We start from the raw sequence: 49229 nt of genomic DNA on the forward strand, positions 1-49229 counted from the left end.
CGCCATCGCGCACCGCCATGGTCTTGAGCTGGGTGGTGTTGAGGCCCGTGGTCGGCTCGGTCACCGCGAAACAGGCCTTCACATCGCCGCGCAGGATCGGCGGCAGCATGCGCGCCTTCTGCTCCTCACTGCCGAAGACAACCACCGGATTCAGGCCGAAAACATTGACGTGGATCGCCGAGGCTGCGGTCATGCCGCCGCCGCTTTCCGCGACGGTGCGCATCATGATCGCCGCTTCGGTGATGCCCAGCCCCGCGCCGCCGAATTCGGGCGGAATGCAGATGCCCAGCCAGCCGTCATCGGCCATCGCACGGAAGAAGGTTTCGGGAAACTCGCCCGACCGATCGATCTCGAGCCAGTAATTCTTGTCGAAGCGGGCGCACAGCTTCCCGACCGCGTCCCGGATCGATTCCTGGTCGGCGGTCAACGCGAAATCCATGCTACCCCTCCTGCGCATCAATATTCATATGTGTGGATAAATTAGTCCACATATATGAATTGTCAACTGCTTGCCGGCGCGTGTGCCAACGGCGGATTGACAGGGTGCCACTGCATCGATATTCATACTGCGCAGTATCATCTTTGGCCCGGCAATGCATTCGGGCGACGATAAATGACGCAGGAGAGCAGCGATGCACATCGGAGCCGGTTTCTTCTTTCAGGGGCTCGACCCGAAGGTTTCGGACCAGGAAGTCTACCGGACCCAGCTGGACATCGCCGATCAGTGCGAACCGGCCGGATTCCAGTCGATCTGGACCGCCGAGCATCACTTCAACCGCTATCACATGATGCCCAATCCGGCGCAGTTCCTGACCTATATGGCGGGACGCACGACCAACGCGCTGCTCGGTTCGATGGTGATGGTGATCCCGTGGCACGATCCGATCCGCGTCGCTGAATCGATCACCTTCCTCGATACCGTGTCGGGCGGGCGCACGATCCTTGGTCTCGGCCGCGGGCTGGGCAAGATCGAGTTCGACGGTTTCCGTCAGGACATGGGGGAGTCGCGCCAGCGCTTCATCGAATATGCCGACGCCATCTCGCAGAGTCTCGAGACCGGCGTGATGGAATATGACGGCCAGATCCTGAAGCAGCCCAAGGTCGAGATCCGCCCCAACGCGGCATTCAGCTTCCGCGGGCGTACCTATGCGTCGGCAGTGTCGCCTGAATCGGCGAAGATCATGGCGAAGCTCGGCTATGGCCTGATCCTGATCGCGCAAAAGCCGTGGGAGACGGTGGTGCGCGAGACGACCGAATATGCCGCGCTGTTCGAGGAAGTGAACGGGTATGAATGCCCACGCCCGATCCTGGTCAACCTGACCACGGTCGACACCGATCCGGCGCGCGCCGCGGACATGCACAACGAATATACGATGGCCTATGCCCGTTCGACGATCGACCATTACGAGTTCCAGAACCCGCACATGGAGACGATCAACGGCTATGAATATTATGCGGGCCTGCGGAAGAATATCGAGAAGCACGGCGTGCTGACCTTCAACCGCTTCCTTGCCGACCTGCAGATCCACGGCACGCCGGATCAGGTGATCGAAGCCACGGTCGAGCGGGTGCGCGCGCTCAACTGTGCCGGTGTGATCAACATGATGTCGATGGGCGGGATGCCGGCCGACATCGCCCAGCGCAATTTCCGCACCTATGTCGATCATGTGCTGCCCAAGCTGAAGGCGATCGACACGTTCCGCGAGATCGGCTCGCCGTCCTACGAGACGCGCCGCGCCGCCTGAGACGCACCTCCTCCGCCAGAGGCATGGGGCGGCCCGCGGGCCGCCCCTTTTTTTGTCAGGCTGCCGGCCGGTCCCGCCGCCACGCGACGGGTCCCCCGGTCCATGCCGGAAAGCCGGCATCGACCAGCACAAGGTCTGCGATATCCGTGTTCGCGATGTCCCGGGCGCGCAGGAATGAAGTTGCCGCGCGCGATGCCGCATCGAGCAGCCGTGCCTCGGCCATCGCCAGTTGACCGGCCGCGGCCGGTGCGGTGCCTTCGCCATCGGGTGCCCAGCCACCGATCTGGCCGATGATCGCACGCAGCGCTGCGGCGGGGATGCCATCGGCTTGCAGGGCCGACAGCTCCGCATCCCATGCAGACCGGACCCCGGCGATCAGCGCTTCGGCATAATCGGGCGGTCCGGCTTTTCCCATCGCCTGCCGCGCGTGGAACAGCGTGCGCACCATCGCGGCGGCCTGTGGCGTGCGGGTGGTGTCGAGGAAGCAATCGCTCTCGAGGATCAGCGCGTCGTCGATCGGCAGCGACGTGCCTTCGAAGACGGCGCGGACGATGTTGGCTTCCGACGGATAACGCGCGCCGCGTTCGCCGCCCACGCGCTGCATCGCATAGGGCGAGCCATGTGCGGTGCCGGTGCCCCCGGGTATCTCGAATCCGGCCTGGTCCCAAGGCGCAACCGCCGATCCGCCGTCAAGAATGAAACGCCGGCAGGTTTCGATCAGTCTCTCCGGCGGCACCAGTTCGTGCAGAACGCCGGTCTCCAGCGCGGTCTCGACCGGGATCGGCTTGCCTTCGAGCAGATGGGGCAAAGCGCGCTCGATGCCCATCAGCCGCGGCAGGCGCTGGGTTCCCCCGGCGCCGGGCAGGAGGCCGATCGACGCCTCGGGGAAGGCCAGCCGGATCTTCGCGCCGCTCGCCGCGACCCGGTGATGACACACCAGCGCCAGCTCGAGTCCGCCGCCCAGCGCCAGCCCCTCCAGCGCAAGCACCACCGGCTTGCTACAGGCTTCGATTGCCCGGAAGCGGCGGTTGAACAGCGCGGCGCTTTCGGCGGCTGCGACCAGTTCGTCGGGGGTAGCGGCACGGCGCCAGTCCGCGATCTTCGCTTCCATCTCTCCCAGATCGGCGCCCGCACAGAAGCCGTTCGGCTTGCCCGATCGCAGTATGGCGCCGCGGATGGCGGCATCGTCGCGCAGCTGCGTGGCGAGCAGATCGAGATCGTCGAGCACCGCATTGGTGATCGTGTTCATCGTCCGACCCGCGCAATCGAAGGTGACGAGCGCGATCCCGTCGGCATCGGTCTCCAGCGTGAAATTCTGCATCATCGCGGCGCCATGCGGATCGCGCCGTCCAGGCGGATCGTCTCGCCGTTCAGCATCGGATTGGCGACGATGCTCTCGACCATCTGCGCGAACTCCTGCGGCCGTCCGAGCCGGCTGGGGTGCGGCACCTGCTGGCCAAGCGAATCCTGCGCGGCCTGCGGCAAGCCCATCAGCATCGGCGTCAGGAAGATGCCCGGCGCGATCGTCACCACGCGGATCCGGTGCTGCGCCAGATCGCGGGCGACCGGCAATGTCAGCCCGGCCACACCCGCCTTGGACGAGGCATAGGCGGCCTGCCCGATCTGTCCGTCGAACGCGGCGACCGACGCGGTGTTGACGATCACGCCGCGCTCCTCACCGATCGGATCCGCCGCGGCCAGTCGCGCGGCGAAACGCGAGATCATCGTGAAGGTGCCGATCAGATTGACTTCGATCGTGCGGCGATAGGCATCGATCGGGTGCGGCGCATTCTCCTTGCCGACGGTCTTGATTGCCGGCGCCACCCCCGCGCAATTGACCAGCACGCGTGCCACGCCATGGGCGGCCTGTGCCGCTTCCAGTCCGGTATCCACGCTTGCCTCGTCCGCCACGTTTACCTTGCAGAAGATGCCGCCGATCGCCGTGGCATGGGCTTCACCTGCCGCTTCGTTCAGATCGAAGATCGCGACCCGCGCACCTTTGGCTGCAAATGCTTCCGCAACCGCCCCGCCGAGGCCCGAAGCGCCCCCGGTAACGATCGCCGTCAGACTGGAATCTATCTCCATCATCCTCTCCATTGATCATACCATATGGTATGTAATTCGATGTTTCATAAGGCGCATAGCGAGCGTGTACACCAGATTTTCGCGAGAATGGTGTCGCCGGCGCATTGACATACATACTGTCAGGTATAATTTCGCCGATGTGAGAATTGAGCACAGGGTGATCCGGACGGTCTCGCACGCCGATGGCGAAGCGATCGATGTGCGCGCCGTGATCGAGGACCGGTTTCACAATTTCCGGATCCATGTCCGGCTTGGGCAGTCCGCCGTGGAAACGGTCGATATCGATCCGATCCGCTTTCCCTATACGTTGTGCCCGGCGGCGGGCGCGCAGCTCGCTTTGCTCGAAGGTGCCGGCCTTTCGCCGCGAATGAGCGCCTATTCGCGTGACCTCGATTCCCGGCATCAATGCACGCACCAGTTCGACGTCACCGCGCTTGCCATTGCCCTCGCGGTCCGCGGGGTATCGCAGCGGCGCTACGATATCGAAGCCGTGGATCACGAGGCCGGGGGACGGGTCAGCGGCCATGTCGAGCGCGACGGCGAACGGGTACTGGAGATGGAGGTGCGCGACGGCGTGATCCTCCGTCCCGAAGCATTGGCAGGGGCGGCGCTCGGGTCCGGCTTCACCGGAGCAGTCGCCGCACTCGACGTGGAAATGGCGGAGGCTGCGCTGCTGCTCCGGCGCATGCTGTTCATCGTGATCGATGGCCGTAAGGCGGATTCGTACGAACTTGCCCATCATGCGCCGCCGTTCGGGGGCTGTTGGGTCCAGCAACCGGAACAGAATGAGCAGGCGCTGCGCCTGAAGGGGCGGATCCTGCCCCCCGATACGCCGGTCGCGCGCCTGACCGCCGGGGACGATGCCTATCTGGCGGCGATGTGAACGCCCCGCCGGGCACTACACCGGTTTCTGATCTCACTGGCGCTCGCATCGCATCGCTGCGAACTCGATCAATTGCGCCGCCATCATTTCGAGTTGCGCTGTCAGGGCCGGATCGATGCAGGAACGATCGGGATTGAACGCTGGCTCGCGCGTGTTGATCGCGATGCCGAGTGGTGTCGGCCAGCCGCGCAGCGCATGTGCCACCGATCGCAATCCGGTCAGCGTTGCGTGCGCCCCCTGGAAGCCGCCACCGGTGGCGATGCATCCCACCGCGCGCCCTTCGAAATAGGGGCGGGGGTCGCCGGACAGATCCTCGGCATAGTCGAGCGCGTTCTTGACCAGCCCCGAGATACCGCCGTGATAGCCGGGCGATCCGATCACGATGCCGTCGGCCCGGCGCAGCGCATCGACCAGCGCAATCGCGCGGTCGCATCGTTCGGTGCGCCCCGGATAATAGAGCGGCAGCTCGAGCCACTGTCCGGCGAACAGCTGCACCTCGGCACCGGCCCGTTGTGTCGCATCGAGTACGGCACGCAGCGCCAGTTCGGTCGACGATCCCTCGCGCTGTGTTCCGCCGACCCCGACGATGAGCATCGCATCCTCTCCATGATCCCGCGGTCCGGCCGGGTGGAGGCGCCTTTTCCATGCCCAAGGAAATCTGTCAACGTTAGTGTTGACTAAATGGCGTGGGCTGCGCAATCGGCGCGCTGGGCACCGTTGGACCGGGCCGGGTAGCTGGAGGAATAAGATGGCGCTCTCAGACGCGGGTGGCGACGATCTCGATACGATCGCCGAGGCCAGAGGGCTGTATGCGTTGCGGGTGTTGTGGGTGCATCACTGGACCCCGGACCTGTTCAGCTTCCGTGTCGAGCGGCCGCAGGCGCTGCGGTTCCGCTCCGGCGAGTTCATCATGATCGGCCTGCCCGGCGAGGATGGCCGGCCGCTGATGCGCGCCTATTCGCTCGTCAGCCCGAGCTGGGAGGAGCATCTGGAGTTCTTCTCGGTCAAGGTGCCGAACGGGCCACTGACGTCGCGGCTGCAGCATCTCGAGGTCGGGGATCGCATCCTGCTCGGCCGCAAGCCGACCGGCACGCTGGTGATCGATGCGCTCAAGCCCGGCGAGCATCTGATGATGATCGGCACCGGCACCGGCCTCGCGCCGTTCCTGTCGGTGCTGCGCGATCCCGAAACGCATGAGAAGTTCGCGCACATCGTGATCAGCCATACGGTGCGGCAGAAGGAGGAACTGGCCTATCGCACCTTCCTGGAGGAAGAGATTCGCGAGGACGAAATCTTCGGCGAACTGCTGCGCGATCGCTACACCTACTACCCCACCGTCACCCGGGGCGAATTCCATACGCGCGGCCGGATCACCGACCGGATCCGCGAAGGGCTGTTCCGCGAGGATCTGGGCCTGACGATCGAGAACCGCGCGACCTCGCGCTTCATGATCTGCGGGTCGATGGCGTTCAACAAGGAGATGGAAGCGATCCTGTCCGGTTGGGGACTGGTCGAGGGCACGCATTCCATACCGGGCGATTATGTGATGGAGCGCGCCTTTGTCGGATAGCGCGCCGTGGCGTCAGCCGGCCCTGTCTGCAGCTTTGTCCGGGATCATCCCGTCGAGCACGATCCGGGCGAACTGGCGGCCGATATCGGCGCCGCTCAGCCCGCCATCGGGCTTGAACCAGCGATGCGACCAGTTGGCCATGCCGAGCAGGCCGTGGGCCAGGATGCGCGGCGAAACGTCGGAGCGCAGGCTGCCATCGGCCATGCCGCCGGTGATGATGCGATAGACCAGCGCATCGACACGCCCGGTCAGGTCGGACAGCGCCTTTTGCCGTTCGGCATTGCGCGGGCTGACCTTGTCGATCTCCTGCACAAAGGCATAGAGGTGCGGATAATTCGCCTCGTAATGCTCCATCAGCGTGACGAGGAACGCGGTGATCTTGGCCGGGAAATCGAGCTGCGATTCGACGATCGCGTCGACGTTCACCGCGAACTTCTCCATCGCTTCGATCGCGATATCGAAGAACAATTCCTCCTTGCTCGACGTGTAATAATAGATCGATGCGCGGTTCAGGCCGGCAGTCTTGGCGATGTCGTCGAGGCTGACATTGCCGAGGCCGCGTTCCTTGAACAGCAATGCCGCAGTCGCGTGCAGATTCTGGAGCCGCTGGCTGTAATGCGCGCCCTGCTCCGACTGGGCGGCTGCCCGGCGGCGGCCCATCGCACTTGTCGGCGTCTTGTTGCGCTTGCGTTCCATGATCCTGCTCCCACTCGCTCGACCGATGGGCGAGGCATGGTTATTTTGTCAACGCTCGCGACGCGTTCAATTAATCAACACTTGTGTTGACAATGCGAAATTTGACTGCTTTTACGGTGCCAGGATCGAGGATGGACACCGATGCAGTTTGGCCTTTTTTATCAGCAGCAAATGCCGAAACCCTGGGATGACGGGGTCGAGGTTCAGCACTTTGCGAACAATCTCGAACAGGCGGTGCTGGCGGACCAGCTCGGCTTCCACAGCCTGTGGGTGACCGAGCATCATTTCCTCGAGGAATATTCGCACTCGTCGGCGCCGGAAATCTTTCTGGGCGCGGTGGCTGCGCGGACGAAGAAGATCCGAATCGGCCATGGCATCCGCCACACGCCCCCCGCGATCAATCCGCCCGCGCGTGTGGCCGAAGGCATCTCGACGCTCGATGTGATTTCGAAGGGCCGGGTTGAATTCGGCATCGGCGAAGGCGCGACCCGGCTTGAACTGGGCGCCCATTATATCGGCGCGAAGGACAAGCGTGCGATGTGCCTGGAAGCCGGCGAGCAGATCGCGAACATGCTGGCGATGACGCCCTATCCCGGCTGGGACGGGCAGTATTTCAAGATGGAATGCCGCAACATCGTGCCCAAGCCGGTGCAGAAGCCGCATCCGCCGATGTGGCTGGCCTGCACCAATCGCGACACGATCATGCTCGCCGCCCGGCTGGGCATCGGCGCGCTCGCCTTCTCGTTCGTCGATCCGTATGAATCGAAGCAATGGGTCGATGCCTATTACGACATCATCAAGTCCGACGAATGCGTGCCGATCGGTCACCGGGTGAATGCCCGCGTGGCGATGGTGAGCCCCTTGTCGGTCAACCAGGATCGCGCGACTGCGATCCGTGACGGCTATCACTGCTTCAATTTCTTCAAATATTCGCTGGGCGCAACGATGCGCGACAGCAAGCCGGGTCATAACAATCTGTGGGCCGACTATATGGTTGCCGAACAGGGCGACACCAAGCGCGATCTGGCCGCCGCGGAAGGCGTTGCGCAGGGCGACGAATATAGCGGTGCGTCCGGCACGCCCGCCGATGTGATCAAACGCATGCGCATCTTCGAGGAAGCCGGGGTCGACGATATCCTGTTCACGATCCAGGGCGGCGGGCGCCCGCACGAGGTGGTGTGCGACACGCTGACCTCGTTCGCCAAGGACGTGATGCCCGCCTTTGCATCGAACCGCCGCGCCGACCGGGAGGCCGAACTGGCGCCCTATATCGAGGCGGCGCTGGCGCGGAAGCAATGGATGCCGGCGCTGAGCGAGGACGAAGTGCCGATTGTGCCGGGCGTGCGGAACCTCAGCGCGACGGTTTCGCAGCTTTGACCGGAACGCGGCGGCGGGGAAACTCGCCGCCGTTTCGATTATCGCGGGCCTGGCGCCAATCCCGCGATCTCGCGATCGATCGCATAGACTTTCCCGCCCTTGGCCGATGTGACGAACAGGGTGCGCAACCCCTCGCCACCGAAGCACAGATTGGTGGGATAGCCACCGGGCAGTTCGAGGCGTTCGACCAGCTCGCCATCGCAATCGAAGACCATGACGGCTGCCGCGTCGGTTGCCGCGACATGGAGGCGGCCGCTGCGGTCGAACGCGATTCCATCCGGTCGCCCTTCGGGAAGCACGGCATGGGGATGCGCCGTGCCGATGCCGCTTTCCGTGCAATCGAACCGGACGATGCGCGAGGTCATGGTTTCGGCGACGAACAGGCTCTTGCCATCCGCCGAGAAAGCCAGTCCGTTGGGAAAGGCCAGCCCATCGGCTTCGATCCGGCAGGCATGCGATACCGGGTGCATCGACCAGATCCGGCCGGGCAGGATCGGCGCGTCGAGATCATGCCCCTGTGGATCGGTGAACCAGATGCGGCCATCGGGTCCGGTGACGAGGTCGTTGGGCGCGTGGAAGTCCCGGTCGGAGACTGTCGTCACCACGCCGTTCGAAAGCATCTGGATCGCCGGCGGCTGGCCGTTGGCCTCGTCGCCCTTCTGGGCGATCCAGATCGTGCCGGCGGCGTCTTCGGCCAAGCCGTTGGGTGCGCCACCGGCCTGAACCGCGGCGAGAATCTCGCCGGTCGCGGGATCGAGATCATAGATCAGCCCGCGCGACAGGCCGACCAGCTGCAGCGTGCCGCGCCGGGTCCACACCGGCCCCTCGGTAAAGCCCAGCCCGGAGGCGATGCAGCGCGTGATGATGCTGGGGGCGGTGATCGTCGGCACGGCGCTTTCCGGATGGTGGTTTGGACCGAAGTGTAATCAACAACTACGTTGACAGCAACCGCTCCGCGTTTCATGCGCTTTCGCAGCGATCCAGGGAGAGGAAAGATGATCGACGTCGAAACGCTGATCGCGCGGGAAAGCATCCGCGACGCGCTGGCGCGCTATTGCCGCGGGATCGATCGCAGCGATTCCGCGACGGTCGCGGCGGTATTCCACGAGGGCGCGCCGTGCCACTATGGCAATATGGAAACCACCGGCGACGCGCTGGCGCGGATGATCGCCGGGCGCCCGGGCACCACGGACTTCACCGGTCAGCATCACATCACCAATGTGCTGATCGACATGGACGGGGCGGAAGCGGCGCAGGTCGAAAGCTATTTCATCGTCTATCGTGCAGTCGCGGGCAGCAATGGTGCCGCGGACACGATGATTCCCTTTGGCGGGCGCTATCTCGATCGCTTTACCCGTGTCGGCGGCGCATGGCGGATCGCCGAGCGCACGGTGGTGTGCGACTGGCTCAGCACTGGTCTCGCGCTGGCCGGGGGGGCGGACCCGTCGGGATATCTGCGCGGTACGAACGGATCGGACGATCCTTCTCACGCCTTCCGCATCAACTGATCGCGGCGCGAAGCATCGGGCGGTATTCCTCCGCTGCGATGCCGATCAGGGCTTCCGCGCGCTCCGCTGGTGAAAGCCCGCGCAGGTCGGCGCTGCCGATCTCCGTCACAACCACGTCGATCTCGCCACTGTCGAGCGAGGGCGGCGCGCAGGCGATGTGCGGCACGATCCGTGATATCCCCCGCGCGGTCGCGGCCAGTGCGACGATAGACAGGCCCTGCGGATTGGCCACGGCGCCGCGCGCGAAATCGGGCAGCCCGGCAATCCCGCCGCGCACCCCCGATGGGCTGAGCTCACTATTGGCGCGGCCGAGCAGATCGACTTCATAGACCGAGTTAATCGCACGAAACTTCGGCAAGCCAGCCAACCGAGCGGGATCATGGGTGAAGCTTGCCGGTGCCAGTTCGACCATATCGGTACTGTCGAGCCAGGCGTAGAAATCGGCGTCGCCCACCGCGCCGGTTCCGACATGGCCCTGCGGATTTATGGCCCCCGCGGCGATCAGTTCCGCGATCCACGGACCGATCTGGCCGGTATGCAGCCGCAATCCTTTCCGCGCGGCGGCGAGGTGGCGGATCAGCGGCGGAAACCATTGGCCGATGCCGAATTCGAGCGTTGCGCCATCGGGAATCCATTCGATCAGATTGGTCGCCAGTGCCGCGTCGTCGCGCGGTGCGGCTGGCGTCGATTCCATCGGCCCGCCGGGAACGTCGACCGCGATCACACCCGGCCTTGCGGCAATCGTCGATGCCGGTCCGGTCCATGGTACCAGCGGACTCGTTTCGAGGACCACCGATGCTGCACGCGTCGCAGCGGCATGGATGAAATCCACGGTGACGCCGAGCGAATGCCGGCCGTCACGGGCTGGCGTCGCTTGTGCCAGCACGACGTCGACAGGCCGGCTTCCCGAGGCGAACGCATCGGTTAGCTCGTGCAGCGTCATCCGGCTGTACCGCGCGTTGCGCTCGGCCATGCCGGCTTCGCTGGCGAAGGGGCCGGAAGGGAAAAAGGTCTCGATGCGTACGCCGGGCAGCTCTGGAAAGTCGCCGATCACCCAGCCGAGAAAGATGCTGCTGCCCTGCAGCCGGTCGAGGTGACGCGGCAGTGCCTCGATCAGGTGACGCGGCATGCCGAATGCCTGCCCTGCCACGATTCTCTGACCCGGACGCAGCACCGCTTCGAGCGCGGCGTCGATGGCGGAAGCTGTTGTCATTCCAATGATCTCTCTCCCCGCTGCCAGTTACGGCGTAGGCATAAAGTCTGTCAACAATAGTGTTGACAGATGCGACGGGCGGGATCAGTGTCGCGCTTGCAAGATCGATCGATGCGCCGTGCGGACATGTGCTCGCGTCGATGATGGGGTGAGAGGATCCGGTTACCGTCATGTTGGAACAGCTGAAGGAAAAGCTCATCCGGACGCGCGTCGATATACGCGAAGTCGGGCTGCGCGAGGGGTTGCAGTCACACAACATGATCCTGCCGACCGAAACCAAGGTCGAACTGTTCAAGGGACTGACCGCGGCGGGGCTGAAGGAGATCAACGCGGTCGCCTTCGTCAATCCCAACAAGATGCCGCATATGGGCGATACCGAAGATCTGCTGCGCGCCATCGCGCCCCTCGCGAAGGACATCGATATCTCGGGCGTGGTGTTCAGCGAAGGCGGCACCGCGCGCGCCGTGAAGATGGCGCAAGAGAAGCTGCTCGATACCGTCTTCCTGGTCTATTCGCCGGTGCCGTCCAGCATGGCGGCGAACGGGATCACCGCCGATCCCGAGGCTTTGCTCCAGCAGATCGAGCGCAGCGCGGCCATCGCCGCCGATGCGGGGCTGAAGGTCGCGGTGTTCATCAGCGAGAGCTTCGGTTCGCCGGTCGCCGGCTGGACCGATCCGGCAAGCGTGATCTCGTCGGCCGCGCGGGTCGAGAAGATGCCGGGCGTCACCGAACTGATCATCTCGGATTCGACCGGGCAGGCCGATCCGGTGCAGGTGCTATCGCTGTTCACCGATCTGGCGAAGGTGCTGCCGACCGACAAGCGGATCACTTTCCATGTCCATGATTCACGCGGCGCCGGCCTCGCCAATATCGTCGCGGCGCTGAGTTCGCCGTTCGAGCATTTCTGCCTCGATTCCTCATTCGGCGGACTGGGCGGGGACTTCCCCTTCATCCCCGATGCGTACGGTAACGTCGCGACCGAGGATCTGGTCGAGATGCTCTCGGGCATGGGCTATGAAACCGGCGTCGATCCGGACAAGGTGGTCGAGATCGGCCGGCGCTACGCCGAGATCAGCGGGCGTCCGCTGGGATCGCGGTTGAGCGGCTGCACCCATGCGCAGCGGTGGAAGCGCAGCCATCGCCTGATCAATCCGATCGCAGAGGATGCGGCAGCTTGAGGTGCCTGGTCGTCGGTGCGCGCGGGTTCGTTGGCGTCGATCTGGTCCGCGAGCTGCTCGATCGCGGGCATGAGGTCGTCGCGCTGGAAATCCGCGGGGATATGGGGCGGCTGACGCCCTATGCCGATCGCATCACCTGGCTGACCGGCGACAGCAGCAGCATCGAGACCCTGCAGAAGGCGATCGGCCCCGCGGGGATCGACGCCATCTATTACGGCCCCTTCTTCCGCAGCCCGGCGGGCAGCCACGACCTGACTGGTGAGTGGGCGACGATGGGCGGCGGCGCGCTGAACGTGTTCAATCTGTGCCGGGCGCTGCCGATCAAGCGGATTGTGTTCCCCAGCTCGACCGCGGTGCATGGCATCCAGCCTGCCGATGGTGTGACGCTGGACGAAACCAGCCGCGTCCAGCCCTTCATGATCTATGGTGCGACCAAGCTGCTGTGCGAATATTTCGCGCGGCAGGTGAATGCCGATCTGGGCGAGAAGCGGATCGTGTCGGTGCGCCTGTCGGCCATTTATGGGCCGGGGGCGGATATCGCCAGCCGCGGGGTCAATATCTTCGCGGTGCAGGGCGCGCGCGGCAATCCGGCGCAGATCGATTATGCGCCCGGGGCACGGGTGTGCGTGGCGCATGTCGCCGACACGGCGCGCTTTCTGGCCGACCTGATCGAAGCCGAACGCTGCGAGCATGATCTTTACGAGCTGGGCGGGCTGGACGTATCGTTCGGCGACATCGCCGATGCGGTACGCGCGGCGGTGCCGGGTGCCGAGCTCGGCTTCGGCAATGAGACGGAGGTGCCGTTGCCGCACAATGTCAGTTGCGCCCGCGCGGCGAGCGAGTTCGGGCTGAGCCATATGCCGCTGATCGATGGCATGCGCTCGGTGGTCGATTATGAGCGTATCCGCGGCGAACGCCGCCGCCAGACCGCGAGCCAGACGGCCTGAAGCGCAGCGCATGATCCATTTCCAGGGTGCCGACGGCAACCGCATCGCTGCCGATGTTTCGGGCGAAGCGGGACAGCCGACCATCATATTGCTGCATGGCGGCGGGCAGACGCGGCATAGCTGGCGCCAGTCGCGCATAGCGCTGGCGGGGCATGGCTTCCGCGTGATCGCGCTCGACGGGCGCGGCCATGGCGACAGCGACTGGACGACGCAGGCGGGCTATTCGATCGATCGCTTCGGCGCCGATCTGGCATGCGTCGTCGATCAACTCGGCAGCGAAGTGATCCTGATCGGCGCATCGCTGGGCGGACTGACGTCGCTGGAAGCGCTGGCGGCGAACCCGGACCTGCCCTGCCGCGCGCTGGTGCTGGTCGATGTCGTCCCGCGACCGAACCCGCAGGGAATCGAGACCATATTGGCGTTCATGCGCGGCAATCCCGATGGCTTCGCCACGATCGAGGATGCTGCGCGGGCGGTCACCGACTATCTGCCGCAGCGCCGGCGCGGCAGCAGTGCTGCGGGACTGGGCAGGAATTTGCGGCTCGGCGCCGATGGCCGGTTCCGCTGGCATTGGGATCCCGAAGTGATCCGCGACGGCGGCCCCGGTCTGGAAACGGCCGAACGGCTCGAGCAGGTGTTTGCGGCGCTGGAGATCCCGGTCCTGCTGGTGCGTGGCGGCAGCAGCGAAGTGGTGACCGAGGCCGAGCTCGAGGCATTCCGCCAGCTGGCGCCTGCCGCACGGACGGTCGATATCGCGGGAGCCAGCCACATGGTCGCGGGCGACCGCAACGACCGGTTCACCGGCGCCATTCTCGATTTCCTGGGGGAGCTTGCCCCGGCCTGACGGGGCCGGGGCTGCGCATCCTTACGCCGTTGCGGCGGCCGTGGCCGCCGGAGCCGCCACCCCGTTCACCGCTTCGCGATAGGGCTTGAAGGCGGCAATCAGTGCGATGAACGACAGCGGGCAGGCGACAATGATGATCGCAGTCATCGCCTTGCCAAGGTCGCCGTCGAAATAGCGGTCCGAGAGATAGCCCGCCAGGAACGGACCGGCCGATGCCGCCAAGATCGATTGCACCAGCATGTGAGCAGCATAGATCCGCGCGCGCTCGTTCGCCCGCGCGAGGCTGGTGACGATGACCGAGGGAAGCGCGCCGATGCTGTTCGAGATGATCCAGAACAGCGCCAGCATCAGCACGGTCGCGGTGAAGCCCGACAGGTTGGTGGCGATCAGCGCGGTGATCATCGTCAGTGGCACGAACGCGATCGCCAGCCGCAAGGTCATGTCGCGATAGCCGCGCCGCGCGAACCGCTCCGCCACCACCGGAACCAGCAGCGATCCGACGATCCCGCCGACGATGGTGCATGCGCCGAAGATGGTGCCGACGCGCTGCGCCGTCTCGCCGAAGGTGCGGATCAGATAGGTCGGGAACCACGCCGCCATCATGAACAGGATGAGCGAGATGAGATTGTTGCCCAGGATGAAGGCGATGTAGAATCGCCGCTCCGACGTGCGCGAGCGGAACATGGATTCCGCGTCGCCGGGCGCGGCATCGGCGGGCTTCTCCCCGGCCGGTTCGCTGGTGCCGCCGCGTTTCGGTTCGCTGACGGTCAGTGCCATCAGCACTGCCAGCACGAGTCCGGGCAGGCCGATGGTGAACAGCATCACGCGCCAGACCGGCAGGCTGGCGATCGCTTCGGGCAGCGGCAGCGCGCCGCGCGCGGCAAGGCCCAGCAGCGCAGCGACCAGCAGGAACGATGCGCTTGCCCCGCCCGCTTGCGCGGCGATCATCGTCGCCATCGGTGTCGGCCGGCGCTCGCGCACGAACAGGTCGCCGATGATCGACACCGCGGCGGGCGCCAGCACGGCCTCGCCGACGCCGACGCCCATGCGCAGCAGGAACAGTGTCGTGAAATTGGTCGCGAATGCCGACAGCAAGGTCGCCAGCGACCACACCACCACGCCCGAAATGATGATCCATTTGCGGTTCGAACGATCGATCGCGAAGGCGATCGGCAGCGCCGCGCCGGCATAGACCAGTGCGAAGGCCGGTCCCATCAGCAAGCCGATCTGCGTGTCGGTGATGCCCAGATCGGCCTTGATCGGCTGGACCAGCAGGCCCAGCGCGAGGCGATCCATATAGGACACGATCGACAGCATCGAGAGGACCGCGACGACATACCAGGCTCGCGCCTCGCTGGTTCGATAGCTCACGATCCACCTCTCCCGAATGACTGGCGGCGCTTTGGCCGCGACTGACAGTGCGTAGGTGTCGAGTGCCGCGTCCGGCTTGTCAACACTATTGTTGACGCGTATCGTGCGGGCAAATGAGCGAGGAGGGGTCAATGGACGTCAACCTGTCCACACGCGGCAATGTGGCGGCGTTCCGGGTGATGGACGCGTTCGAGCGTCAGCGGCGGATCGATCTCGCTGCGGCCTATCGGCTGGTCGCGATGTTTGGCTGGGACGATCTGCTCGCCACGCATCTCTCGGCCAACCTGCCCGATGAGGAAGCGTTCCTGGTCAATCCGGTCGGCATGATGTTCGAGGAGATCACCGCGTCGAGCCTGGTGAAGGTCAATCTCGACGGCGAAATCATCAGCGATACGCCCTATTCGATCAATCGTGCGGGCTTCGTCATCCACAGCGCGGTGCATGGCGCACGGCCCGATGCGGGATGCGTGATGCATCTCCATACCCGCGACGGCGTGGCCGTATCGGCGCTGGAGGGCGGGCTGCTTCCGCTTAACCAGACCTCGATGATACTCTCTCAGGCAATTGCGCGCCATGAATATGAGGGAGTCGCACTGGAGATCGGCGAGCGCGAGCGGCTGGTCGCCGATCTTGGATCGCGCAACCTGATGCTGCTCAGCAATCACGGCACGCTGGCGCTTGGCGGATCGGTCGCGGAGGCCTTCCTGCAGATGTACATGCTGGAATGGGCCTGCACCGTTCAGGTGCGGACGCTGTCCATGGGTCAGGCGCTGCACGCGGCGGACCCGGCGGTGATCGACAAGACCGCGCAGATGCTGAGTTCGGAAAAGGGCGCCGCCGTCACCGCCAGCTATGCGGACCAGCTCGTCTGGCCGGCATTGTTGCGCAAGCTCGATCGCACCAATCCGGGATATGCCGATCTGTAGGGTCGGATAGCATTTTCAACATGAGTGTTGACAATCCCATTCTGGATGATATTTCGGCGATATTGAGTAGTGTAACCGCAATGTGCCTGTGGGATGTGGTGACCCGGTCTTGTTTATTTCCGGATGAAAGCATCCCGCGGGGCAGGGCGAACGCCACTCGATAAGTATTTCTTGTTTCGAATCCGCAGAATTTCTTGGCGAATCTGCTCGTCAGGAGGTGGATTCGTTCAACCAAAATTGTCTCGAGCAAGGCGGCTTACGATCGCCGGTAATCAAAACTGAGGGAGGATTGCGATGGCGCGCTCGCATTTGATGGCGATGGTTCTGGCATGTGGCGTTTCGGCTTCGGCGCTCTTGTGCGCAGCAGAGGCCCGGGCACAGGATGCGCCCGCAGAGGTGCAGGATGCCCCGGCCGACGATACGCTGGCCACCGGCGAGATCGTCGTGACAGCGCAGCGCCGCTCCGAGAGCATCCAGAAGGTGCCGATCTCGATCCAGGCATTCGACAGCGCGACGCTGGAAACCGCCGGCTCCAACGGGGTCGAGGATCTGCCGATGCTGACCTCCGGCCTGACCATGACCCGCACCGCGGGCGCCAGCACCCCCTATATCCGCGGCATCGGCTCGCCGACCGGCAATCCGGGTGAGGAGTCGCCTGTCGCGACCTATGTCGATGGCGTGCTGCGCGGTAGCCTGAACACCACCCACCTCTCGTTCAGCGATGTCGAGCGGGTCGAGGTGCTCAAGGGGCCGCAGGGCACACTGTTCGGCCGCAACACCACCGGCGGTCTGATCCAGGTCGTCACCAAGAATCCGTCGGAAACGCCGATGGGCGAGATCAATTTCAGCGTCGACAATTATCATGCGGTTGAAGTCGGCGCCTATGGCACCACCGGCCTTGCGGATGGCGTCGCCATCTCGCTTGCCGGTTTCGCCCGGCGGCAGGAAAAGGGCTATGGCATCAACCAGTTGACCGGCAATTCCGCGTCGCACGTCAACGAAAGCTCGGCCCGGACCAAGCTGATGTTCACCAGCGGCGGAAGCCGGCTGATCCTTGCGGCGGACTATAGCCAGACCCAGGATCAGCGCGGCTTCAACCGCACGCCGCCGCCCGGCGCGGTCGGCGGGGTTCGCGGCGGCACCCCGGCGCAGACCTATACCTATGTCGGCAATTTCCACGACGTCGCGCACAATGTCGACGATCGCGTCCAGTCGGACAGCTGGGGCGTGTCGGCAACGTACGAGCAGAGCATCGGCAAGCTCAACCTGATCTCGGTCACCGCCTATCGCAACGATTTCACCGACATCCTGACCGACAATGATTATGGCAAGGCCGATCTGTCGCGCGCGACCTTCGGCTTCTATGTGCGCAACTTCACGCAGGAAGTGCGCATCACCTCGCCCGACGATGCGCGGCTGACCTGGATCATCGGCGGCTTCTTCCTGGCCGGCTATGCGGGCAACATCGTCGATATCCAGAGCGTGCCGACCAATGCCTTCACCCGCTATCGCGCGCAGAACCGCACCAAATCCTATTCTGTGTTCGGTGAAGTCGCGCTCAAGCTGTTCCGCGATACGGGCAAGATCACGCTCGGCGCGCGCTATACCGTGGACCGGCGGCGGATCGGCGGTCTGGTCAATGGTGCTGTGGTCCCGGTCGCGCCGGTCAATCCGCGTTACGCCGCCGAGGATCCGACCTATCGCATCGTCTACAGCCACCAGCTGACGCCCGATGTGCTGGCCTATGCCAGCTACAATCGCGGCTTCAAGAGCGGCAATTTCAACATCATCCCGGCGACGACCAACGCGTACAAGCCGGAATATGTCAACGCGTATGAAGTTGGCTTCAAGACCACGCTGTTCGACCGGCGGGTGCGGTTCAACCTGTCCGCCTATTATTATGACTATTCGAACATCCAGGTCCGTGTCGCGACCGGGCTGGTCACCGCAACGCTCAATGCCGCGAGCGCGACGATCAAGGGCGTCGACGGCGAAGTGAATATCCGCGTGGCGGAAGGCCTGACCCTCGATCTGGTCGGCGCCTACACCGACGGCCGGTACGACAGCTTCCGCAATGCCGAGATCTTCGTGCCGAACGTGGCGGCGGGCACTACCACCCGCAACGGCGGCAACACGCTGCAATCGGGCTATGACGCATCGGGCAAGTCGCTGATCCGCAGCCCGAAATTCACCGGATCGGCGGGTATCAGCTATGTGCAGGAAGTGTCCGGCGGCAGGATCACCGCATCGATGCGCGGATCTTACAATAGCGGCTTTGTGTGGGAGCCCTCGGGCCGCCTGCGGCAGCGCCCCTATGGCCTGCTCAATGCCAGCATCGGCTATCGTTCCGACGATGGCTGGTCGGTGACGCTCAGCGGCAACAACATCACCGACACCGACTATATGCTGACCTCGGGCGCCGGCACCTCGTCGGACTTCTTCGCCGCGGCGAACCCGGCCACGGTGACGCTGGGCGTCGGGTTCCAGTTCTAGGAAGTCACGCGACGGGCACGGGTGCCGCGGGGCGGCCCGTGCCCGTCAATCAACGACATTGTTGACTAAAAGGGCCGCCGCGCCGACCCTTTGCCGCGCCGGCGACAAGCCCGGTATGGAAAGGATGAGGATCGGATGCAGGCTGGACGGTCCGGAAGCGCCGTGTTCGGGGCATGGTATGTCGTCGCGCTGCTCGGGATGCTGGGCGTCATCGCCTATCTCGACCGGCTGGCGCTGGGGCTGCTGATCCAGCCGATCAAGGCCGAGATGGGTGTCAGCGATACGCAGATCGGCCTGTTGCTTGGGCCGTCCTTCGCGATGATGTTTGCGATTGCGGGCCTGCCGATCGCGATCGCGGTCGATGCGTTCAATCGCAAATGGTTGCTGGTTGCGGGCGTCACCTTCTGGTCGCTGGCGACGACGCTTTCGGCATTCGCGCATGATTTCACGACGTTGTTCGTGCTGCGCATGGGTGTCGGGATCGGCGAAGCGGTGCTGAGCCCGGTCGCGGTGTCGATGATCGGCGATCTGTTCACGCGTGAGAAGCGCGCGGTGCCGATGTCGACCATGATCGCGCTCCAGTCGGCCGGGGCCGGGGCTTCGGCGCTGATCGTCGCGGTGTTGATACGCCTAGCGACCGATGGCAGTCTGCCGCTGCCCGATGCGCTGGCACAGATGCCGGTGTGGCGCGTCGCGCTGCTGATGATCGGCCCGCCGGGGCTGCTGCTCGCGCTGATCGCGGCGCTCACCATGAAGGAGCCGGCGCGCGCATCGGCGGACGCAAGCGCCGATGCGCCGCTGGCCGAGGGTGCGTCGGTGTTCCGCGATGCCGCCAGCGAGCGGCGTTTCTTCGTCCTGCTGCTGCTGGGCACCAATTTTTCGGCACTCACCCTGCTGATGGTCGCCAACTGGTTCCCGACCTATCTGATCCGCGCCTTCGGCATCCCGGCCGAGCAGGTCGGCTATGCCTTTGGCCCGGTGATGATGATCGGCGGGGTGGCCGGATCGCTGGCGATCCCGCTGCTGGCGCGCAGACTGCCGGTAAAGGGCCGTGGGGATCCGATCCTGTTGCTGGCGATGCTCGCGGCGCCGCTCGCGACCCTGATGTTCCTCACGGCAGTGACGCTGGACGGCTTCGCCGCCGCGGTCATCATGATCGGTCTTTATTTTGTTACCGGCAACGCAGTCGGCGTTCTGGGATCGGTGATGGTCGCCAGCGCGGCAAGCGCACGCAAGCGTGGCCGCTTCGCGTCGCTCAACATGCTTGCCCAGGCGATTCTCGGATCGTCGCTGGGGCCGTTCGCCGTCGGCTTCCTGTCCGATCGATGGTTCGCGGGATCGCTCGGCCACTCGATGGCGACGGTGGGTGGGATCGCGGGTGTACTGTCGTCCCTGCTCATCTGGCGGGCGTACCGCGTGCACGCGGACTCGCTGGCGCTGACCGGGAAATCGACGGCCAGCGATCCGGCCAAAGCCGGTATCGGCACGGCGAGCTGAATCTGCGGCAAAATCAATTTATCAACGTTGACGTTGACGTTGACAACGCGGCGCGCAGGTGTATTCGTTACGACCATGAGGTGCCCTGCGCCGGTACCTCGCAACGGTGGTGGCCCGCATATGCGGCCGCGACCGGATTGGTCGGCGCGCAGGCGTTTGCAAGCAAGGGCAGGGGCAACCTGCCGACAAACGAAAACACAAGATCCGGGGAGGGTTACTGATGAACAAGAAATTTGGCCTGAGCAGCATGGCTCTGATCGCCGCGATGATGCCGATGGCGGCGTTCGCGCAGTCGAGCGACGCGCCGGCACAGGACGCGCAGGATGGATCGGGGATCACCGAGATCGTCGTCACCGCGGAACGCCGCGAGGCGAGCATTCAGGATACGCCGATCCCGATCACCGCCGTCACCGGCGATTCGCTACGTGACCGCAACGTCACCGATCTGATCGCGCTCCAGTCGAGCATTCCCAACGTGCAGTTCGGCCAGGGCAACACCAATGCCCGCCTCGCCATTCGCGGCGTCGGTCTCGACAACGGCCTGCCCGGCGCGGAGGCGCGCGTCGCCTATTATATGGACAACGTCTATGTCAGCCGTCCGGGCGCCGTGCTCGGCTCGCTGTATGACGTCGATCGCGTCGAAGTGCTGCGCGGTCCGCAGGGTACGCTGTACGGCCGCAACGCGACCGCGGGTTCGATCAACGTCATCACCGCCAAGCCGAGCGAGACGTTCAACGGCTATGGCCAGGTGACACTCGGCAGCTATCTCTATCTCGGCCTCGAGGGTGCCGTGGGCGGCCCGATCGCGGATGGCATCTCGTTCCGTCTTTCGGGATCGAGCATCGATCAGTTCCACGGCTACGGAAAGAACATCCCGACCGGATCCGAAGTCGACGATCAGCACACCCATTCGGCGCGCCTGCAGATCCGGCTGGAGCCGAGCAGCGCGGTTTCGATCAACCTCTCGACCTCGCTCCTGTCGCAGCGCGACGGTCAGGGTGCCTTCCACTTCATCTCGACCAACCCCGAGGCGAACCGGCTTGGCCGCGTCCATCCGGGTCTGGCGCTGGGCGGTACGTTCGCGACCAATCCGCGCGACGACAATTTCAACATCAGCCCGAGCCTGGAGCGTCAGCTCTACGACGCTTCGGCAACGGTCGACTGGAAGATGGGCGACAAGACCCGGCTGACCTCGATTTCGGCGTATCGCTATGCGCGCATCACAACCCGCGGCGACCAGGATTATCTGAGCGTCCAGATGGGCGATTCGCGCTTCTACGATCAGTCGCGCCAGTACAGCCAGGAACTGCGCCTCTCGCAGGACTTCAGCTTCGGTCATTTCGTGATCGGCGGCTTCTATTTCCGCGAGGATATTTCGGGCGCGGTCGAAACCTCGCCGATCGAAGCGGCGTCGGTCGGCCTGCCGCGCCGTCTGGTGCCGGGCTATGCGGTTGGCGGCCAGATCAAGACCGAAGCGATGGCCGGTTTCGGCCAGATCACCTTCGATCTCTCCGACACTTTCTCGATCGATGCGGGCCTTCGCTACAATTACGAGACGAAGGAAAAGTTCAACGAATATTCGCAGTTCGACCTGACGCGCACCTGGACGCCGGGCATCGCGATCATTCCTTCGGTCGTGATCCCCTATGTCAAATCCAGCGAGCGCAAGCTGACCCCGAAGGTCACGCTGAACTGGAAGCCCAGCGAGCGGACGCTGATCTACCTGACCTATTCCGAAGGCTATCGCAGCGGCGGCTTCAACCTTGGCGGCGTGCAGCCGGGGTTCAAGCCCGAAACGCTCAAGGACTATGAAGGCGGCATCAAGACCACGTTGCTCGACGGCCGCCTGCGCATGAACCTGTCGGCCTTCTATTACGACTATGCCAATCTGCAGATCCGCCGCGTCGCCGGTGTGACGAGCTTCATCGAGAATGCGTCGAACGCCGAAATCTATGGCGTCGAGGGCGAAATCACCGCGGTGCCGGTCGACAATCTCGAGCTTGGCTTCAACTTCGGCCTGCTGAACAGCCGCTATATCGGCTACATCACCGCCGGGCTGTTCACCACCACGCCGCAGGACCTGACCGGCAACCAGCTGTCGCAGGCGCCGGCCTATACGGTCGATCTGCGTGCGCAGTATCGCTGGGAACTGCCGAAGGGCAGTCTGACGCTGCGCGGCGAAGCCCATTTTGTCGGGCGGACCTATTTCGACGCGTTCGAAACCTCCTACTTCTCGCAGGCGCCGCTCCAGACCGGCGATGCCTATCTGACCTACAAGAGCGACCATAACTGGAGCGCGACGCTGTTCGTCCGCAACATCACCGACGAACTCTATTATGTCGCCAAGCAGAACAACTCGCCGCCGCTCTACGCCGGCACGGTGATCGGCATCCCCGGGGCACCGCGCACCTTCGGCCTGAAGCTCACCTATAATTTCGGCGAGTGAGAAGCGGATGCGTCAGCAAGGTAATCGGGCCGCAGGGCCGGGAGCGATCCAGTTGTGAGTGATATGATCGCGCCCGCCGCACCCCATCCAGTTCTGGGTGCGGCCGACGACCTGCTGATCCATCAACTGCCGCAGCCATTCGGGGTGGTCGCCGATGCGTCGCCCCAATGGTTCGACCGTTTCTATTTCAACATCAGCGGCCCCGATGGCGGGCCGATGCTGGTGATCGGTGCGGGCCGCTACTCGAATGCCGGGGTGATGGACGGCTATGCCTGCCTGCTCGACGGCGGAGTGCAGCGCAACCGCCGCTTCGCCCGGCGCATCGTGGTGGGCGAGGCGCCGACGGTGATCGGGCCGCTGAGCTGGACGGTTATCGAGCCGATGAAATCATGGCGGCTGCAACTGTCCAGCGAGGTCGAGGGCTTCGGCTTCGATCTGGTGTGGACCGCCAAGGCGCTACCCTATGCCGTCGATCCGCTCACCGTCGAACATGACGAGGGTGGTGCGACCAACTTCGCCCATTTCTTCCAGCCCGGCAGTTACACCGGCTATATCGAGATCGACGGCAAGCGGATCGACGTTGCCGGATGGCGCGGGTTGCGCGACCGGTCGTGGGGCGTGCGGCGTACGCGCGAGCGGCTGGGCATGCATCTGTGGGGCGGCGCACAGCTCGAGGATCGCTGCGTCGCCGTACTTTACAACGAAGGCCGCGACGGCAAGCCGGTGCACGTCCATGGGGCGATCCTGCCGTTCGATGGCGGTGCGCCGGTCGCGATCACCGATGTGCGCCACAAGCTCAATTTCGACGAGACCGGCGAGTTCGTCGACGGCCTGCTCCATTTGACGACCGAGGCGGGAGAACAGCTCGAGGTCGAATGGCGGGGCGGGCGGCGCGGGCTGTATATGTCGGCTGCCGGTTATGACGGCTGGCACGGCCAGGATCGCGGGGAGGCGCATCAGGAGCATGAGCGCTGGAACCTCGACGATGGCACGCGTTCGCCCAACTCGCTGCCCCTGTCGCTGGTCAACAAGCCAAGCACCTGCACGGTCGGCGGCGTCGAGGGCTATGGCATTTTCGAGACGGCGGTGACGCGTAGCGCGAGCTATCGATACCGTCCGACGATCGATGGCTGACGGGGAAACAGGCAGGGCGGAGAGCGAGGCAGCCGGGTTCGAACGATACCTGCATGCGCTCGGCCTGCGGGATCGCGTGACTTCGTGGCGGTCGCTTTCGGGCGGTCGCTCGGCGACATCGGTCCGCGCCGAACTGGCCGATGGCGAGGCGGCGCGGACCTGCGTCGTCCATCTGGCTTCGCCGCATGGCCCGCTTCACGGCATCGCCGATCCCCGCCGCCAGTTCGAGCTTCTCCAGGCGCTCGCCACGCTCGATCTGCCGACGCCGCGGCCGATGTGGTTCCTGCCCGTCGAAGCACTGGGCCGCGAGGGGTTCGTCACCGATTTTACACCGGGCGAGGCACCCGATCCGTGGCGCGCGGACGGACGCGCGTTCATCGAGCGGAATGGGCCGGCGATCCTCGACACGATGATCGCAGGGCTGGCCGCGATCCATGCGGTGCCGCTGGCGGCACTGCCGCAATCCGCACGCGATCCGGATCTGGTGGCACTCGGTTTCGCGGAGTGCGAGCGGCGGCGCTGGTCCGGGGTACTCGCGCGCTCGCCGGTCTTCTCGGCCGATCCGATCCTTGCCTATGCCGATGCCTGGCTCGCTTATCATCTCCCCGCGCGGACGCGTGAGGGGCTGGTCCATGGCGACTATCGCATCGGCAATCTGGTGTTCGATGCGCAGGGGCGGCTGACCAGCATCCTTGACTGGGAACTCGCGGAGATCGGCGACCCGCTCTACGATCTGGGGACACTCTGTTCGCCCGCGCTGGAGATTCATGGCCGCGCGGCAGGGCTGGCGACGCAAGCGGCGTTGGTCGAACGGTACGAAGCGCATAGCGGGCAGCCGGTCGATCGCGACGCGCTGAACTTCTACCGCATTCTCGGCACGTTCAAGATCGTGTGTCTGTGGGTCAATGCCAGCCTGCCATGGTCCGCCGACGCGTCCGATCTGGTGGCGCTTCGTGCCGGCTTCAGCGCGGGCGAGGCCCGGCCGCTGCTGGCGCGGGCGCTCGGGCTGCCGGTTCCCGCCGGGGCCGTTCACCGCAAGGACGTGCCGCTCAACGCCGTCGCCGATGCGCTGCGCCGGATCGAGTCCGAGGTGCTGTCCGGAGAGACGCGCGACGTGGTGCGCACCAGCGCGGCGATCCTGCGCAGCCGGGCGCGAGACGCCGGTGTGGATCATGCGGATATCGCTTCCGGGATCGAAGCGCTGGCCCGCGATCTGGGCGACGGCGTCGCGCGTTCGGAAGGCGATGCCTCCGCCGCGCTGGGGCATCTGGCGCGCCATATCTTCGCCGACGCGCAGACCGCATCCAGCGAGCATCCGCTGCATGTGCGGCTTCGCGATCTTCTGGGTGCGGCATCGGCCGTGCCGTCCGCATGGGGGCGGCAATGACCCCTCCGGCTCTCCGCGATCACAAGAGGTGACTATGGAATATGGCGTTGCAACCGTCCTGACCGACGATGGCGTGGATCCCGCGCTGCTGGCGCGCACGGTCGAGGATTATGGCTTCGAATGCCTGATGCTGGCCGACCACACCCATGTGCCGGCCAGCCGCGAATCCCCCTATCCGCATCCGCCCTTCGGCGATCTGCCGCGCCGCTATTACCGCACGCGCGATCCCTTGGTCAGCATCGCGGCGATGGGCGCGATCACGACGCGGCTGAAGCTCGGGACCGGCATCTGCCTGGTGGTCGAGCGTGATCCGATCACCCTTGCCAAGGAAGTCGCGACGCTCGACCATATCCTGAACGGCCGCTTCCTGTTCGGGGTGGGCGCGGGATGGAACCGGGAGGAGATGCGCAACCATGGCACCGATCCCCGCGTCCGGATGGAAGTGATGCGTGAGCGGGTCGAGGCGATGAAGGAAATCTGGACGAAGGAGCAGGCCGAATATCACGGCAATTACGTGAATTTCGATCCGATCTTCTCATGGCCCAAGCCGGTCCAGACGCCGCATCCGCCGGTGCTGGTCGGCGGCAGCGGGCCGACCGTGCTCGATCGCGTGCTGCAGTTCGGCGATGGCTGGATGCCGGGGCATCAGCGCGATCTGGCAGCGCTGGGCGAACGCATCGAGGAACTTCGCCGGCGCGCGGCGGAGATGGGACGCTCGCCGGTCTCTGTGACGATCTTCTCGGCCAATCCGAAGCGGCTCGACGATTATGAAGCGATGGGCGTCGATCGCGCGGTGTTTCTGGTGGACACTTCCGAGGCCGATGCCGCGCTCGGCAATCTCGCTGCGGTCGCCACGGCCGTGGGCCTCGCCTGACTTTCGCAACTCTTGATGGAAACCGACATGCTCACTCTCAACGGCCATCAGGTCGAACATGCCACGATCCGTGACATATTGCGGCACCGCGCCAGCCTGGGCGACCGCACCTATGCGGTGGTCGACGGCGTCTCGCTGAGCTTTGCCGAAGCGGATGAGCGTGCCAACCGCATCGGCAACCGCATGGCCGAACTGGGCGTGGTCGCGGGCGATGTCGTCATCACCTATATGCACAATTCCATCGACCATGTTTGCGCCTGGTTCGGCAGCGCGAAGATCGGGGCGGTCTGGTCGCCGGTGAACATCGCTCTGGTCAATCTCGATCTGCTCTACACCATCCGCAACGCCGCACCGAAGGCGGTGGTGATCGATGCCGAGCTGCTGCCCAACTATCTCCAGATCCGAGACCAGATCGGGATCGAGGGGCTGGTCGAGATCGTGCGCGGACCCAGCGACGCCGGCGTCGGCGAGACGTTCGAATCGCTGCTGACCGGCAGCTCCGTCGAGCCCGACGCACAGGTCTCGCCCTACGCCCCCGCCGCGATCATCTACACCGGCGGCAGCACCGGCATGCCCAAGGGCGTGGTCGTCTCCAGCCTGTGGTTCGTGGTCGCGGCGCTGCGCTATGCCGAGATGTTCGACGTGCGCGAGGATGATTCGCACATGGGCGTCGGCCAGCTGTGCCACGCGATCGGATCAAGCATCGATATCTTTGCGCCGCTCTATTGGGGCATCCAGACCGCGGTGCCGCGCTGGTTCAGCGCATCGCGCTTCTGGGAAACTGCACGCGAGCAAAAGGCGACCATCGTCGGCTGTCTGGTCGGCCCGCTGATCGCGATGCTTTGCAGCCGTCCGGAAAGCGACGACGACCGCAATCACACGCTGCGTGTCTCCAGCTCGGGCACGGCGCAGGTTCCGATTGCGACGGTGCAGGAGTTCGAGCGCCGCTTCGGCATCACCCTGCTCGAAATCTATGGCCAGACCGAGAGCGGCCCGCTGGGCGCAGTCGGCCAGCGCCGCAGCGACAAGCCCGGCTATTCGCAGGGCCGCACCAATGGCTGGTGCGAAGTCGCGATCGGCGATCCCGACGATCAACTGGTTCCGGCCAATGTGCAGGGCGAGATCCTGATCCGCCCGACCATCCCCGGCACCTTCCTGCTCGGCTATCATGGCCAGCCGGACAAGTTCGCCGACGCTTGCCGCAATTTCTGGTTCCACACCGGCGATATCGGGCTGATCGACGAGGATGGCTTCCTGCATCTGAAGGGCCGTTTCGCCCATCTGATCCGGCATCGCGGCGAGAACATCTCGGTGTTCGAGCTGGAGCAGACCATCCTGCTGCACCCGGCGATCAAGGAATGTGCCGCGGTCGGCGTGCCCAGCCCGATCGGTGACGAGGATGTGAAGGTGCTCATCCAGTTCGAGGACGGCCAGACGCTCGCGCCCGAGGAGATCATCGCCTTCTGTCTCGACCGCATCGCCTATTTCAAGGTGCCGCGCTATATCGAGGTGGTGGACGGCATGCCGCGATCGGCAGTGAAGAACGAGATCGAGCGGCACAAGTTACGCGATCAGGGCGTCGGCGACGCATGGGATCGCGAAGCGGCGGGCATTTCGGTGAAGAAGGTGCGCGCCTGACCCTATGGCCCGGGTGGATCAGGCCCGGGCCGGCCGGCTCAGTTCGTGGTGCTGCGCAGCACCGGCAGTGCCTCCAGACCCGGCGCCGGCACCACATTGGTCACGCCACCATCGAGCATTACGATATTCCCGGTGATGTATGCGGCCAGATCGCAGCTGAGCAGCAGCACGGCGTTGGCGACATCCTGTGGCGTGGCGATGCGGCGCAGCGGGTTGGCTGCGGTCACGGCGTCCCACACTTGCTGCGGCAACGCGCCTGCGACGCGCGGCGTCGCGACATAGCTCGGCGCGATCCCGTTCACCCGTACGCCGGCGGGGCCATATTCCAGCGCGGCGCAGCGGACGAGATGATGCACCGCCGATTTGGCGATGCCATAGGCGGAGATATTCTCGATCGCGCGAGAGCCGGCCGCCGATCCGATCAGCGTCATGCATCCGCCGCCATTCTTCGCCAGCAGCGGCGCCCCGATCTGCACCGCGAGCAGGGCGTGGCGCAGCACCAGATCGAATTGCTGGGTCAGCGCGTCGTCGTCCATCGCGGCCAGCGGCGCGACGCGGCTGCGCCCGACGACATCGACGATGCCGTACAGGCTCGTCCCGTAGAGTTCGGTCGCGCGGGCGAACAGCGCCTCCATCTGCGCGCGGTCGGTGACGTCGGCCGCATGGGCGGTGCCGCCGCACTCGGCCGCCGACGACTCGGCCTGTGCGGGATCGAGATCGACGCAGAACAGCTTCGCGCCAGCCGCGGCGAGCGTACGGCAGGTCGCGTTGCCGATGCCCCCGCCACCCGCGCCCAGCACCACGACTGCCCTGCCATCCAGCCGCGCCAGCGCTGCGCTTTCCTGTCCGCTCATATCCGATCCTCTCCTTGCTTCTTGTCGGCTTCATTCTAGGCCGCTGCATCGCGTCGATCAACACATGTGTTGACAGAGCTGCAGGTGCGCCATACCAGTCGCATGCACAGTAAGGCCGGTCCACGCGTCAGGGTGCCGGCGACCAATGAGAGGAAGGTCCATGTCGGACGGAAACGTCATCCCGCTTGATCAGGTCACCCTGCCGTTCGTCGATACGAACAGCATCGAATATATCCGGGATCCGTTCACCGTGATGGCGCAGGCGCGCGCATCCGATCCGCGTAAGGGCCGCATCATCCGCACGCCCTATGGCATCGAGATCATCGATTACGACCTCAGCCGCCAGCTGCTGATGAACAAGGGCCTCTCGACCCCGCAGGCCAATATCTACAAGGAGCGCGGCGCGGGTCCGCTGCTGCTCAAGTTCATGGAAGAGGGCAAGCTCACCGCGCAGCAGGGCGAGCGGCACCTTCTCTATCGCCGCGTGCTCAGCACCCAGCTGACTCCGCAGGCGACGCGCGAACAGACCGGCCTGTATTTCGACGTCGCCAACCGGCTGGTCGACAAGTTCATCGACAAGGGCCGCTGCGAGTTCATCGACGATTTCTCGCATCCCTATCCGTTCGAGATCCTGTGCCGCGCACTGTCGATCCCGCCCGAGGATATCCCGATCTTCGATTCGGTGACGCGCGCGCTTCCGCTGCTCAACGTGGTGCCGCTCCACCCGCATGTCGAAGAGATCGAGCATGCGCTGCAGGTACTGTCCGACTACACCTCCAGCCTGATCGACCAGCCCGACGGCACGCATCAGGGCTTCATCGCCGAGATGGTCGGCCATCTGCGTGCAGGCATCATGACCCGCGACGAAGTGGTGTGGAGCCTGATCACGCTGTTGCAGGCATCGCACTATACGACGCGTACCCAGCTCGCCTCGATCGTCCGCGTGCTGCTCGAAACCAATACCTGGCCCGAACTGGTCGCTGACAAGTCGCTGATCCCGGCCGCGGTTGAAGAGGGCATGCGCTACTATCCGGTCGTGCTTGCCGTGCCGCGCGTGGTCGCGACGCCCGATTTCGAGATCGATGGCGTGGCGATGCCGGCCGGCACCTTCATCCGCTTCAACTTCCATGGCGGCAGCCGCGACGATCGCCGCTTCGACGATCCCGACCGGTTCGACATCCATCGCAACACGTCGAAGCGCATCCCGTTCGGCTATGGCGCGCACAAATGCCTGGGCCACACCATGGCGCGCAAGGACATGGAAGTGGCGATTGAAGTGATGATCGAGCGGATGAAGAACCCGCGGATCGTCGCGCCGATCGAGAATATCGCGCTGGGCGCCGGCTGGGGGCCGGGCGAGGTCCATATCGAGTTCGACCGCTAACCCGACGCACCGCCAGCCTTCCAAGGAATATCCCGTGTCCAATGCGACCCAGCAATTCGAACCCGCCATCCGCAACGAGAATAGCGTGGACTTCAGCTTTCCGATCCAGGGCTATTGCGATCCGCGCTTCGCGCCGGTCGTCGACGCTTTCCGCGAGAATTTCGTCCAGATCGACGAAGAGATTGCGGAAGTCGGCGCCTGCGCCTGCGTGATCGAGAATGGCAAGACAGTCGTCGATATCTGGGGTGGCTATCGCGACGAGCATCGCACCGATCCGTGGCGGCCCGACACGATCGTCGCGGTACGTTCGAACAGCAAGGGGCTGTGCGGTGTCGTCGCGAACATCATGGCGGATCGCGGCCAGCTCGATCTGGACGCGCCGGTCGCGACCTATTGGCCGGAGTTCGCTGCCAACGGGAAGCAGGACCTGCCGGTCCGCTTCCTGCTCGATCATCGCGCCGGTTTGCCGGTGCTGACCGAGAAGCTCTGGCCGGGTGCGGTGTTCGACTGGGAAGCGATGACCACCGCGCTGGCGGCTCAGGCGCCGCTGTGGACGCCGGGCGAACAGGCCGGGTACCACACCATCACCCAGGGCTTTCTGGTCGGCGAAGTGGTGCGCCGTATCACCGGCAAGATGATCGGCGAAGTCGCCCGCGAACTCGTTTCCGGCCCGCTCGAAGCCGATTTCTTCATCGGGCTGAAACCGGACGAGGAAGCGCGCTGCGCCGACTTCATCGATATCGTCGAGGGCACGGTCTATGATCCCAAGACCTCGCGCAGCCCCTATGCCGACCGCCTGCGCGCGCAGTTCCCGGCAGGGCCGCAGGCGAACAGCGCCACCTGGCGCCAGTCGCAGGTGCCGAGCTCGAGCGGGCACGCCAATGCCCGCGGCATGGCGCGGATGTTCAGCGCGGTGCTGGGCTATGGCGATCATCCCCTACTTTCCGAAGCGGGTCGCAAGCGGATGACGACGATCCAGCACAACCTTCACGAATCGGTCGGCAACCGCTCGATCCGTCAGGGCATGGGCACGATCATCAACTCGCCGCCCTGGGCCTATTTCGGGCCGAACCCGAACACCTTCGGCTCGCACGGTTTCGGCGGATCGCTGGCGGTAGCCGATCCCGACAATGGCCTCGCCATCTCCTATGCGATGAACCAGCCGCATCGGTCGATCTCGACCGGTATCCGTTCGCGCCGCATTGCCGACGCGACCTATCGCTCGCTCGGGATCGACGTTCCGGCGCAATAGGGGAGGGCGGCATGAGCGAAGTCCTGTCCTTTCTGTCCCGCCAGGGCCAGCGCTGGATCGGTCGCTCGCCGGACCTGTTGCGGCTGATCGGCCTGCGGCAATCGCCGACCCGGAAGCCGCCGTTCGAAGCACTGGCAAGCGCCTTGCTGTCGCGTCGCGGCGAGGCGTCGGGGATCGCGATCGCACGGGAATTGCTGGCGCTGTATGAAGCCTGTGACGATGCCGAGCGCCTCGCCTTTTTCAATATGCTCGCCGACCGGTTCGATCCCGATCCGGCGGCGCTTGAGCAAGCATGGCAGGCCTATCATCAGGAAGGGCGGGCCAAGCTCCCGGCCCTGGCCGCCGCGGTGGAATCTCCGCGTCAGGAACTGTTCCGCCGGCTCAACCTGCCGCCCGGCGGCACCGTGGCGCTGGTGCGGATGCGGGCCGACCTGATCCGCCATCTCAAGGCTGCGAACGGCGCGCTGGACGGCGTCGACAGCGATCTGGCGCATCTGCTGCAATCCTGGTTCAACCGTGGTTTCCTGCAGATGCAACGGATCGACTGGCGCTCGCCTGCGTTGCTGCTGGAACGGGTGATCCAGTATGAAGCGGTGCATCTGATCCGCGACTGGAGCGACCTGCGCAACCGGCTGGACCCCGAGGACCGCCGCTGCTTCGCCTTCTTCCATCCGGTGATGCCGGACGAGCCGCTGATCTTCGTCGAGGTGGCGCTCACCTGCGGCATCCCCGGCAATATCCAGCAGGTGCTGGCGTCGGATCGCCCCATGCTGGCGGCTCAGGATGCGGATACCGCCGTCTTCTATTCGATCAGCAACTGCCAGGCCGGGTTGAAGGGCATCTCGTTCGGCCATTTCCTGATCAAGCAGGTGGCCGAGGATCTGAAGCGGGCGCTCCCGGGCCTCAAGCGCTTCGTGACCTTGTCTCCGGTCCCGGGCTTCATGTCGTGGCTGAATCGCAGCGGGGACGATCGGCTGGAGTTGATCGCGGCATCTGATTGGCATCTCGCGCCGGTTGCGAGCCAGACGCGCGCATGGTTGCTCAATCGCGCCGCCGCCTATCTGGCCGAGCTTCGTGACGCCAGCGGGCGGCCGCTCGATCCCGTAGCACGCTTCCATCTCGGTAATGGTGCCAGGCTGGAGGCGATCCACTGGCTGGCCGATGCCTCGCCATCGGGCATGCGGCAAAGCGCCGGGATGATGGTCAATTATCTGTACGACCTGCCGAGCATCGAGCAGAACCACGAACTCTATGCGGAGCAGCACAAGGTGGTGACGGGCGCGCCGTTCCGGCGGACTGCATCCGAGGTGGGGCTCTCCCTGCCCGCCAACTGAAAGTCGAAAGTCACAGCGTCATGGCCAATCTCTTCACCACGCTGAGCGGGAATTTTCCCGCCGATCGATCGCGCATCTTCGCGCGCTTTGCCGATGGCGGCGCGATGCGCTATGCCGATCTCGAGCGGGAATCCGCGCGTTACGCCCATGCGCTGCGAACGACCGGCGTGAAGGTCGGCGATCGTGTCGCGGTGCAACTTCCCAAGAGCATCGACATGCTGATGCTGTATCTCGGCTGCCTTCGCGCGGGCGCCATCTTCCTGCCGCTCAATACCGCCTACACCGCGGGCGAACTCGACTATTTCCTGCGCGATGCCGAGCCTGCGCTGTTCGTGTGCGATCCCGCCCACCGCGATCGCGCCGAGACTCTGGCGCGCGAGGTCGGGGGCGTCCGGGTGGAAACCATCGATGGCGCAGGCGGGGGTACGCTGAGCGTTATTGCCGCGGACCATCCCGGTTCGTTCGATACCGAACCGCTCGACGATGGCGACCTTGCCGCGATCCTCTACACGTCCGGAACCACCGGGCGCTCGAAGGGTGCGATGCTCAGCCATGGCAATCTGGCGTCGAACGCACTGACGCTGCGCGACCATTGGCGGTTCACCCCCGACGATGTGCTGCTGCACGCGCTGCCGATCTTCCATACGCACGGCCTGTTCGTCGGCACCAATGTGACGCTGGCGGCAGGTGCATCGATGATCTTCCTCAACGGATTCGATCCTGCCGAAGTGATGGCGGCCCTGCCCGGCGCGAGCGCGATGATGGGCGTGCCGACCTTCTATATCCGCTTGCTCGGCGAGCCGGGGTTCGACCGCGACCTGACCCGGCATATGCGCCTGTTCATTTCGGGATCAGCACCGCTCTCCGCCGATATCCATCGCGAATTTTCGGAGCGGACCGGCCATGCCATCCTCGAGCGATACGGCATGACCGAGACCAATATGAACACATCGAACCCCTATGACGGGGATCGCATCGCCGGAACGGTCGGCCTGCCATTGCCGGGGGTCGATATCCGTATCGCCGATCCGGCGTCTGGCGATGTCTTGCCCCAGGGCGAGATCGGCGTGATCGAGATTGCCGGGCCGAATGTGTTCGGCGGCTATTGGCGGATGCCGGAGAAGACCGCGGAGGCATTCCGCAACGGGTATTTCATCTCCGGCGATCTCGGTTTCGTCGATCCGCGCGGCTATGTTTCGATCGTCGGGCGCGACAAGGATCTGATTATCGCGGGCGGCTACAATATCTATCCGGCCGAGGTGGAATCGGCGCTCGACGCCTTGTCGCAGGTTCATGAATCCGCGGTGATCGGCGTGCCGCATCCCGATCTGGGCGAAGGCGTGGTCGCGGTCGTTGTGCCGCGCACGCCGGGCTTTGCCGACGCCGATGCACTGCTCGCCGCACTCGCGGACAGCCTTGCGCGCTTCAAGCAGCCACGCCGGATCGCGTTCGTCGACGCGCTGCCCAAGAACACGATGGGCAAGGTGCAGAAGACCGTGCTGCGCGATACCTATCGGGGTACATTCGGGTGAGCGTTCCGGTTGCATTTGGACGCGAATCAACACTATAGTTGACAAAATTATTGCCGCCGGCGGGGAGTCGGTGGCCTGTTGGAGAGATGTCCGTCATGTCCCTGGAACAGAGCCTCGCCGAACCGGCGCTTCGTGGCCCCAAATCGGTCGAAGCCATCGTCAACTATCTCCGCCCGATGGCCGATCGGCCCTGGTCGGACGTGGTCGATCAGACCAAGCGTAATTACGAGATCGAGCCGACCATGGTCAGAATCGAGAATGCGTGGCCGATGGTCGAGCGATTGTCGCTGAAGGATCAGGGCTTCATCGTGCGCAAGCATGTGTCGGCGATCACCGACTATCATGACGACGCCGCGCTGATGTCGGTCTATGCGCGCGAAATGGAGGCGCTGGTCAAGGAACTGACCGGGGCCGACAAGGCCGTGGTGCTCGAAACGCCGGTGACGCGCTTCTCGGGCCGGTCGCGGATTCAGCCCGCCTATAACGTCCATATGGATTTCACCTATGAGGGCCTGGCCAACCGCATGGTCGAGCGCGGGATCGATCTGACTTCGCCCGAATATCGCGACTTCAACCGCATCTGCGTCTACCAGACGTGGCGTGCATTGTCGGGGCCGGGGCAGGGATCGGCGCTGGCGTTCGCCGATGGCCATTCGGTGCCGGCGAAGGACGCGATCGAAGCCGATTTCATCCGCTATCACCTCGATTCCGAGCCGGGCTACAACCAGTTCTTCCTGTGCAATCCGAACCCCGATCACCGCTGGTATTATTTCCCGCGGCTTGAGCAGGACGAACTGCTGGTCTGGACCGGACTCGATCCGGCGGATCGCGCCATGCTGCCGATGCACACCGCCTTCATCGACGCGACCGAACAGGACGCACCGCCGCGCGACAGTATCGAGACGCGGGTCTACACTTTCTTTCGCGACTGACCCGACACATCGCATCGGAGGATTTCGTCATGCCGGAATCGCACCTGCTCGAACCGGGCCCGCAATTGTCCGCCGAGGACGCGTTTCGCAGGGAGCGCCCGGCGATCGATGGCACCATCAACTATCTGCACCCGACGACCGAGCGGCCCTGGTCGGCGATGACCGATCTGAGCAATCGCAATTTCACGGTCGATGCCACGCCGGTGCGGATCGAGAATGGCTGGCCGATCGCATCGGGGCTGTCGCTCGACCGCGAAGGCTTTGTGGTGGTGCGGCATGAAACACGCGTCGGCGATTTCCGCGATTCCGATCAACTGACCGGTGCCTATGCGCGCGAGATCGAGGCGCTGATCATCGGGCTGACCGGCGCCGACAGGGCGATCGTGGTGGAAAAGCCGCTCACCCGCTTCTCGGGCGAGGCGGGGTCGATCCAGCCCGGCCTGAGCGCGCATATGGACTTCACCTATGACACGGTGGGTGAGCGCATGGCGGAGCGCGGGATCGACCTGACCCTGCCCGAATTCCAGCGCTATCGCCGCATCTGCATCTATCAGACCTGGCGGGCACTTTCGGGGCCGGGGCAGGATACCAATCTGGCATTCGCTGACGGCAGTACGGTGGCGGAGCAGGACCTGGTCGAGTCGATTTCGGATCGCTACCAGGAAAATTCGAAGCCGGGTTTCAACACCTTCTATCTCTGCACCGCCAATCCCGCGCATCGCTGGTATTATTTCCCGCGGCTGCGCAGGGACGATCTGCTGGTGTGGAAGGGGATCGACCTGACCGATCGCAGCGTGCGCCCGGTGCACACCGCGATCCTCGATCCCTTCGAAACCGACGCGCCACCACGCAACAGCGTCGAGACGCGGGTCTACACCTTCTTCGAATAGTCAGAGACCCGCGGTGTCGGTCACCGGCGTCGGCACATAGAGCTGCGGCGCAAGGTTCGACCGGCCGAGCCAGGTCTCGCCGGGCTGCGCGCGCTGATAGATTTCGACAATCGATCCGGCCATGTGCGATGGCGGCGCGAAGCTGCGGTCGGAACTGCGCTTCTGGTGCACGTCCGGCGGCACCATGCCGGTCTCGATCCCGCTGGGGCAAACCGTCACGATGCGGACGCCGCGCTTATCGAGCGCGGGTGCCAGCGATCCGACAAGGCCGATCAGGCCATGCTTGGTCATCGAATAGATCGGATCGGCCAGATAGGGGCGCACCCCGGCAACCGACGAAGTGACCAGGATGGTGGCGTCGGCGCGCTGCTCCAGCAGGCCTCGGCACGCATGAATGCCGTACAGCACGCCGCCCATATTCACGGCGACCAGCCGCTGGAACTTGGCCGGATCGACCCAATCGAGTGGATCGTCGAACATCGGCGCACCGACCGGCCGTGCCATCACGCCCGCATTGAGGAACAGGATGTCGAGTGCGTCGATCGTTGCCGCCAGCGCTTTCCATGCAGCGGGATCGGATACGTCGAGCCGCACAAAGCGATGCGGCGCCCCTAGCCGCTCGGCGACCCGCTGTCCGGCTGCCTCGGCGATGTCGGCGACGATGACGGTTGCACCCAGCGCCGCGAAGCGTTCCGCAGTGGCTTCGCCGATGCCGCTCGCGCCGCCGGTCACCAGCGCCACCTTGCCGGTGAGGTCGCTCGACCGAAGGTCCGTTTCCGACGCTGACGACATGCCGCTCTCCTATACGCTTTCGGGCGATTTGCCCGGCCCTTTCAAAATCGTCAACACTAATGTTGACTAAGGATCGGGATCGGCTCATCTGAACTGCGGGAGAGGGCAGCGGCAAGGGCCGTTCGGCCCGGTGTTGCGAACGCGCCGATGCATGTCGGGCAAGGAGTATTGGCCAGCCATGGTGAAGCGCGACGGCGATCCGGAGCTGGTGCAGCAACTGCCGCTCGACGAACTGCTCGCCCGCGCAGAAGCGATGACGCTGGCCACATATGGGCCGGTCGTCACTTACTCGCGCAAGGTGTTCATCCCGCTGACCCGGCTATGCCGGGACGTCTGCCATTACTGCACATTCGCGACCACGCCGTCGCAAGTGGCGGCCCCCTATCTCGACCGCGAGGCGGTGCTGGAGATCGCGCGGGCCGGTGTGGCTACGGGGTGCCGCGAAGCCTTGTTCACGCTCGGCGATCAGCCCGAGGCGCGCTATCCCGCGGCACGCGCGGCACTGGAGCGGTCGGGCCATGCCAGCACGCTCGCCTATCTGCGCGACATGGCTGCCGCTGTGCTCGACGAGACCGGCCTGTTGCCGCACCTCAATCCCGGGCTGATGGCGGCGGCGGACTATGCCGCGCTGCGCCCGGTTTCGGCATCGATGGGGATCATGCTGGAAAGCGCGTCTGAGCGACTCTGCGCGCCCGGTGGCCCGCATTTCGGATCGCCCGACAAGGCGCCCGCGGCACGGCTCGCGAGCATCGCTGCGGCTGGCGCGGCACAGGTGCCGTTCACCACCGGGCTGCTGATCGGCATCGGCGAGACCCGGGCAGAGCGGATCGAGGCGCTGGTTGCGATCCGCGACCTGCACCGCACCTATGGTCATATCCAGGAAGTCATCATCCAGAATTTCCGGGCCAAGCCCGGTACGAAGATGGCCGGGCTGACCGAACCGGATATCGACGAGCATTGCTGGACGATTGCCGCCGCGCGGCTGGTGCTGGGCGGAGAGATGACGATCCAGGCACCGCCCAACTTGCACCGGCCCGACGACCTTGCGAAGCTGCTGCGCGCAGGCGTCAATGATTGGGGTGGCGTGTCTCCGGTCACGCCGGATCACGTCAACCCCGAAGCGCCCTGGCCGCACCTCGCCGCGCTGGAAGCTGCGACCCACGCTGCGGGCCGGACCTTGCGGCAGCGGCTGGCGATCGGGCCGTACCATGCGCTCGACGTCGAGCGCTGGGCCGATCCTGCGATTGCCCCGCGCATCCGGCGGGCGATCGACAGCAAAGGGCTGGCACGTGCGGACAACTGGTGCGCTGGCCGGGGCGATGCGGTGCCCGCGATCGGTGGTGGACCGGGGCGTGAGGCGGTGCGCGAGCTGCTGGCCAAGGCCGGTGCGGGCGAGCGACTGAACGAGGACGATCTGGTCACGCTGTTTCGCAGCGAAGGCGACGATATCGCGGAAATCGCCGATTTCGCCGACCGGCTCCGGCGGGACGCGGTGGGGGATGCGGTGACCTATGTCGTCAACCGCAACATCAACTACACCAATATCTGCCTGTATCGCTGCGGCTTCTGCGCCTTCTCCAAGGGCGGCACCCGCGATCTGCGCGGACCCGCTTATCAGCTCGACCGGGACGAGATCGGACGGCGCGCGGCGGAGGCTGTGGCACGCGGGGCGACCGAAGTCTGCCTGCAAGGCGGCATCCATCCGAAATATGACGGCAACACCTATCTGGGGGTGCTGGCGGCGGTCCGCACCGCGGCGCCGGACATCCATATCCACGCCTTCTCCCCGCTCGAAGTGACGCATGGCGCGCAGACGCTGGGTCTGCCGCTTGCCGAATATCTGGCGCGGCTGAAGGATGCCGGCCTGTCGAGCCTGCCCGGCACCGCCGCGGAGATACTCGACGACGAAGTGCGCGCGATCCTGTGCCCCGACAAGGTCACCACGGACGAATGGCTCGACGTTGCGCGTACTGCGCACCGGGTTGGGCTGCGGACGACCGCGACGATCATGTTCGGCCATGTCGACGGCTATCGGCACTGGGCGCGCCATCTGCTCCGTATCCGCGACCTGCAAGCCGAGACTGGCGGCTTCACCGAGTTCGTGCCGCTGCCCTTCGTGCACATGGAGGCGCCGATCTGGCGCAAGGGCAAGGCGCGGTCCGGGCCTACCTATGCCGAGGCGATGCTGATGCACGCCATTGCCCGAATCGCGCTGCATCCGCTGATCCCCAACATTCAGGTCTCATGGGTCAAGATGGGCCGGGACGGGGCTGCGGCGATGCTGAACGCCGGGGCGAACGATCTGGGCGGTGTGCTGATGGATGAATCGATCACGCGTGCCGCGGGCGGCGTCAACGGACAGGGTCTGGGCGTGGTCGATATGCAGGCACTTGCCGCCGGCATCGGTCGCCGACTGCGCCAGCGCACCACGCTGTACGGCACGGTCGCGCCGCACATCGAGAGAGAAAGGGTCTTCGCATGAGCATCGGAACGGTGGCGGTGATCGGCGGGACGGGGCAGCTTGGCGCAGCGCTGGCCGTGCGGCTGGCGCGTGCCGGCGTGAAGGTGGTCGTCGGATCGCGCGATGCGGCAGCGGCGGCGGACATGGCTGCGCAAGCCGGGCACGACATGCTGGGAATGGCCAATCCCGAAGCGGCGGCTGCTGGTGACATCATCATCGTCACGGTGCCGTTTGCTGCCCAAGAAGCGACGCTTCGCGCAATCGCGCCGCATGTCGCGGGCAAGATCGTGGTGGATACAACCGTCCCGCTGGTGCCGCCCAGGGTGATGCGTGTCCAGTTGCCTCCCGAAGGATCGGCAGCGGTCCGCGCGCAGGCGTTGCTGGGCGATGGCGTCCGCGTCGTATCGGCGTTCCACAACGTCGCCGCGCACAAGCTGGCGCGCGATGAGGATGTCGGTTGCGACGTGCTGGTATTCGGCGCGGACAAGGGAGACCGTGCTGTCGTGATCGGACTCGCCGAAGCCGCGGGTCTGCGCGGCCTGCATGGCGGCGCGCTGGAGAATTCGGCTGCGGCGGAAGCGATGACCTCGGTGCTGATCTTCCTCAACAAGACCTACAAGGTCGATGGTGCCGGCATCCGCATCACCGGCGAACTGACCGATCCGGATGCCTGAACCCTTAGCGATCGAGATCATACCCCTGACCGGCATCGGCGAAGTGCCGGTGGGAGCCGATCTGCCCACGCTGCTCGCTACCGCGATTGCGACGAGTGGCCGCGCGCTGGCGGACGGCGATATCGTCGTGGTGACGCAGAAGATCGTGTCGAAGGCCGAGGGCCGCTTCGTTTCGCTGGACGAGATCCAACCCGGTGCGGAGGCCATCGCGCTTGCCGAAACGACGCGCAAGGACTCACGGCTGGTTGAGCTGGTCCTGCGGGAATCGAGCGCAGTCGTTCGCGCCGTGCCGAATGTTCTCGTCACCCGGCACAGGCTCGGGCTGGTGATGGCCAATGCCGGGATCGACCGGTCGAATATCGGGCCGGGCAACACCGAGCGCGTGTTGTTGTTGCCGATCGATCCCGATTGTTCGGCCGCTGGAATAGCGGACGGTCTGCATGACAGGACCGGAGTCCGGCCCGCGGTCGTGATCTCCGACAGCTTCGGGCGCCCTTGGCGGCACGGCGTGGTGGGCGTGGCGATCGGCGTGGCGGGCCTACCTGCGCTGATCGACCGCCGCGGCGACCAGGACCGCGATGGCCGAACGCTGGAAGTCACCCAGATCGCACTGGCCGATATGCTCGCGACCGCCGCCGCACTGGTCTCGGGCGAAGGCGCCGAAGGAATCCCGGCGGTGCTGATCCGCGGCTATCGATGGACGCCCGCAGCTTGCCCGGCGAGCGCGTTGGTTCGCCCGCTGGAAGAGGATCTGTTCCGGTGACCGGGCGCGTCGTCGTGCTGACCGGCGGGGTTGGCGGGGCCAAGCTGGTCGAGGGGCTGATGCACATCGTCCCTTCCGGCGCGCTGACTGCTATCGTCAATACGGGCGACGATTTCCGGCACCTCGGACTGCATGTCTCGCCCGATATCGACACATTGCTCTACACCTTGTCAGGCAAGGCCAATCGCGAGCAGGGATGGGGCCGTGCGGGCGAGAGCTGGGCCTTCATGGCGGCGCTGCGCGAACTTGGCGGCGAGGACTGGTTTGCGCTCGGCGATGGCGATGTGGCACTGCACGTCTGGCGTACGCAGCGCCTGTCGCAGGGTGAGCCGTTGAGCGCCATCATGCGGGAGGTCGCGGCCCGCTGGGGCGTGCAGCCCGCCGTGCTTCCGATGACCGACGATACCATCGCCACGCGGCTGTTCACCGATGCCGGTGACCTCGCCTTTCAGGACTATTTTGTGCGGCTCCGCTGCGAGCCGCGAGCGGAGCGCATCTCGTTTCAGGGTGCCGAAGCGGCTATACCTGCGCCGGGCGTGATCGCGGCGATCGATGCTGCGGATGCGATCCTGATCGCGCCGTCGAATCCCTATCTCAGCGTCGATCCGATCCTCGCGGTGCCGGGTATCGCGAAGGCGCTGCGCGACGCGCGTGCGCCGGTCGTCGCCGTTTCGCCCATCGTCGGCGGCACATCGGTGAAGGGGCCGACCGCGAAACTGATGCGCGAACTGGGCGTGCCGATCGATAACGAAGCGATTGCGCGACACTATGGCGCGATGCTCGATGGCTTGCTGGTGCATGGTGACGATGCCGCCCCCGGCTGGCTGGCGATCGGTCGCACCGACACGCTGATGCCGGAAACCGGAGACCGCATCCGTGTCGCCGCCGCAGCGCTTGAACTCGCGGGTTCGATCGGAGCGGGCGCATGATGTGGACGGCAATCGTGCCGCTCAAGTCCGCGCCCGAGCGAAAGTCGCGGCTGGCCGCGCGACTACCGCAGGCGGCGCGCATTGCGCTGAGCGAGCAGATGGCAGCACATGTCCTGCAGGTTCTGGATTCCGTTCCCGCGATCGGCAGGGTGATCGTCCTTTCGCCGATTCCCGTTAGCGGGCGCGACTGGCGTCCGGATCGCGGGCGTGGACTGAACGTCGAATTGGAGGCCGCACGTGCGGATCTCGCGGGCGAGGCGTTGCTCGTCATGCACGCCGATCTCCCGCTTCTTACGCCCGCAGATGTCGCGGCCTTGATCGGGTCCGCAGGCCAAGGCGCCGCGCTCGCGCCGGACCGGCATGGCCAAGGTACCAATTCGATTGCGGCATCACCCTGTTGGGTGGGGCGCTTCGCCTTCGGGCCGGACAGTCTGCGGCTCCATCTCCGCGCGACACCTGCGCAGCTGGTCAGCCGGTCCGGCCTGATGCTCGACATCGACACGCCGGAAGACCTGGACGAAGCACTGCGGCGCGGCTGGCGGACTATAGTGACGGATAGACAATGGGAGATGCTGGATGGGGATCGATGAAACTGTTCCGGCGGTCGTGACCGGCGGGGCGTCCGGGCTGGGTGAAGCCACGGCGCGGGCGCTGGCTGCAGCGGGAGCGAAGGTGGCGATCTTTGATCGCGATCCGGTGCGTGGCGCCATGGTCGCAGCGGAGATCGGTGGGGTGTTCTGTCAGGTCGATGTCGTCGACGAAGCCTCGCTCGATGCCGGTTTTGCCAAGGCGCGCGCGGTGCATGGTCAGGAGCGTATTCTGGTCAATTGCGCCGGTATCGCGACCGGCGAGAAGACCGCCAGCCGCGACAAGGCCACCGGCGCGGCGCTTGCGCACAATATCGCGGCCTTTGCGCGCACGGTGAACGTCAATCTGATCGGCACCTTCGCCTGCATCGCGAAGTCGGCGGCGGGCATGCTCACGCTCGATCCGCTTGACGGAGGCGAACGTGGCGCGATCGTCAACACCGCGTCGGTCGCTGCCGAGGACGGACAGATCGGGCAGGCTGCCTATGCCGCCTCGAAGGCCGGGGTGAAGGGCATGACCCTGCCGATCGCGCGCGACCTGATGAACGAAGGCATTCGCGTGAACACGATCCTGCCCGGCATCCTTGCCACGCCGATGCTGGCCGGGCTGCCGCAGAATGTGCAGGATTCGCTCGCGGCCACCGTGCCCTTTCCGAAGCGGTTGGGGTTGCCGGAGGAATATGCGGACGCCGTCCTGTTCCTGCTGGGCAATGGATACATGAACGCCGCCACGGTGCGGCTCGACGGCGCGCTGCGCATGGCGCCGCGGTAAGGGGAATGGTGATGGAACCGGTTTATATCGTCTCCGGCGTGCGAACCGCGATCGGCGCGTTCGGCGGTAGCCTGAAGGATCACAGCCCGGCGGAACTGGGTGCCAGCGTCATCGCCGAAGCGATCGGCCGCGCCGGGCTGACGCCCGCCGCTATCGAACATGTCGTGATGGGACAGGTGATCCAGACCGTTCCCAAGGATGCCTATCTGGCGCGTGTTGCGGCGATCAATGCGGGCATTCCGGTCGAGGCGCCGGCGCTGACGCTCAACCGGCTGTGCGGATCGGGCGTGCAGGCGATCGTTTCGGCGGCGCAGATGCTGGCGCTGGGTGAATGCGATGTTGCGGTGGCCGGCGGCGCGGAGGTCATGAGCCGATCGCCACATCACGTTTCGGCTGCGCGCTTCGGACAGAAGATGGGCGGCATCGCGATGGTCGATGCGATGATCGAGGTGCTGAGCGATCCGTTCGAGGGATTCCATATGGGAATCACTGCGGAGAATGTTGCCGAGGAACATGGCGTCGATCGCGCCGCGCAGGATGCCGCGGCGGCGGAAAGCCATCGCCGCGCGGCACTGGCACAGGCTGAGGGGCGGTTCGACCGTCAGATCCTGCCCGTCGAAGTCCGCGATCGGAAGGGCACGCGTCCATTCCAGATCGACGAGCATGTCCGCGCCGAGACCACCGTCGAAAGCCTTGCCGCGTTGCGCCCGGCGTTCCGCAAGGACGGCAGCGTCACGGCCGGCAATGCGAGTGGGATCAATGATGGCGCCGCCGCGGTCGTGCTGGCGTCGGGCAAGGCGGTTGCCGCACACGGGCTTCGGCCGATGGCACGGATCCTCGGCTGGGGGCATGCCGGCGTTGCGCCACGCGTGATGGGCCTGGGGCCGATCCACGCGGTTCCGATCGCGCTCACCCGCGCAGGGCTGACGCTCGACCAGATCGACGTGATCGAATCGAACGAGGCGTTCGCGGCACAGGCGTGTGCGGTGGCGGCCGTGCTTGGCTTCGATTCCGAACGGGTCAATCCCAACGGATCGGGCATATCGCTGGGGCATCCCGTCGGCGCGACCGGTGCGATCCTGACCGTGAAGGCGATGTACGAGCTGGCCCGGACGGGCGGCCGCCATGCCCTGATCACGATGTGTATCGGTGGGGGTCAGGGGATCGCGATGGTGATCGAACGCGTGGAGTGAGCTGGGTGCATTGGCGCCAGAAATACTAAACCGACGGTTCAGTCCCGCTCCGTTGAATTCCCATCAAATCAATAGGAATATCCTCGAGACTCCTCGATGGGGGGAGGTTTCGAGGAAAATATCTTGCGAGTACGTCACACCCGTTCCGGTCGCCGCCGCTTCTCCGACGCTTTCCTGATTGCCCCGCTGGCAACTGCGCTGCTGGCCTGGGCGGCACCGGCGCTGGCGAGCGAGCCGGACAATGATCCGGTTCCCGAGGACCAGAATGTCGAGATCGTCGTCACTGCCGAGCGGCGCGAGACCAGCCTGCTGAAGACGCCGCTGGCGGTGTCCGCCGTTACGTCGGACACGCTGCAGAGCGACCGGATCGAGACGCTGGCGGATCTGTCGGGCCATGTGCCGGGGCTGAACCTGCCCAATTCCTATGCGAACATGCAGTCGGTCTTCATCCGCGGCATCGGCACCACCGATCCCGGCGTGCCGGCCGCGGTCGGCATCTATGTCGACGATGTCTATGTGCCGCGCACCTTCGGCAACGCGCTGTTCGACTTGCCGGATATCGAGCGGATCGAGGTGCTGCGCGGGCCGCAGGGCACGCTCTATGGCCAGAACACCAGCGGCGGCGCGATCAAGATCGTGTCGCGCGATCCGGGCGATCAGGTCACCGGTTCTGTGTTCGCCGAATATGGCAGCTTCAACAGCTTCCGCACCCAGGCCTATCTCTCGGCGCCGATCGTCGAGGGGCTGCTGGCGGGCAGCATCGCCGTCACCCATCGCCAGCGCGACGGCTATACCTTCAACGCCAATACCGGGCGCTGGGTGGATTCGCTCAATACCGACCAGGTTCGCGCCAAGCTGAAGCTGACCCCGGCGGCGGGCTTCACTGCGGTGCTTTCGGCCGACGCCACCTTCGATGATTCGGACAATGCGCTGGGCATCCCGCTCAACTACGGCACGCCCGATCCGCGCCGCACCTATGCGAACACCGACACGCGGCTGAACCGCGACGGGCGCGGCCTTACGCTGCACCTGACCGGCGAGCTGAGCCCGGCGATCACGGTCAAGTCGATCACCGGCTATCGCACGGTGAAGGACGATCCCTCGCCATGGGACTGGGACGGCACGCCCGAGGACCGGTTCGGCTGGTCGCAGACGCTGGAGAGCCGCCAGTTCAGCCAGGAATTCCAGCTGCTTGGCGACCATGGTCCGCTCACCTACACGCTGGGCGCGATCTACCAGAACGAGAAGTTCGACTTTGATCGCTTCGCCTGGCGCTCGGCCACTTATTCGGAGATCGAGAGCCATTTGAAGGTCGAGAGCTGGGGCATTTACGGCCAGCTCAACTACAACATCACCGATGCGCTGCGCGTCACCGCGGGCCTGCGTTACGGCAAGGAGAAGCAGAGCTTCACCAACCTGTCGTACCGCAATAATGTCACCGGCGCGCGGACCAGCCTGATCTATTCGGTCAGCGGGCTGACCGACACGCAGGACGGGTTCACGCCCAAGATCGCGGTCGACTACACCTTCTCGCCCTATCTGATGGGCTATGCGAGCTTTACCCGCGGATCGAAGTCGGGCGGGTTCAATCGCGCCGCCGGCACCGCGCAGATCGCATCGATCGCGGTCTCGCCGGAATCGGTCACCGCATACGAGATCGGGTTCAAGGGCCGCACGCCGAACCGGGTGCTTCAGGGCAGCATCTCGGCCTTCTACAACGACTTCAAGGATTATCAGGCGGGCATCACCAATCCGACCATCGGCGGCGTGCTGATCAACGGTCAGGTGGTGGTGAATGCCGGCGCCGCACACACCTATGGCGTCGAGGCGGAAGCGACCTTTGCGCCGGTCGATGCGATCCGCTGGTCGGTATCGGCGGCGTGGCTCGAGACCCGGTTCGACTCCTTCGCCAATCCCACGGGCGCTGCGGCCTCGGACTTTACCGGCAACCGGCTCCCGCTGGCGCCGCGCTTCACTTTGGGGTCGCGGCTCGAGGTCACCGTGCCGCTCGGCATTCCAGGCGAAGTCACCGCGACCGCGAATGTCGATTACAAGAGCGCCAACTTTCTCGACTCCGCGAATACCGCGGCGACGGAGCTGAAACCCCAGGCCTATGTCGATCTGGGGGTGAGCTATCGCACCGAAGACAAGCACTGGACCTTCCAGCTGCTCGCCCGGAACCTGTTCGACAAGACCGAGATCGTCGGTCCGCACTTCCTGACCCCGTCCATCGGCGTCGATGTCGTCGGCTACAGCCAGCCGCGCATCGTCACGGTTTCCGCCCGCTACGCTTTTTGATCCCCCCAGCCAGGAGTTTCCGGCAATGACCACGCGTACCCTCACCATCAAGACCGACGGCGACAAGACGCTCACCGGCTATCTCTCGCTTCCCCCGTCGGGCCGCGGCCCGGGCCTCCTGCTGTTGCAGGAAGTCTATGGCACCAATGCCGACATCAAGGGGCTGGCCGATCTCTATGCCTCGCGCGGCTATGTCGTGCTGGCACCCGACGTGTTCTTCTGGCGCCGGGCGAGCGACACGGTGTTCGCCTATGCCGACCGCGCGATCGCAGTGCAGGCGCTGGCCGATATCGGCGGCGGCGATCAGGTGGCCGATGACATTCCCTCGGCCTGGAGCGCGCTGAAGGATCTGCCGGAAGTCGAGGGGCCGATCGGTATTCTCGGTTTCGGATTCGGCGCGATCCTCGGTTTTGCCGGCACGGTCGGCGGCGCGCTCGATCCCGATTTCGGCGTGGCCTATTTCCCCGCCCGGCTGGCGCTCGACCGCGCGGACGGCGTGTCCCAGCCCTGGATCTTCCACTTCCCCGAGAACGACGCGGTGGCCGAGGAGCGGCTGTTCGCGAAGACGGTCAATGCGCTGAAGGACCGCGAAGACGCAGAGATCCATTTCTATCCCGAGATCGGCCATGGCTTCGCCATTCCGGGCCGCCCGGAATTCGACGGCATCGAAGCGGTGCGTGCCCACAACCGCAGTTTCGCCTTCCTCGATCGGGTTGCCCCGGTGGCGGCACGCGAAGCGCTGGCGGCCTGAGCGGAGGGGCGTGATGTACCAGCAGGCGATCGAACCGGAATATCCGAAACCGCTGACCCGGCAGGAGAATGAGGACCTCACCCGCGTGGGGCCGGGCACGGTGATGGGCGAATATCTCCGCCGCTTCTGGCACCCGGTGGTGCGCGCGGCGAAGCTCGAGCCCAACAGAGCGCCGGTTCGCATCCGCCTGCTGGGCGAGTTGTTCGTCACCTATCGCACCAAGAGCAACAAGATCGGCTTCCTGCGCGAGCGATGCCCCCATCGCGGCGCGAGCCTGGCCCTCGCCCATAATTCGGGCGAGGGCCTGCGTTGCCTGTTCCACGGCTGGAAGATCGGCGTGGGCGGCAAGGTGGAACAGGTGCCGACCGAGCCGCCGGCTTGCGCCGCCAAGTTCGCCGAGGGCGTGAAGGTCCGCCATTATCCGGTGCGCGAGGCGGGCGGGCTGATCTGGGCGTTCATCGGCGAAGGGATCGAGCCGCCCGAATTCCCCGACTATGAGTTCAATTCGCTGCCCGACGATCAGGTCGATATCCGCGTCGGCCTGTTCCACTGCAACTGGGTGCAGGGAATGGAGGCCGTGCTCGACAGCGCGCATCTGGGCCAGCTGCACCGCAGTTCGTTCAAGGAGACCTTCTTCACCGGCGGCAAGGAAGCGCGGGAGGCACAGGTGCAGCGGCTGATCGAAGCGCCGGCGCCGTCGTTCGAGTTCGATGTGACGCCGTTCGGGTTCAAGGAAGCCGCGATCCGCGACCTTTCCGACGGGCGTCGGCAGGGCAATCTGCGGATGTTCGCCGCGCCCTATTATTCCTTCCTGCCCGGATCGTCGCGCCAGAGCGACGACCGCACCATCTGCATCTCGGTACCGTTCGACGACGAATGGGCCGCGCAATATTTCATGACCTACAACACGAAGCAGCCGATCGATCAGCAGGCGTCGAAGGAGCGCTGGCGCTATACCGATCCCGATCCGGACAATTTCGCCGCGGGTCTGGGCGATGTTCGTAACCTTTGGGGCCAGAACCGCGACGCGATGCAGGCCGGGCATGCGACCGGCTTTATCGGCCGCCACAGCTTCCACGAGGATTTCATCATCCAGGAATCGATGGGGCCGATCACAGATCGCACCGAAGACAATCTGGGCAGCAGCGACACGATCATCGACCTGACCCGCCGCACCTTGCTCAAGGCTGCCTATGCCTTGCGCGACGGCAGCACCGAGATCTGGGGCCAGAAATCGGCAGGCGACTTCGACTATGCCGGCATCCGCGGCAATTCGCGGGTGATCCCGGCGGATACCGACTGGCGCGATATCGATCCGTTCGAGGATGTCGAACCCGTTTTCCTGGCGACATCGTGATGGCGGGCGGACAAGTCTGGTTCGTCACCGGCGCATCGCGCGGCTTCGGGCGCGAGATCGTCGAGCAGGCGCTGGAGCGCGGCCATCGCGTGGTGGCAACGGCGCGCGATACCGCGGCGCTGGGCGATCTGGCGCATGAGCGGCTGCTGGTGTTGCCGCTCGATGTGACCGATGCCGTGCAGATCGGCGAGACGGTCGCGCGGGCGGAGGCGCATTTCGGCGCGGTGGACGTGCTCGTGAACAATGCCGGCTACGGCTATCTCGCCGCGGTCGAGGAGGGCGAAGATGACGAGATCCGCGCGCTGTTCGACGCCAATTTCTTCGGTCTCGCCGCGCTGATCCGCGCGGTATTGCCGGGTCAGCGCGCGCGGGGCAGGGGGACGATCGTCAACATCTCGTCAGCGGGCGGCTTCGCGGGCTTCCCCGGATCTGGCTATTACGCTGCCAGCAAGTTCGCGGTCGAGGGCCTGTCGGAATCGCTTGCCAAGGAACTCGTCCCGCTGGGGCTGCGTGTGCTGCTGGTCGAGCCGGGGCCGTTCCGCACCGACTGGGCGGGCAGCTCGCTGCGCCAGTCGCCGCGGCATATCGACGCGTATGAGCCGACCGCCGGCATCCGCCGCCGCACCGTCCATGCGACCAGCGGCACGCAGCCCGGCTGTCCC

General features: G+C 65.2%; 43 protein-coding genes (1 of these 43 only partly in view). 33 read left to right on the forward strand and 10 right to left on the reverse strand.

Annotated elements, in window-relative coordinates; translation table 11 throughout:
* Positions 1-439, reverse strand: the start of a protein-coding gene (locus tag P1X14_RS06245; protein ID WP_277314458.1) for an acyl-CoA dehydrogenase family protein. It extends 728 nt beyond the left edge of the window; 439 of the gene's 1167 nt are visible here — the first part of the coding sequence; it begins with the start codon at positions 437-439; its stop codon lies off the left edge, out of view.
* A gap of 193 nt (positions 440-632) precedes the next feature.
* Between P1X14_RS06245 and P1X14_RS06250 the strand changes: the two genes are divergently transcribed.
* The gene (locus tag P1X14_RS06250) at positions 633-1745 is read left to right on the forward strand and encodes an LLM class flavin-dependent oxidoreductase (RefSeq protein WP_277314459.1); all 1113 of its coding nucleotides are present in this window, start codon (positions 633-635) and stop codon (positions 1743-1745) included.
* 55 nt (positions 1746-1800) lie between these two features.
* On the opposite strand, the gene P1X14_RS06255 is transcribed toward P1X14_RS06250, so the two are convergent.
* Both P1X14_RS06255 and P1X14_RS06260 read right to left on the reverse strand, forming a co-directional pair.
* Complete coding sequence (locus P1X14_RS06255) at positions 1801-3069, reverse strand: enoyl-CoA hydratase-related protein (protein WP_277314460.1); 1269 nt, start codon at positions 3067-3069, stop codon at positions 1801-1803.
* Positions 3066-3830 carry an SDR family NAD(P)-dependent oxidoreductase gene (locus P1X14_RS06260; protein ID WP_277314461.1) on the reverse strand — a complete coding sequence of 255 codons (765 nt, stop codon included), beginning with the start codon at positions 3828-3830 and terminating at the stop codon, positions 3066-3068. The genes P1X14_RS06255 and P1X14_RS06260 overlap by 4 nt, the downstream gene beginning before the upstream one ends.
* Positions 3831-3987: 157 nt before the next feature.
* On the opposite strand from P1X14_RS06260, the gene P1X14_RS06265 reads away from it, so the two are divergent.
* Positions 3988-4713: a hypothetical protein gene (locus P1X14_RS06265; RefSeq protein WP_346770445.1), complete on the forward strand. Its 726-nt coding sequence runs from the start codon at positions 3988-3990 to the stop codon at positions 4711-4713.
* Between the two features lie 33 nt (positions 4714-4746).
* Here P1X14_RS06265 and P1X14_RS06270 read toward each other — a convergent pair whose 3' ends face one another.
* A complete protein-coding gene (locus P1X14_RS06270) occupies positions 4747-5307 on the reverse strand; it encodes an NAD(P)H-dependent oxidoreductase (RefSeq protein WP_277314463.1) in 561 nt (186 codons plus the stop codon).
* Positions 5308-5461: 154 nt separating this feature from the next.
* Between P1X14_RS06270 and P1X14_RS06275 the strand changes: the two genes are divergently transcribed.
* Positions 5462-6283, forward strand: a complete 822-nt coding sequence (locus P1X14_RS06275; RefSeq protein ID WP_277314464.1) for a ferredoxin--NADP reductase — start codon at positions 5462-5464, stop codon at positions 6281-6283.
* 12 nt (positions 6284-6295) lie between these two features.
* Here the strand turns inward: P1X14_RS06275 and P1X14_RS06280 are convergent, their stop codons facing one another.
* Positions 6296-6979: a TetR/AcrR family transcriptional regulator gene (locus tag P1X14_RS06280; protein WP_277314465.1), complete on the reverse strand. Its 684-nt coding sequence runs from the start codon at positions 6977-6979 to the stop codon at positions 6296-6298.
* A 141-nt stretch (positions 6980-7120) separates the two neighbouring features.
* Between P1X14_RS06280 and P1X14_RS06285 the strand changes: the two genes are divergently transcribed.
* A complete protein-coding gene (locus tag P1X14_RS06285; protein ID WP_277314466.1) occupies positions 7121-8356 on the forward strand; it encodes an LLM class flavin-dependent oxidoreductase in 1236 nt (411 codons plus the stop codon).
* Positions 8357-8394: 38 nt separating this feature from the next.
* Here the strand turns inward: P1X14_RS06285 and P1X14_RS06290 are convergent, their stop codons facing one another.
* Positions 8395-9246: an SMP-30/gluconolactonase/LRE family protein gene (locus tag P1X14_RS06290; RefSeq protein ID WP_277314467.1), complete on the reverse strand. Its 852-nt coding sequence runs from the start codon at positions 9244-9246 to the stop codon at positions 8395-8397.
* A 105-nt stretch (positions 9247-9351) separates the two neighbouring features.
* Here P1X14_RS06290 and P1X14_RS06295 point away from each other — a divergent pair, with 105 nt between their 5' ends.
* Positions 9352-9864: a nuclear transport factor 2 family protein gene (locus P1X14_RS06295; RefSeq protein ID WP_277314468.1), complete on the forward strand. Its 513-nt coding sequence runs from the start codon at positions 9352-9354 to the stop codon at positions 9862-9864.
* Here the strand turns inward: P1X14_RS06295 and P1X14_RS06300 are convergent.
* On the reverse strand, positions 9857-11077 hold the full coding sequence (locus P1X14_RS06300) for an acetyl-CoA hydrolase/transferase C-terminal domain-containing protein (RefSeq protein WP_277314469.1): 1221 nt from the start codon (positions 11075-11077) through the stop codon (positions 9857-9859). The two genes, P1X14_RS06295 and P1X14_RS06300, sit on opposite strands and share 8 nt — an antisense overlap.
* A 170-nt stretch (positions 11078-11247) precedes the next feature.
* Between P1X14_RS06300 and P1X14_RS06305 the strand changes: the two genes are divergently transcribed.
* The 3 genes from P1X14_RS06305 to P1X14_RS06315 are packed head-to-tail and all read left to right on the forward strand — an operon-like array spanning position 11248 to position 14046.
* On the forward strand, positions 11248-12255 hold the full coding sequence (locus P1X14_RS06305; protein WP_277314470.1) for a hypothetical protein: 1008 nt from the start codon (positions 11248-11250) through the stop codon (positions 12253-12255).
* A complete protein-coding gene (locus tag P1X14_RS06310) occupies positions 12252-13202 on the forward strand; it encodes an NAD(P)-dependent oxidoreductase (protein ID WP_277314471.1) in 951 nt (316 codons plus the stop codon). Before P1X14_RS06305 ends, P1X14_RS06310 begins: the two co-directional genes overlap by 4 nt.
* A gap of 10 nt (positions 13203-13212) precedes the next feature.
* Positions 13213-14046: an alpha/beta hydrolase gene (locus P1X14_RS06315; protein WP_277314472.1), complete on the forward strand. Its 834-nt coding sequence runs from the start codon at positions 13213-13215 to the stop codon at positions 14044-14046.
* 21 nt (positions 14047-14067) lie between these two features.
* Here the strand turns inward: P1X14_RS06315 and P1X14_RS06320 are convergent, their stop codons facing one another.
* Entirely contained in the window at positions 14068-15417 is a 1350-nt protein-coding gene (locus P1X14_RS06320) for an MFS transporter (protein ID WP_277314473.1), read from the reverse strand.
* A gap of 131 nt (positions 15418-15548) precedes the next feature.
* Here P1X14_RS06320 and P1X14_RS06325 point away from each other — a divergent pair, with 131 nt between their 5' ends.
* From P1X14_RS06325 to P1X14_RS06360, 8 genes are all read left to right on the forward strand, one after another.
* A complete protein-coding gene (locus P1X14_RS06325; RefSeq protein WP_277314474.1) occupies positions 15549-16343 on the forward strand; it encodes a class II aldolase/adducin family protein in 795 nt (264 codons plus the stop codon).
* A 294-nt stretch (positions 16344-16637) separates the two neighbouring features.
* A complete protein-coding gene (locus tag P1X14_RS06330) occupies positions 16638-18836 on the forward strand; it encodes a TonB-dependent receptor (RefSeq protein WP_277314475.1) in 2199 nt (732 codons plus the stop codon).
* Positions 18837-18971: 135 nt separating this feature from the next.
* The gene (locus P1X14_RS06335; RefSeq protein ID WP_277314476.1) at positions 18972-20333 is read left to right on the forward strand and encodes an MFS transporter; all 1362 of its coding nucleotides are present in this window, start codon (positions 18972-18974) and stop codon (positions 20331-20333) included.
* A 220-nt stretch (positions 20334-20553) separates the two neighbouring features.
* Entirely contained in the window at positions 20554-22779 is a 2226-nt protein-coding gene (locus P1X14_RS06340) for a TonB-dependent receptor (protein ID WP_277314477.1), read from the forward strand.
* A gap of 54 nt (positions 22780-22833) precedes the next feature.
* On the forward strand, positions 22834-23913 hold the full coding sequence (locus P1X14_RS06345) for a hypothetical protein (protein WP_277314478.1): 1080 nt from the start codon (positions 22834-22836) through the stop codon (positions 23911-23913).
* On the forward strand, positions 23906-25300 hold the full coding sequence (locus P1X14_RS06350; protein WP_277314479.1) for a phosphotransferase family protein: 1395 nt from the start codon (positions 23906-23908) through the stop codon (positions 25298-25300). Before P1X14_RS06345 ends, P1X14_RS06350 begins: the two co-directional genes overlap by 8 nt.
* Before the next feature lie 34 nt (positions 25301-25334).
* Positions 25335-26174 (forward strand): LLM class F420-dependent oxidoreductase, encoded by an 840-nt coding sequence (locus P1X14_RS06355; protein ID WP_277314480.1) that lies wholly within the window; start codon positions 25335-25337, stop codon positions 26172-26174.
* 27 nt (positions 26175-26201) lie between these two features.
* A complete protein-coding gene (locus P1X14_RS06360) occupies positions 26202-27812 on the forward strand; it encodes an AMP-binding protein (RefSeq protein ID WP_277314481.1) in 1611 nt (536 codons plus the stop codon).
* 38 nt (positions 27813-27850) lie between these two features.
* On the opposite strand, the gene P1X14_RS06365 is transcribed toward P1X14_RS06360, so the two are convergent.
* Positions 27851-28666: an SDR family oxidoreductase gene (locus P1X14_RS06365; RefSeq protein ID WP_277314482.1), complete on the reverse strand. Its 816-nt coding sequence runs from the start codon at positions 28664-28666 to the stop codon at positions 27851-27853.
* 160 nt (positions 28667-28826) lie between these two features.
* Here P1X14_RS06365 and P1X14_RS06370 point away from each other — a divergent pair, with 160 nt between their 5' ends.
* The 6 genes from P1X14_RS06370 to P1X14_RS06395 all read left to right on the forward strand — a co-directional run bounded on the left by P1X14_RS06370 (position 28827) and on the right by P1X14_RS06395 (position 35990).
* Positions 28827-30050, forward strand: a complete 1224-nt coding sequence (locus tag P1X14_RS06370) for a cytochrome P450 (RefSeq protein WP_277314483.1) — start codon at positions 28827-28829, stop codon at positions 30048-30050.
* A 34-nt stretch (positions 30051-30084) separates the two neighbouring features.
* Entirely contained in the window at positions 30085-31302 is a 1218-nt protein-coding gene (locus P1X14_RS06375; protein WP_277314484.1) for a serine hydrolase domain-containing protein, read from the forward strand.
* An 11-nt stretch (positions 31303-31313) separates the two neighbouring features.
* Complete coding sequence (locus P1X14_RS06380; protein WP_277314485.1) at positions 31314-32636, forward strand: malonyl-CoA decarboxylase; 1323 nt, start codon at positions 31314-31316, stop codon at positions 32634-32636.
* Positions 32637-32656: 20 nt separating this feature from the next.
* Positions 32657-34168 (forward strand): malonyl-CoA synthase, encoded by a 1512-nt coding sequence (locus P1X14_RS06385; RefSeq protein WP_277314486.1) that lies wholly within the window; start codon positions 32657-32659, stop codon positions 34166-34168.
* An 86-nt stretch (positions 34169-34254) separates the two neighbouring features.
* Positions 34255-35100 carry a CmcJ/NvfI family oxidoreductase gene (locus P1X14_RS06390; protein WP_277314487.1) on the forward strand — a complete coding sequence of 282 codons (846 nt, stop codon included), beginning with the start codon at positions 34255-34257 and terminating at the stop codon, positions 35098-35100.
* Between the two features lie 29 nt (positions 35101-35129).
* Positions 35130-35990 (forward strand): CmcJ/NvfI family oxidoreductase, encoded by an 861-nt coding sequence (locus tag P1X14_RS06395; protein WP_277314488.1) that lies wholly within the window; start codon positions 35130-35132, stop codon positions 35988-35990.
* Here the strand turns inward: P1X14_RS06395 and P1X14_RS06400 are convergent, their stop codons facing one another.
* Positions 35991-36782: an SDR family oxidoreductase gene (locus tag P1X14_RS06400; RefSeq protein ID WP_277314489.1), complete on the reverse strand. Its 792-nt coding sequence runs from the start codon at positions 36780-36782 to the stop codon at positions 35991-35993.
* Positions 36783-36933: 151 nt separating this feature from the next.
* Between P1X14_RS06400 and cofH the strand changes: the two genes are divergently transcribed.
* The 11 genes from cofH to P1X14_RS06455 form a co-directional block, all read left to right on the forward strand.
* Positions 36934-39264, forward strand: a complete 2331-nt coding sequence (gene cofH / locus P1X14_RS06405; RefSeq protein WP_277314490.1) for a 5-amino-6-(D-ribitylamino)uracil--L-tyrosine 4-hydroxyphenyl transferase CofH — start codon at positions 36934-36936, stop codon at positions 39262-39264.
* The gene (npdG, locus tag P1X14_RS06410; protein ID WP_277314491.1) at positions 39261-39917 is read left to right on the forward strand and encodes an NADPH-dependent F420 reductase; all 657 of its coding nucleotides are present in this window, start codon (positions 39261-39263) and stop codon (positions 39915-39917) included. Before cofH ends, npdG begins: the two co-directional genes overlap by 4 nt.
* On the forward strand, positions 39910-40680 hold the full coding sequence (cofE, locus tag P1X14_RS06415) for a coenzyme F420-0:L-glutamate ligase (RefSeq protein ID WP_277314492.1): 771 nt from the start codon (positions 39910-39912) through the stop codon (positions 40678-40680). Before npdG ends, cofE begins: the two co-directional genes overlap by 8 nt.
* Positions 40677-41609: a 2-phospho-L-lactate transferase gene (gene cofD / locus P1X14_RS06420; protein ID WP_277314493.1), complete on the forward strand. Its 933-nt coding sequence runs from the start codon at positions 40677-40679 to the stop codon at positions 41607-41609. The genes cofE and cofD overlap by 4 nt, the downstream gene beginning before the upstream one ends.
* Positions 41606-42199: a 2-phospho-L-lactate guanylyltransferase gene (cofC, locus tag P1X14_RS06425; RefSeq protein ID WP_277314494.1), complete on the forward strand. Its 594-nt coding sequence runs from the start codon at positions 41606-41608 to the stop codon at positions 42197-42199. The genes cofD and cofC overlap by 4 nt, the downstream gene beginning before the upstream one ends.
* A complete protein-coding gene (locus tag P1X14_RS06430) occupies positions 42186-42968 on the forward strand; it encodes an SDR family NAD(P)-dependent oxidoreductase (protein ID WP_277314495.1) in 783 nt (260 codons plus the stop codon). Before cofC ends, P1X14_RS06430 begins: the two co-directional genes overlap by 14 nt.
* Before the next feature lie 11 nt (positions 42969-42979).
* Complete coding sequence (bktB, locus tag P1X14_RS06435; protein WP_277314496.1) at positions 42980-44161, forward strand: beta-ketothiolase BktB; 1182 nt, start codon at positions 42980-42982, stop codon at positions 44159-44161.
* Between the two features lie 123 nt (positions 44162-44284).
* Positions 44285-46459 (forward strand): TonB-dependent receptor, encoded by a 2175-nt coding sequence (locus P1X14_RS06440; RefSeq protein ID WP_277314497.1) that lies wholly within the window; start codon positions 44285-44287, stop codon positions 46457-46459.
* A gap of 25 nt (positions 46460-46484) precedes the next feature.
* Positions 46485-47210 (forward strand): dienelactone hydrolase family protein, encoded by a 726-nt coding sequence (locus tag P1X14_RS06445; RefSeq protein WP_277314498.1) that lies wholly within the window; start codon positions 46485-46487, stop codon positions 47208-47210.
* Between the two features lie 13 nt (positions 47211-47223).
* Positions 47224-48567 carry a Rieske 2Fe-2S domain-containing protein gene (locus P1X14_RS06450; protein ID WP_277314499.1) on the forward strand — a complete coding sequence of 448 codons (1344 nt, stop codon included), beginning with the start codon at positions 47224-47226 and terminating at the stop codon, positions 48565-48567.
* Positions 48567-49229, forward strand: a 663-nt coding sequence (locus P1X14_RS06455) for an SDR family NAD(P)-dependent oxidoreductase (RefSeq protein ID WP_277314500.1), incomplete at its 3' end; no start/stop codon positions are given. The genes P1X14_RS06450 and P1X14_RS06455, both read left to right, overlap by 1 nt.

This window comes from Sphingomonas sp. AOB5 (genome assembly GCF_029433115.1).
Taxonomy (GTDB): Bacteria; Pseudomonadota; Alphaproteobacteria; order Sphingomonadales; family Sphingomonadaceae; genus Sphingomonas.

Coding starts and splice junctions, on each gene's coding strand:
- P1X14_RS06275 (WP_277314464.1), top strand. CDS start 5,462: ATGGCGCTCTCAGACGCGGGTGGCGACGATCTCGATACGATCGCCGAG.
- P1X14_RS06335 (WP_277314476.1), top strand. CDS start 18,972: ATGCAGGCTGGACGGTCCGGAAGCGCCGTGTTCGGGGCATGGTATGTC.
- P1X14_RS06390 (WP_277314487.1), top strand. CDS start 34,255: ATGTCCGTCATGTCCCTGGAACAGAGCCTCGCCGAACCGGCGCTTCGT.
- P1X14_RS06325 (WP_277314474.1), top strand. CDS start 15,549: ATGGACGTCAACCTGTCCACACGCGGCAATGTGGCGGCGTTCCGGGTG.
- P1X14_RS06330 (WP_277314475.1), top strand. CDS start 16,638: ATGGCGCGCTCGCATTTGATGGCGATGGTTCTGGCATGTGGCGTTTCG.
- P1X14_RS06370 (WP_277314483.1), top strand. CDS start 28,827: ATGTCGGACGGAAACGTCATCCCGCTTGATCAGGTCACCCTGCCGTTC.
- P1X14_RS06295 (WP_277314468.1), top strand. CDS start 9,352: ATGATCGACGTCGAAACGCTGATCGCGCGGGAAAGCATCCGCGACGCG.
- P1X14_RS06380 (WP_277314485.1), top strand. CDS start 31,314: ATGAGCGAAGTCCTGTCCTTTCTGTCCCGCCAGGGCCAGCGCTGGATC.
- P1X14_RS06385 (WP_277314486.1), top strand. CDS start 32,657: ATGGCCAATCTCTTCACCACGCTGAGCGGGAATTTTCCCGCCGATCGA.
- P1X14_RS06450 (WP_277314499.1), top strand. CDS start 47,224: ATGTACCAGCAGGCGATCGAACCGGAATATCCGAAACCGCTGACCCGG.
- P1X14_RS06360 (WP_277314481.1), top strand. CDS start 26,202: ATGCTCACTCTCAACGGCCATCAGGTCGAACATGCCACGATCCGTGAC.
- P1X14_RS06445 (WP_277314498.1), top strand. CDS start 46,485: ATGACCACGCGTACCCTCACCATCAAGACCGACGGCGACAAGACGCTC.
- P1X14_RS06250 (WP_277314459.1), top strand. CDS start 633: ATGCACATCGGAGCCGGTTTCTTCTTTCAGGGGCTCGACCCGAAGGTT.
- P1X14_RS06350 (WP_277314479.1), top strand. CDS start 23,906: ATGGCTGACGGGGAAACAGGCAGGGCGGAGAGCGAGGCAGCCGGGTTC.
- cofE (WP_277314492.1), top strand. CDS start 39,910: ATGCCTGAACCCTTAGCGATCGAGATCATACCCCTGACCGGCATCGGC.
- P1X14_RS06340 (WP_277314477.1), top strand. CDS start 20,554: ATGAACAAGAAATTTGGCCTGAGCAGCATGGCTCTGATCGCCGCGATG.
- cofC (WP_277314494.1), top strand. CDS start 41,606: ATGATGTGGACGGCAATCGTGCCGCTCAAGTCCGCGCCCGAGCGAAAG.
- P1X14_RS06285 (WP_277314466.1), top strand. CDS start 7,121: ATGCAGTTTGGCCTTTTTTATCAGCAGCAAATGCCGAAACCCTGGGAT.
- cofH (WP_277314490.1), top strand. CDS start 36,934: ATGTCGGGCAAGGAGTATTGGCCAGCCATGGTGAAGCGCGACGGCGAT.
- bktB (WP_277314496.1), top strand. CDS start 42,980: ATGGAACCGGTTTATATCGTCTCCGGCGTGCGAACCGCGATCGGCGCG.
- P1X14_RS06300 (WP_277314469.1), bottom strand. CDS start 11,077: ATGACAACAGCTTCCGCCATCGACGCCGCGCTCGAAGCGGTGCTGCGT.
- P1X14_RS06280 (WP_277314465.1), bottom strand. CDS start 6,979: ATGGAACGCAAGCGCAACAAGACGCCGACAAGTGCGATGGGCCGCCGC.
- npdG (WP_277314491.1), top strand. CDS start 39,261: ATGAGCATCGGAACGGTGGCGGTGATCGGCGGGACGGGGCAGCTTGGC.
- P1X14_RS06260 (WP_277314461.1), bottom strand. CDS start 3,830: ATGGAGATAGATTCCAGTCTGACGGCGATCGTTACCGGGGGCGCTTCG.
- P1X14_RS06355 (WP_277314480.1), top strand. CDS start 25,335: ATGGAATATGGCGTTGCAACCGTCCTGACCGACGATGGCGTGGATCCC.
- P1X14_RS06270 (WP_277314463.1), bottom strand. CDS start 5,307: ATGCTCATCGTCGGGGTCGGCGGAACACAGCGCGAGGGATCGTCGACC.
- P1X14_RS06315 (WP_277314472.1), top strand. CDS start 13,213: ATGATCCATTTCCAGGGTGCCGACGGCAACCGCATCGCTGCCGATGTT.
- P1X14_RS06365 (WP_277314482.1), bottom strand. CDS start 28,666: ATGAGCGGACAGGAAAGCGCAGCGCTGGCGCGGCTGGATGGCAGGGCA.
- P1X14_RS06305 (WP_277314470.1), top strand. CDS start 11,248: ATGTTGGAACAGCTGAAGGAAAAGCTCATCCGGACGCGCGTCGATATA.
- P1X14_RS06255 (WP_277314460.1), bottom strand. CDS start 3,069: ATGATGCAGAATTTCACGCTGGAGACCGATGCCGACGGGATCGCGCTC.
- P1X14_RS06430 (WP_277314495.1), top strand. CDS start 42,186: ATGGGGATCGATGAAACTGTTCCGGCGGTCGTGACCGGCGGGGCGTCC.
- P1X14_RS06400 (WP_277314489.1), bottom strand. CDS start 36,782: ATGTCGTCAGCGTCGGAAACGGACCTTCGGTCGAGCGACCTCACCGGC.
- P1X14_RS06395 (WP_277314488.1), top strand. CDS start 35,130: ATGCCGGAATCGCACCTGCTCGAACCGGGCCCGCAATTGTCCGCCGAG.